Annotated in this window: 59 protein-coding genes and 1 tRNA gene (1 of these 60 cut by a window edge); 34 read left to right on the top strand and 26 right to left on the bottom strand. The window is 48.9% G+C overall.

Annotated features, from left to right (window positions below; translation table 11 throughout):
* A protein-coding gene (locus H6F68_RS00750) for a YggT family protein (RefSeq protein WP_190553727.1) crosses the window boundary here: on the top strand, window positions 1–209 show its 3' portion. It extends 79 nt beyond the left edge of the window; the window shows 209 of its 288 coding nt (coding positions 80–288); its start codon lies beyond the left edge, outside the window; the stop codon is at window positions 207–209.
* A 133-nt stretch (window positions 210–342) separates the two neighbouring features.
* Here H6F68_RS00750 and accC read toward each other — a convergent pair whose 3' ends face one another.
* Entirely contained in the window at window positions 343–1,695 is a 1,353-nt protein-coding gene (accC, locus tag H6F68_RS00745) for an acetyl-CoA carboxylase biotin carboxylase subunit (RefSeq protein ID WP_190555782.1), read from the bottom strand.
* A 330-nt stretch (window positions 1,696–2,025) separates the two neighbouring features.
* On the opposite strand from accC, the gene H6F68_RS00740 reads away from it, so the two are divergent.
* The 11 genes from H6F68_RS00740 to H6F68_RS00690 all read left to right on the top strand — a co-directional run bounded on the left by H6F68_RS00740 (window position 2,026) and on the right by H6F68_RS00690 (window position 10,169).
* A tRNA-Leu gene (locus tag H6F68_RS00740) sits at window positions 2,026–2,107 on the top strand.
* A 111-nt stretch (window positions 2,108–2,218) separates the two neighbouring features.
* Window positions 2,219–2,830, top strand: coding sequence for a chorismate lyase (locus tag H6F68_RS00735; RefSeq protein WP_190555781.1), 612 nt, complete (start codon window positions 2,219–2,221; stop codon window positions 2,828–2,830).
* Between the two features lie 159 nt (window positions 2,831–2,989).
* A complete protein-coding gene (locus H6F68_RS00730) occupies window positions 2,990–5,476 on the top strand; it encodes a dynamin-like GTPase family protein (RefSeq protein WP_190555780.1) in 2,487 nt (828 codons plus the stop codon).
* Between the two features lie 175 nt (window positions 5,477–5,651).
* Complete coding sequence (locus H6F68_RS00725) at window positions 5,652–5,984, top strand: KGK domain-containing protein (protein ID WP_190555779.1); 333 nt, start codon at window positions 5,652–5,654, stop codon at window positions 5,982–5,984.
* A 7-nt stretch (window positions 5,985–5,991) separates the two neighbouring features.
* A complete protein-coding gene (locus H6F68_RS00720) occupies window positions 5,992–6,387 on the top strand; it encodes a KGK domain-containing protein (RefSeq protein ID WP_190555778.1) in 396 nt (131 codons plus the stop codon).
* Between the two features lie 74 nt (window positions 6,388–6,461).
* Window positions 6,462–6,842 carry a KGK domain-containing protein gene (locus H6F68_RS00715; RefSeq protein WP_190555777.1) on the top strand — a complete coding sequence of 127 codons (381 nt, stop codon included), beginning with the start codon at window positions 6,462–6,464 and terminating at the stop codon, window positions 6,840–6,842.
* 31 nt (window positions 6,843–6,873) lie between these two features.
* A complete protein-coding gene (locus tag H6F68_RS00710) occupies window positions 6,874–7,179 on the top strand; it encodes a KGK domain-containing protein (protein ID WP_190555776.1) in 306 nt (101 codons plus the stop codon).
* Between the two features lie 3 nt (window positions 7,180–7,182).
* Entirely contained in the window at window positions 7,183–7,515 is a 333-nt protein-coding gene (locus H6F68_RS00705) for a KGK domain-containing protein (protein WP_190555775.1), read from the top strand.
* A gap of 24 nt (window positions 7,516–7,539) precedes the next feature.
* Window positions 7,540–7,785: an HNH endonuclease gene (locus H6F68_RS00700; protein WP_190553735.1), complete on the top strand. Its 246-nt coding sequence runs from the start codon at window positions 7,540–7,542 to the stop codon at window positions 7,783–7,785.
* 20 nt (window positions 7,786–7,805) lie between these two features.
* The gene (locus tag H6F68_RS00695; RefSeq protein ID WP_190555774.1) at window positions 7,806–9,401 is read left to right on the top strand and encodes a hypothetical protein; all 1,596 of its coding nucleotides are present in this window, start codon (window positions 7,806–7,808) and stop codon (window positions 9,399–9,401) included.
* A 90-nt stretch (window positions 9,402–9,491) separates the two neighbouring features.
* A complete protein-coding gene (locus tag H6F68_RS00690; protein WP_190555773.1) occupies window positions 9,492–10,169 on the top strand; it encodes a GvpL/GvpF family gas vesicle protein in 678 nt (225 codons plus the stop codon).
* Window positions 10,170–10,177: 8 nt separating this feature from the next.
* Here H6F68_RS00690 and H6F68_RS00685 read toward each other — a convergent pair whose 3' ends face one another.
* Entirely contained in the window at window positions 10,178–12,046 is a 1,869-nt protein-coding gene (locus H6F68_RS00685; protein ID WP_190555772.1) for an ArsA family ATPase, read from the bottom strand.
* Between the two features lie 95 nt (window positions 12,047–12,141).
* On the opposite strand from H6F68_RS00685, the gene H6F68_RS00680 reads away from it, so the two are divergent.
* The 8 genes from H6F68_RS00680 (at window position 12,142) to H6F68_RS00645 (ending at window position 19,056) form a co-directional block, all read left to right on the top strand.
* Complete coding sequence (locus H6F68_RS00680) at window positions 12,142–13,971, top strand: AAA family ATPase (RefSeq protein WP_190555771.1); 1,830 nt, start codon at window positions 12,142–12,144, stop codon at window positions 13,969–13,971.
* 368 nt (window positions 13,972–14,339) lie between these two features.
* Window positions 14,340–14,558 carry a gas vesicle structural protein GvpA gene (gene gvpA, locus H6F68_RS00675; RefSeq protein ID WP_190553740.1) on the top strand — a complete coding sequence of 73 codons (219 nt, stop codon included), beginning with the start codon at window positions 14,340–14,342 and terminating at the stop codon, window positions 14,556–14,558.
* Between the two features lie 78 nt (window positions 14,559–14,636).
* Complete coding sequence (gene gvpC / locus H6F68_RS00670) at window positions 14,637–15,743, top strand: gas vesicle protein GvpC (protein WP_190555770.1); 1,107 nt, start codon at window positions 14,637–14,639, stop codon at window positions 15,741–15,743.
* Window positions 15,740–16,999 carry a gas vesicle protein GvpN gene (gvpN, locus tag H6F68_RS00665; RefSeq protein ID WP_190555769.1) on the top strand — a complete coding sequence of 420 codons (1,260 nt, stop codon included), beginning with the start codon at window positions 15,740–15,742 and terminating at the stop codon, window positions 16,997–16,999. The genes gvpC and gvpN overlap by 4 nt, the downstream gene beginning before the upstream one ends.
* A gap of 12 nt (window positions 17,000–17,011) precedes the next feature.
* On the top strand, window positions 17,012–17,383 hold the full coding sequence (locus H6F68_RS00660) for a gas vesicle protein (protein WP_370527453.1): 372 nt from the start codon (window positions 17,012–17,014) through the stop codon (window positions 17,381–17,383).
* Between the two features lie 150 nt (window positions 17,384–17,533).
* Window positions 17,534–17,995: a gas vesicle protein K gene (locus H6F68_RS00655; protein WP_190555768.1), complete on the top strand. Its 462-nt coding sequence runs from the start codon at window positions 17,534–17,536 to the stop codon at window positions 17,993–17,995.
* A 51-nt stretch (window positions 17,996–18,046) separates the two neighbouring features.
* A complete protein-coding gene (locus tag H6F68_RS00650) occupies window positions 18,047–18,790 on the top strand; it encodes a GvpL/GvpF family gas vesicle protein (RefSeq protein WP_190555767.1) in 744 nt (247 codons plus the stop codon).
* 11 nt (window positions 18,791–18,801) lie between these two features.
* The gene (locus H6F68_RS00645; RefSeq protein ID WP_190555766.1) at window positions 18,802–19,056 is read left to right on the top strand and encodes a gas vesicle protein GvpG; all 255 of its coding nucleotides are present in this window, start codon (window positions 18,802–18,804) and stop codon (window positions 19,054–19,056) included.
* Here H6F68_RS00645 and rsmI read toward each other — a convergent pair.
* A complete protein-coding gene (rsmI, locus tag H6F68_RS00640) occupies window positions 19,041–19,919 on the bottom strand; it encodes a 16S rRNA (cytidine(1402)-2'-O)-methyltransferase (protein WP_190555765.1) in 879 nt (292 codons plus the stop codon). The genes H6F68_RS00645 and rsmI overlap by 16 nt on opposite strands.
* 79 nt (window positions 19,920–19,998) lie before the next feature.
* Here rsmI and H6F68_RS00635 point away from each other — a divergent pair, with 79 nt between their 5' ends.
* From H6F68_RS00635 to H6F68_RS00620, 4 genes are all read left to right on the top strand, one after another.
* Window positions 19,999–20,853 (top strand): sugar kinase, encoded by an 855-nt coding sequence (locus H6F68_RS00635; protein ID WP_190555764.1) that lies wholly within the window; start codon window positions 19,999–20,001, stop codon window positions 20,851–20,853.
* Window positions 20,854–21,123: 270 nt separating this feature from the next.
* On the top strand, window positions 21,124–21,717 hold the full coding sequence (locus tag H6F68_RS00630; RefSeq protein WP_313929989.1) for a fasciclin domain-containing protein: 594 nt from the start codon (window positions 21,124–21,126) through the stop codon (window positions 21,715–21,717).
* 175 nt (window positions 21,718–21,892) lie between these two features.
* Window positions 21,893–23,113: a tetratricopeptide repeat protein gene (locus tag H6F68_RS00625; RefSeq protein ID WP_313929988.1), complete on the top strand. Its 1,221-nt coding sequence runs from the start codon at window positions 21,893–21,895 to the stop codon at window positions 23,111–23,113.
* 176 nt (window positions 23,114–23,289) lie between these two features.
* The gene (locus H6F68_RS00620) at window positions 23,290–24,369 is read left to right on the top strand and encodes a hypothetical protein (protein ID WP_190555762.1); all 1,080 of its coding nucleotides are present in this window, start codon (window positions 23,290–23,292) and stop codon (window positions 24,367–24,369) included.
* Window position 24,370: 1 nt separating this feature from the next.
* Here H6F68_RS00620 and ylqF read toward each other — a convergent pair whose 3' ends face one another.
* From ylqF to H6F68_RS00595, 5 genes are all read right to left on the bottom strand, one after another.
* Window positions 24,371–25,234, bottom strand: coding sequence for a ribosome biogenesis GTPase YlqF (ylqF, locus tag H6F68_RS00615; RefSeq protein ID WP_190555761.1), 864 nt, complete (start codon window positions 25,232–25,234; stop codon window positions 24,371–24,373).
* A gap of 37 nt (window positions 25,235–25,271) precedes the next feature.
* Complete coding sequence (locus H6F68_RS00610; protein WP_190555760.1) at window positions 25,272–25,916, bottom strand: DsbA family protein; 645 nt, start codon at window positions 25,914–25,916, stop codon at window positions 25,272–25,274.
* A gap of 127 nt (window positions 25,917–26,043) precedes the next feature.
* On the bottom strand, window positions 26,044–26,586 hold the full coding sequence (locus H6F68_RS00605) for a hypothetical protein (RefSeq protein ID WP_190555759.1): 543 nt from the start codon (window positions 26,584–26,586) through the stop codon (window positions 26,044–26,046).
* 2 nt (window positions 26,587–26,588) lie between these two features.
* Window positions 26,589–27,992, bottom strand: a complete 1,404-nt coding sequence (locus tag H6F68_RS00600; RefSeq protein ID WP_190555758.1) for a ParA family protein — start codon at window positions 27,990–27,992, stop codon at window positions 26,589–26,591.
* A 251-nt stretch (window positions 27,993–28,243) separates the two neighbouring features.
* Entirely contained in the window at window positions 28,244–28,708 is a 465-nt protein-coding gene (locus H6F68_RS00595; protein WP_242065283.1) for a DUF1810 domain-containing protein, read from the bottom strand.
* 223 nt (window positions 28,709–28,931) lie between these two features.
* On the opposite strand from H6F68_RS00595, the gene H6F68_RS00590 reads away from it, so the two are divergent.
* Window positions 28,932–30,323 carry a hypothetical protein gene (locus H6F68_RS00590; RefSeq protein ID WP_190555757.1) on the top strand — a complete coding sequence of 464 codons (1,392 nt, stop codon included), beginning with the start codon at window positions 28,932–28,934 and terminating at the stop codon, window positions 30,321–30,323.
* A gap of 55 nt (window positions 30,324–30,378) precedes the next feature.
* Here the strand turns inward: H6F68_RS00590 and H6F68_RS00585 are convergent, their stop codons facing one another.
* The 3 genes from H6F68_RS00585 to H6F68_RS28685 all read right to left on the bottom strand — a co-directional run bounded on the left by H6F68_RS00585 (window position 30,379) and on the right by H6F68_RS28685 (window position 33,021).
* Entirely contained in the window at window positions 30,379–30,777 is a 399-nt protein-coding gene (locus H6F68_RS00585; RefSeq protein WP_190555756.1) for a hypothetical protein, read from the bottom strand.
* Between the two features lie 279 nt (window positions 30,778–31,056).
* On the bottom strand, window positions 31,057–32,739 hold the full coding sequence (locus H6F68_RS00580; RefSeq protein WP_190555755.1) for a histidine kinase N-terminal 7TM domain-containing protein: 1,683 nt from the start codon (window positions 32,737–32,739) through the stop codon (window positions 31,057–31,059).
* A gap of 99 nt (window positions 32,740–32,838) precedes the next feature.
* Window positions 32,839–33,021, bottom strand: coding sequence for a hypothetical protein (locus tag H6F68_RS28685; RefSeq protein ID WP_206755490.1), 183 nt, complete (start codon window positions 33,019–33,021; stop codon window positions 32,839–32,841).
* On the opposite strand from H6F68_RS28685, the gene H6F68_RS00575 reads away from it, so the two are divergent.
* Window positions 32,997–33,497: a DUF29 domain-containing protein gene (locus H6F68_RS00575; protein WP_190555754.1), complete on the top strand. Its 501-nt coding sequence runs from the start codon at window positions 32,997–32,999 to the stop codon at window positions 33,495–33,497. The genes H6F68_RS28685 and H6F68_RS00575 overlap by 25 nt on opposite strands.
* Window positions 33,498–33,554: 57 nt before the next feature.
* On the opposite strand, the gene H6F68_RS00570 is transcribed toward H6F68_RS00575, so the two are convergent.
* Window positions 33,555–34,208, bottom strand: a complete 654-nt coding sequence (locus tag H6F68_RS00570) for a nuclease-related domain-containing protein (RefSeq protein WP_190555753.1) — start codon at window positions 34,206–34,208, stop codon at window positions 33,555–33,557.
* 47 nt (window positions 34,209–34,255) lie between these two features.
* Entirely contained in the window at window positions 34,256–34,666 is a 411-nt protein-coding gene (locus H6F68_RS00565; protein ID WP_190555752.1) for a universal stress protein, read from the bottom strand.
* Between the two features lie 181 nt (window positions 34,667–34,847).
* On the opposite strand from H6F68_RS00565, the gene H6F68_RS00560 reads away from it, so the two are divergent.
* The gene (locus H6F68_RS00560) at window positions 34,848–36,050 is read left to right on the top strand and encodes a phosphoglycerate kinase (RefSeq protein WP_190555751.1); all 1,203 of its coding nucleotides are present in this window, start codon (window positions 34,848–34,850) and stop codon (window positions 36,048–36,050) included.
* A 220-nt stretch (window positions 36,051–36,270) separates the two neighbouring features.
* Here H6F68_RS00560 and H6F68_RS00555 read toward each other — a convergent pair whose 3' ends face one another.
* Window positions 36,271–37,089 (bottom strand): glutathione S-transferase family protein, encoded by an 819-nt coding sequence (locus H6F68_RS00555; protein WP_190555750.1) that lies wholly within the window; start codon window positions 37,087–37,089, stop codon window positions 36,271–36,273.
* Window positions 37,090–37,213: 124 nt separating this feature from the next.
* On the opposite strand from H6F68_RS00555, the gene dtd reads away from it, so the two are divergent.
* A complete protein-coding gene (gene dtd, locus H6F68_RS00550) occupies window positions 37,214–37,669 on the top strand; it encodes a D-aminoacyl-tRNA deacylase (RefSeq protein WP_190555749.1) in 456 nt (151 codons plus the stop codon).
* Window positions 37,670–37,713: 44 nt separating this feature from the next.
* On the opposite strand, the gene H6F68_RS00545 is transcribed toward dtd, so the two are convergent.
* Window positions 37,714–38,598 carry a 4-hydroxybenzoate solanesyltransferase gene (locus H6F68_RS00545; RefSeq protein WP_190555748.1) on the bottom strand — a complete coding sequence of 295 codons (885 nt, stop codon included), beginning with the start codon at window positions 38,596–38,598 and terminating at the stop codon, window positions 37,714–37,716.
* A gap of 199 nt (window positions 38,599–38,797) precedes the next feature.
* Between H6F68_RS00545 and H6F68_RS00540 the strand changes: the two genes are divergently transcribed.
* Window positions 38,798–40,417 (top strand): HD domain-containing protein, encoded by a 1,620-nt coding sequence (locus H6F68_RS00540; RefSeq protein ID WP_399312335.1) that lies wholly within the window; start codon window positions 38,798–38,800, stop codon window positions 40,415–40,417.
* Between the two features lie 128 nt (window positions 40,418–40,545).
* A complete protein-coding gene (locus tag H6F68_RS00535; protein WP_190555747.1) occupies window positions 40,546–42,945 on the top strand; it encodes a GAF domain-containing protein in 2,400 nt (799 codons plus the stop codon).
* 3 nt (window positions 42,946–42,948) lie between these two features.
* Here the strand turns inward: H6F68_RS00535 and lpxD are convergent, their stop codons facing one another.
* From lpxD to H6F68_RS00505, 6 genes are all read right to left on the bottom strand, one after another.
* Window positions 42,949–43,998 carry a UDP-3-O-(3-hydroxymyristoyl)glucosamine N-acyltransferase gene (gene lpxD, locus H6F68_RS00530; protein ID WP_190555746.1) on the bottom strand — a complete coding sequence of 350 codons (1,050 nt, stop codon included), beginning with the start codon at window positions 43,996–43,998 and terminating at the stop codon, window positions 42,949–42,951.
* A 176-nt stretch (window positions 43,999–44,174) separates the two neighbouring features.
* Entirely contained in the window at window positions 44,175–44,603 is a 429-nt protein-coding gene (locus tag H6F68_RS00525; protein ID WP_190555745.1) for a hypothetical protein, read from the bottom strand.
* 315 nt (window positions 44,604–44,918) lie between these two features.
* Window positions 44,919–45,425, bottom strand: a complete 507-nt coding sequence (locus H6F68_RS00520) for a GNAT family N-acetyltransferase (protein WP_190555744.1) — start codon at window positions 45,423–45,425, stop codon at window positions 44,919–44,921.
* A gap of 9 nt (window positions 45,426–45,434) precedes the next feature.
* On the bottom strand, window positions 45,435–46,844 hold the full coding sequence (gene rlmD, locus H6F68_RS00515) for a 23S rRNA (uracil(1939)-C(5))-methyltransferase RlmD (protein ID WP_190555743.1): 1,410 nt from the start codon (window positions 46,842–46,844) through the stop codon (window positions 45,435–45,437).
* Between the two features lie 115 nt (window positions 46,845–46,959).
* Window positions 46,960–47,607 (bottom strand): Uma2 family endonuclease, encoded by a 648-nt coding sequence (locus H6F68_RS00510; RefSeq protein ID WP_190555742.1) that lies wholly within the window; start codon window positions 47,605–47,607, stop codon window positions 46,960–46,962.
* Between the two features lie 61 nt (window positions 47,608–47,668).
* Complete coding sequence (locus H6F68_RS00505; RefSeq protein WP_190555741.1) at window positions 47,669–48,103, bottom strand: DUF29 domain-containing protein; 435 nt, start codon at window positions 48,101–48,103, stop codon at window positions 47,669–47,671.
* A gap of 310 nt (window positions 48,104–48,413) precedes the next feature.
* Between H6F68_RS00505 and H6F68_RS00500 the strand changes: the two genes are divergently transcribed.
* A complete protein-coding gene (locus H6F68_RS00500; RefSeq protein ID WP_190432299.1) occupies window positions 48,414–48,899 on the top strand; it encodes an allophycocyanin subunit alpha-B in 486 nt (161 codons plus the stop codon).
* Window positions 48,900–49,102: 203 nt separating this feature from the next.
* A complete protein-coding gene (locus tag H6F68_RS00495; protein ID WP_190432298.1) occupies window positions 49,103–49,705 on the top strand; it encodes a hypothetical protein in 603 nt (200 codons plus the stop codon).
* 481 nt (window positions 49,706–50,186) lie between these two features.
* On the opposite strand, the gene H6F68_RS00490 is transcribed toward H6F68_RS00495, so the two are convergent.
* From H6F68_RS00490 to H6F68_RS00480, 3 genes are read right to left on the bottom strand one after another with little or no spacing between them, the layout of a single operon-like run.
* Window positions 50,187–51,713: an NB-ARC domain-containing protein gene (locus tag H6F68_RS00490; protein WP_190555740.1), complete on the bottom strand. Its 1,527-nt coding sequence runs from the start codon at window positions 51,711–51,713 to the stop codon at window positions 50,187–50,189.
* Window positions 51,668–52,177, bottom strand: a complete 510-nt coding sequence (locus tag H6F68_RS00485) for a hypothetical protein (RefSeq protein WP_190555739.1) — start codon at window positions 52,175–52,177, stop codon at window positions 51,668–51,670. The genes H6F68_RS00490 and H6F68_RS00485 overlap by 46 nt, the downstream gene beginning before the upstream one ends.
* A 9-nt stretch (window positions 52,178–52,186) precedes the next feature.
* Entirely contained in the window at window positions 52,187–52,969 is a 783-nt protein-coding gene (locus tag H6F68_RS00480; protein ID WP_190555738.1) for a class I SAM-dependent methyltransferase, read from the bottom strand.
* A gap of 95 nt (window positions 52,970–53,064) precedes the next feature.
* Between H6F68_RS00480 and H6F68_RS29250 the strand changes: the two genes are divergently transcribed.
* Both H6F68_RS29250 and H6F68_RS00475 read left to right on the top strand, forming a co-directional pair.
* On the top strand, window positions 53,065–53,193 hold the full coding sequence (locus tag H6F68_RS29250; protein WP_255527288.1) for a hypothetical protein: 129 nt from the start codon (window positions 53,065–53,067) through the stop codon (window positions 53,191–53,193).
* Window positions 53,160–53,735: a Uma2 family endonuclease gene (locus H6F68_RS00475; RefSeq protein WP_190555737.1), complete on the top strand. Its 576-nt coding sequence runs from the start codon at window positions 53,160–53,162 to the stop codon at window positions 53,733–53,735. The genes H6F68_RS29250 and H6F68_RS00475 overlap by 34 nt, the downstream gene beginning before the upstream one ends.
* 181 nt (window positions 53,736–53,916) lie before the next feature.
* Here the strand turns inward: H6F68_RS00475 and H6F68_RS00470 are convergent, their stop codons facing one another.
* Window positions 53,917–54,498 (bottom strand): hypothetical protein, encoded by a 582-nt coding sequence (locus tag H6F68_RS00470; protein WP_190555736.1) that lies wholly within the window; start codon window positions 54,496–54,498, stop codon window positions 53,917–53,919.
* Complete coding sequence (locus H6F68_RS00465; RefSeq protein WP_199299838.1) at window positions 54,488–55,081, bottom strand: ImmA/IrrE family metallo-endopeptidase; 594 nt, start codon at window positions 55,079–55,081, stop codon at window positions 54,488–54,490. The genes H6F68_RS00470 and H6F68_RS00465 overlap by 11 nt, the downstream gene beginning before the upstream one ends.
* Window positions 55,082–55,159: the final 78 nt, after the last annotated feature.

Genomic DNA, 55,159 nt, shown 5'->3' with positions numbered 1-55,159 from the left:
TTCTAACTTGGTATCCCCAAGTTAATTTGAATCAGTTTCCCTTCAATGTAGTGGCTTGGCCCACCGAGCCTTTTTTGCTGCCTTTGAGAAAGCTCGTGCCACCGATTGGGGGAGTAGATATTACCCCGATTATTTGGGTGGGAATTTTTAGCTTGCTGCGCGAAATCTTGTTGGGCCAGCAAGGACTCGTGACCATGATGCTGCACTAGGAGTTCTGTAAACCTAGCCCTTGGGAAAGAGAACGATCGCTGCCCCAGAATAGCTTGGTCGAGACTTCGCATAGTCAACCGCTCTATCTGAGAAACGACCCAAGGGATTGAGCGTATGGAGTGGGGGTATCCATTACTTCGAGTTTTGCATTACATCAAGTACAAAGTTGGTGTAAACCTCGCCTCGGTTAAACTCTGGGGTTTCCAAAATTCGCTGATGGAAGCCGATGGTAGTGGGCAGGCCTGTCACGGCACACTCCCGTAATGCCCGTTTCATGCGTCTAATGGCAGCGGGGCGATCGGGTGCCCAAACAATCAACTTGCCAATCAAGGAGTCGTAGTAGGGCGGAATGTCATAGTCTGTATACACATGCGAGTCCATCCGCACTCCGGGTCCCCCTGGTGGCAAGTAACCACTGATGCGACCTGGGCTAGGGCGGAAGTTAAAGTCTGGATCTTCTGCGTTTACCCGACATTCGATCGCATGACCTTTGAGTACCACCTGCTCTTGGGTCAGTCTGAGTTTTTCCCCCTGAGCGATGCGAATTTGCTCCGCAATCAAATCGAGTCCAGTAATCATCTCTGTAACTGGATGCTCTACCTGAATGCGGGTATTCATTTCCATGAAGTAGAAATTCCCTGTTTGATCCAGGAGAAATTCAACCGTACCCGCTCCCACGTAATTAATCGATTGAGCTACCCGAACCGCTGCCGCTCCCATCTTCTCGCGGAGTTCTTGGCTCAGGGCAGGACTTGGTGCTTCTTCTAACAGCTTTTGGTGTCGGCGCTGAATGGAACAGTCGCGCTCGCCTAAATGGATGACATTGCCGTAACTATCAGCCAAAATTTGAAATTCAATATGGCGGGGTCGCTCAATAAATTTCTCTAGATAAACTCCACCGTTACCGAAGGCTGCCTCGGCTTCACCTTGGGCAGCCATGAACAGTTTGTTCAGCTCGCTTTCCTCAGGGACTAGTCGCATCCCCCGACCGCCACCTCCGGCAGTCGCCTTGATCATGACGGGATAGCCAATTTTGCGAGCGATCGCTAAGGCTTCTTGGTCATCTGTCAGCAGCCCATCGCTACCCGGAACCGTAGGCACACCAGCGCGCTGAGCCGTCTCCTTAGCAGTAGATTTGTCGCCCATCAAACGAATCGCTTCGGGTGAAGGCCCAATGAAGGCAATTTGATGATCCGCGCAGATCTCAGCAAAGCGGGCGTTCTCTGCTAAAAAGCCATAGCCTGGGTGGATGGCGGTGGCATTTCGAGTCAAAGCTGCCGCAATGATATTGGGGATGTTTAGGTAACTTTTGCCACTGGGTGGTTCGCCAATGCAAACAGCTTCATCTGCTAACTGCACATGGAGCGCATGGCGATCAACCGTAGAGTGAACCGCAACTGTCGCAATCCCCATTTCTTCACAAGTCCGGAGAATGCGGAGGGCGATTTCCCCTCGATTTGCAATCAGAATTTTTGAAAAAAGCATCTTCCAGCTTTAAGGTCAATAAATGAGTAAAATAAAGCTTTCTGAGGCGCTCTGGAAGACACCTTGACGGCGAAACCAAACCCAGGAACTTACACGAAAACCTCAGACCGGAAACTGATCGTATCACGCTGGGGTAGCTTAACTAAAGCGAAGTGCGCCTAGAACTTCAAGATAGAGTTGCATTTCCTTGATCTGTATTAGGTTGCGATCGCCTCTGAAGAAAATATTTCAGAGTTCTTCAAAATTTTGATCCAAAAGTCAGTTTATGAGCTATTCTAGGTAACCGGAGGAAATCAAGGGCATTTGCACCTTGGCAGCCTCTAAAACCACGCGGATGTGGTGGAATTGGTAGACACGCACGCTTGAGGGGCGTGTGGCTCACGCCTTGCGAGTTCGAGTCTCGCCATCCGCATATTTAACCATTCTGTGTTTTGGAGTTTCAGCTCTCTATTTCTTGATTCTTTGCCTCCTAAGCATTTCCTGTTTATGATCGGAGGAAGAATGAAAAGATTTGTAAAGAGCTTTGACTTCCACTATTAAACCTAACAAAAGCATTACTCTACCAGCGCCCTGGTACGCTTTAGATCCTCTCTGGCAGGATGAGGGCGTGGGCATTCAACAAGGATTGCCGCATGCTCAGTTAGCTCCTGCTTGGCAGATGCTTTTGTTGGGAGACGGTTCTCCGACCAAACATCTACAGTTGCTAACGGGTGAGCCTACTGAAGTAGATGTGATTGATATGTCCTTGATTGGTATGGACTCAGATGGAGCGCCCGCTCAAATCCAACTGATTCCAGGACCCCGTTTAAGGAGACAAGTTTGGTTGCGCACAGCTTCCGGGCAAAGACTGGCCTATGCGGCTTCTTGGTGGGAGGCGAGCCATGTAGACGAGTATCTGCAAAATCGCTCACTGCCGATTTGGGCGAGTTTGGCCCGCTTACGCACTGAGTTATATCGGGATGTGCAAGGAGTTTATTACGGTCATTCTGCAGTTTTAGAGTCTGCGTTTGAGCAAACTGGGCCTTTTTGGGGACGTCACTATTTGTTCTGGCATCATGGACAGCCGCTAACGCTGATCTATGAGGTGTTTTCGCCTTATTTACAGGGCTATTTGGGAGCTATGAAGCTGGACTAACTCCGTCCGGCGGTCTTGATTTTCTTGGTTACTAAGAGACGGATAACCGCCCGAAATGCAGGGTTATCCTGCGTCTGCTCGGCAAGGAATGGGAACTCTGGGGGTTGAGTTTAGAACTAGTCCGCGTTCACAGCAATTCCCTCTCCAGTACTTGCCACCATGACTCAAATGCCCCTCCAGTGTCAGAGCCTGCCAGATCAGGTTGATTCTCTGCTGCAACTGTTGCACCACGAACCGTCGCTCCGTACCCAGCAAGATATCACCGTCATTCAATCGTCCCTGAAAAAAGCGATCGCTCCTAAATTCCAGATCGTGTTTGCGGGGGCGTTTAGTGCCGGGAAGTCGATGTTGATCAACGCCCTGCTAGAACGCGAGTTGCTCTACAGCGCTGAAGGCCACGCCACCGGAACCGAGTGCTATGTCGAATATGCCGAGCCAGATCAGGAGCGAGTGGTGCTCACGTTTCTCAGTGAAGCCGAGATTCGGGAGCAGGCTCAGGCACTCTGCCAACGCTTAGGGCTAACGGCAGCGATCGCTATTGATCAGCCGGAAGTAATGGGTCTGCTGCACCAAGGCTGTCAGGCAATTATTCAGCAGGAAGGTGGCGAGAGTAAGTCAGAGCGGGCCAAGCAAGCCAAGGCGCTGGTTTTGCTGCTAGAAGGATTTGCCGCTAACCGCGATCGCCTGCACCCCACCAACCACGCCACCTACTCAATGGAGCAGTTCAACTTCTCCAGCCTCAAGGAAGCCGCCAGTTTTGCTCGCCGGGGTAGCAATAGCTCGGTTCTGAGGCGGATCGAATACTACTGCCATCACCCCCTGTTGCAAGATGGCAACGTGCTGGTGGACATGCCTGGAATTGATGCTCCGGTGAAAAAAGATGCCGAGCTGACTTACCGCAAAATTGAAGACTCCGATACGTCAGCCGTGGTTTGTGTCCTGAAACCTGCGGCAGCGGGAGACATGACCACCGAAGAAACCGAACTGCTAGAGAAGATGCGGAGTAACATCGGCATTCGCGATCGCGTCTTCTATGTGTTCAACCGCATTGACGAAACTTGGTACAACAGCCAACTGCGGCAACGGCTGGATGATTTGGTGTATGCCCAATTCCAAGATTCAAGCAGAGTCTACAAAACCAGCGGTTTGCTGGGCTTTTATGGTAGCCAGATTAAGCAAACTAGAGTCGGCGATCGCTTTGGCCTCGATTCTGTCTTTGCGGAGAGCATCAAGGGCTTGGATGGGCAGGAAGAAACGCCGCAGTTTGTGAATGAATTCAACCGTTACTGTGCCAACTCTGGCAAGTTGGCCTCCAGTCGCTTCCGCATTTCGGTCAACAGCTACGAAACACCCAACGAAAACTACGTGCGGATTCTGCAAGAGTCGGGCGCGCCTCTGGTGGAGCAGTTGATTCAAGACAGCGGCATTGAGGAATTCCGCACAGCGATCACCCGCTACCTCACCGAAGAAAAGCGCCCGCAACTGTTCGCTAACCTAGCCGATGATTTGCAACCGCTCTGTATTAATCTCCGCAATCACTATCTCGCAGCTCGGCGGGAGTTAGACAGCCAACCCCGCGCGATCGACGCGATGAAAGCTCGTGAACTGGAGCATCTAGGACATGAGCTGAAGCAAATAGGAGCGGACTTCTGTCAAGCGATCGCCCAGGAAGTGAATGCGATCGCCGGAGATGTGACCAACGCTATGTTCGAGGCAGCGTTCATCAGGCTGAAAGCCCGCATGGTCAGCCGTTTAGATGAGTTGCTGAATACGTTCTCTGTGGCGGATGCTTACAGTCGCGCCACGCTCAGCCATCCCCGCAATGCTACAGCGCCTCTGATGGCGATTTTAGTAGAAGCGTTCTATTACTTGGCGAATGAGCTAGAAACCGTTTTAGTCGAGGCATCTCAAGCGGTGGTTGTTGCCTTTTTCCAATACTTAACGGAGCAGGTTCGCAAGTCAGACTACTACCGCAAGCTTTACCGCTTATTGGGCAATGATGGCGGCATCGAGGCCCAACTGAAGCACCTAGAAGCCCAAGTCCGACACGCGATCGCGAACCAAGCTCGGATTGAGTGCGATCGCTATGTGCGCGAAACGCCGCAGTTTTTTGGTGATTCGCCGTTCTTCTTCCAGTTGCGCCAAACCTTGCAGCAAACGTCTCAAGGGTATGACTGCGAAAGTATGGCTGAGGCGGAACCTGCGATTCGTCAGTTGCTGAAGTTGGATTTTGAACCCAAAGTATCAGCCACAATTCGCCGCAATTTCCGCCAAACTCTCAACCAAACGCTGAAAACTCACCTGTTGCCAATGGCGGAGCAACAAGCGGATGCAATTTTCCAGCAATATGACCATGCTCGCGCTTATTTGGAGCAAACACTGGAGAAAGAAGCGGAAGAAAAAATCCTCCGCAATCAACGTCTTCTCACAGAAGTTGATCACAATATTGCGACTTATAACCAAGCCGTTGAAGCAATCAATAGCTGTTTACAAGCGATGCAATTACGCGATCGCCAACTTCCCTTTATCTCTACCCCTGACTTCGATCAAACGGTTCCTTCTGCTTACAACTCAGAAACTTTTGATTTCGGTTCAAGTAATGGGACTCAAACTAATGTGACTGAGACCAACGCTAATTTGGCTTAGGTGTAAAAGGCTCCCCTAGCCCTCAAATTTTGGGAGAACTAGATTCTTAGCCTTCCCTAAGTAGAGAACTGGACTCTTAGCTTCCCCCAATACTGGGGGACTGAGGGGGCCAGTGCGGGGTCTTAAATACTTTTTAGGTGATCTCTTCTAGGAACTTTTAGGAGCAATAAACTGCATGGAAAACCATAATTTTTCGTTTAGCTTCAGTGATGAAAGCGTAGTCGCATTTGGCTCTATTTTACATAAAGCAGGTAGATTTAGAGAAGCGTTAAAAGTCTTATTAACACGTGAAAATATATCACAAAAATCATCTCAGAATGAATTAAAGATATTTACGAAAGACTGGTTTGGGAATGGTATAGATTGCGAGGTTTTGGAGCTTGGTGATAAAGCCTGGAGAAAAGGGAAAATTAAAATCAAAGTCAGCATAGAATTTCATCCTGATGAGTCTGAAGCCACAGAATCACCACTTGATGATATTCGGCAAGCGATCGCTGAGGAAAACTAAAATTCCAATGGAAGATATAAGTAATCGATACAGCCTAAATGATTTTGACAGCAAGGATATTGTTTCTTTTGATTCTCGGTTGTTTAAGGTGGAGCAGTTAACAGAAGCCCTCAAAAATGCATTTAATTCAAGATATGTTGGCCCCTACCTATATGAAGCTTTGGCCCAACAGAATGTCCCAATTGATACCCGAAGTTTTAGCGATGCTTATCGCGAGGAATCCAATGAATGGTGGTTTAGTGAAGGAGGAAATTGTGAAGTTCTCAGACCTGGGCCTCAAGGCTGGCAGAAGGGGACAATTCGAATCAGAGTGAAAGTAGATTTAGAATTTTGTCCTGATGAACCAGAAAATGATCAGACAGAATCACCCCTGGATGATATTCGTCAAATGATTAATGAATAGTTGCTGCAAGCTGAATAATGTGCACACGACAAAAACTATCTTCTTCTCAATATCCATCTAACACAGAAATATCCATGAGTAATGATTTTCGGGAGCTTAATACTCAATCTCTTGATAAAGATGCTGCCCTAATGTTTTCTAGTTCTATGTTTAAGGTAGAAGAATTCTTGTCAAAGATTCAAGAAACATTTCCGCACCCTGGTTATCAAGCTTTTTCCACAGCCTTAAACCCTAAAGGAGGTATACCAGGAAGTTGGCGAGATTGGTTTAGCAAAGGAATAGATTGTGAAATCTTGCGAACTGATGCTAAAGGATGGAAAAAAGGAAAGCTTAGAATTAGGATAGCAGTTGAGTTCTGTCCTGATGAAGCAGAAGAAGTAACTGAAGGCATTGATTTATTAAATGAGCAAGTAAAATCGTCCCTGGATAATATTCGCCAGATGCAATCTCACTAATTTACATAAAGGAATCTAGGAACAGAAAAGAATGAATAATCAATTCCAAGTCTTGTCTGATACTGAAGTAATTTCTGTAGAAGAAGCTGACCAAATAGTAGTCTCTCATACGACTTTTAAGGCTGGTGAGTTTCTTGAGCTTTTGCAACGAGATTATTTATATTCTGATGAAACTGAAGGATGGTTGAATCAAGGTATTAGTTGTGGGGTTTTAAGCCCTTCTAAAGGTTGGCGAAAGGGTAAAGTCAAAATTAGCTTGGCTTTCTGTCCTGATGAAGTAGAATCACCGCTTGATGATATTCGTCAACAAATTTCAGAAAAAGGCGATCGCGATTAACTCATGGAAAATAGCGAGAAAAACAAATTTCAAGCCTTGAAATATGACGAAGTCCTTTCTATTGACTCCGAGGACATTTCGGACTATTTAGAATTGCCACGGACTCTCAGAGCGATTGAATTTATCGAAGCGATCGCCGAGAAATCTTTACCTTCCGATCAAGCAATTAGTGTCTTTGCTGAAGGCATGGAATGTGAAGCCTTAAAGTTTGATGGTCAAGGTTGGCGTAAAGGCAAAATCAGAGTCAGTTTGGAATTTCTTCCCGATGAAATGAAGTCACCCCTGGATGATATTCGTCAGGCGATTCCTAACGATGTTTGGCAGGACCATTCGTGAGCAACCAGCCGTAAGCACAACATTATGAGCAAAACTCCTCGCATTCGGATTCCGCCAGAAGTTCGGAAATATGTGTTTGAGCGCGATCGCTATCAATGCCGAAGCTGTGGGCAGACTCAATTAGAGGTGCATCTCAGTATTGACCACATTATTCCACTGGCGCGAGGTGGGTCTAACGACATTAGCAACCTGCAAACGCTCTGTCTGCCTTGCAATCATCAGAAACAGCATTATCTCGATCCGCGATTCCAGCGCCACTTCAACCTCTAGATTTTCCAGCAGAGATAGCCATGACCCAACCTCAATCTTCTCTAGTGGTACCGATGCTAGCTCCTGAGGCAATCGAGTGCCTAGGAGAGTTGGTGGCTGAAACCGAGGAGTTTGACCCCGTATTTGACTTTGCCGCGATCGCCAAAACGGTTTTGAAGTTGAGTGAGCCAACCGCCATTGAGGGCAACTCGCAGCCACTAGTCTTAGCTCAGCCAGTTGCTCAGCCCGTTTTAGAAGCGATGCAGCGGTTGGTGGCAATTGTCGCCAAGTTGCGATCGCCCCAGAGTGGCTGGCCGAGCGACTTAGAGCCAACGATTGAAAACTTAATTCCTTACGTTACAGAAGAAGCCTACGAAGTCTTGGAAGCGCTGCAAACCAGCTCTCTGGGTTCAGATTCTGTGCCAGTGGTGTCTCCTGCAACTGCGACCATACCAGACTATTGCTTGATTGAAGACTTAATTCCGCAGTGTCTTTGGTACATTGCCAAAAGCTCCTACGACTTAATGCGCTTGCTCTGTGGCGTTGAGGCAAAAGTGTTTCAGCCTGGTCAAGGTTGGCAAACGGGAGCTTTACGTCTTGTGGCCCTGCTAACGCTGAAGTTGCCCCATGAAGAATGGGCGTTAGATTTAGCCACCAATCAGCCACCTGCCAACAACCTAACTCATCAAGCCCTGATTCAGACTGAGGGCGAAAATTTCTGCAATCAACCCACTTGGGCACAGCGCTTTACCCAGCAGTTGCTCCAGCAAATGCAGACCGTGACGCCAGAAATGCAACGGTTTACTGAGCCTACCGCAGTCGATTGCCTCCAATCTGGACAAGCTTGGCAGTCTGGCACTTTACAGTTGCAGTTTGCGTTTGAATTTACCGAGAGCACAACCCTCACGGATCTCACAGCCCCCAACGGAATATCAGCATTTGGGACAGCCTTAAAAGTCAAGCTAACCGAGCCAACGATCGCCCAACCCTACTTCCAAACTCAATTACAGCCTTTGAGTGTCGCGATTGCTCACGCAACTGCTGCGCCTGAAGCCGATCCAGCGTCTACTGATCTCTCTGGCGTACTGCTGCCCAGCATTGTGGCAACTGCTGAGGCGATCGCGAAGGAAATACCTAATGCCACTGAGCTAACACCGGATGGGCCGCTTCAGCCAGAAATTTGTGTGGATAGCTGGCTCCCTCAATTGCTGTGGCAGCTCACCAGCAGCGCTTATCAGACAATGCACCTTGTAGGCGGCATACCAGCGGAGGTACTGCAACCTAATGAGCTTTGGCTGACGGGGACTCTACGATTGTTTGCCGTACTCGAAATTAGCGCTCCCCACCTAAACTGGCTATTCGATCTGTCAACTGGACAAGTACTCAAAGCCATGCCCAATGCTCTGGTGGCCCAAACCTTAATTCGAGTTACTTCCGGCGCAGGTGGAAAAGAATTACAACCCGTAGCTACATTCCTCGCCCAACTACTTCAGCCGATGGAGGCTAATACACCACTCCTGCAACAGCTATTGCAGGGCACTCCCATCGCCCTACAACCACCTGTAAGCGATGCTTGGTCTGCTGGACGCCTGCAACTCAAAATTGGTCTTGAGCTGATTTCAGATTCCGTCACCTAGGGGCTTAAAGTGGATAAATAAAGCAGGAAAATGCCGCCTTTGTTCACCACGTCCTGCCTGAAGTAACCTGGCTGCTTCAAGCTCGCCTAGATGCCGATGTACACCTATGCTTTCCTCAACACACCCACAAGTGCCATCGAGCTACCGTCTGGAATTGTGAGTGCTTTGGAGCTAGTGACTTGCGATCGCCTCTCTGCCCTAATCGAACCTGAGCTGGCTTTTGAAACGCTGCAAGAACATGATGCTCAGTTAGTCCAAGCAGTGTTGACCCACGATCGCGTGATTCGAGAATTGTTTGAGCAGACCGCTTTACTGCCCCTGCGGTTTGGCACTCGGTTTTTGTCTACAGAAGGATTGCTAGCCCATCTGCAAACCCACAGCCAGGAATATCTGGAGAAGTTAGCAAGGGTGACTGGCAAAGCTGAATATACCCTAAAGTTAATCCCCTTAGTTTTAGAGATCGAAGCCACCTTGCCCACAGAGGCTCAGGGGCGAGAATATTTTTTAGCCAAAAAACGTCGTTTTCAAAGTCAGTATGAGCAGCAACAGCAACAGACGGCTGAGTGGCAAACTTTAGTGCAAGCGATCGCCCAAATCTATCCGGGTCCAGTCTTGGGTGAAGCTCAAGATGGCAGTCAACGAGTGTATCTGTTGGTAAGCGCCCAGGAAGGCCCCCAACTTTACGAACACTTGCAAACTTGGCAAATCCACTGTCCCCACTGGGAACTGACTCTCAGCGAAGCGCTCCCTCCCTATCATTTTGTCTAGCTTGGGCTTTAGAACAATAACTCCGCCGCACCTTGAATCCTCGTCAGGGGAGTAACCGAGCGAGGCAAGACTGGCAGATAAATGGTGGTGTGCTGAGGTAAAGCATCCGCAGGCAGTTGGAGTTCTGGTGCAAAACGGTTGTGAACCACGTAGCGTTGAGGCACCCCCATCTCCGCCAAGGACTGAGCTAAACGCTGGCCCTCCGCCACAATGGCCGATTGCGCTTGTAATACCAAAATAAACTCGGTATATTTCGGGTCTTGGAGCCGTTTTTGTGCTTGCATCACCCGTTGCCGCAGCGATCGCAGACGACCCATAAACTCAGTTCGCCCTAACACATCTTGATACTTGATCCACAGCTTAAAAATCCAGGCTAGCCAATCGCCGAGAGCCGCAGGCATTTCTAAAAAGCGGAGCAAATGTCCGGTCGGAGCCGTATCCAAAATAATCAAATCTTGTTCTTGCCGCTCCAGCAAATCGATCACTGTGATTAGCGACAACATCTCGTCAATCCCAGGTAGAGCCTGAGCCGCAATCCGTCGCCATGCTTCGGGGCCGTAGGCAATACTCAACGTGCGATCGCCCTCGGCACTATCTCCACTCATCATCTCCGCCAGTTCCCACAGGTATTCCTCTCGGAACTGATTTAAAACTTGGCTGGCATCAATCTCTTGTCCAGTTAAGTTGGAAGCTAATGCCGTCGGTTGGTGTCCTAACGGTTGCCCAAAAGCATCTCCTAAAGAATGAGCGGGGTCTATGGAAATCACCCGCACTTGGCAATCGGGATGTCGTTCAGCCATACCCCAAGCGATCGCGGCAGCAACGGTGGTTTTGCCCACTCCTCCTTTGCCCCCAACGAGTAAAAGTTGCCGACCTGCCGCTATAAAATCCTCGAAACTAGGAGAAACTTTGGTAGGCCATGGCACCACCACGGGCGGAGTGGAAACCACAACTTCCAAAGGCGTGATCTGAGCCACCAGATAATCGAGCGGGGCTGAGCCGACAGGTTCCCCGAGTTGCTGAGGCACGGTGAAAATCGGCTGAGCACTCAGAGTTTGAAACTTCCCTAAAATTTCCTGCTGCTCACAGTAGCGATCGCCATCCTCAAGCGGCGTGAGAATGTGATTCACCAGCAATCCACCCAGGGGAATTTGCAGTTGGTTCAGTGCCTCTAGAAACCGCTGGGTTTCCAAAAAGCTCATGGGTTCCGCGATCGCCACTACCAAACAAGTGGTGCAGTCAGGGTTTTGCAAAAGCTGTCGCCCAGCCAATAGCTCTGCCTTCATCTCATGGAGAAAAGCATCGGCATCATCGGCGGTGTAGCGTCCGGTAAAACTTTGGCTGAGAACTCGATGCTTTTCTTGAAACAGTTCTAGGGCTGCCAGCAACTCGTCCAAGAAATCCATCAACTTAAACAAGTTAATCGTATGGCCGCTAGGTGCCATATCCACCACCACGCGATCGGCTTCACCTTCTCGCAAGAGGCGTTGGATTTCCAGAATGCCCATCAACTCATCCAGTCCAGGCCAGCTTAGGTTCCAAACGGGAGATAAATCTTCTCCCTGGACAAAACTACCCCGCTCTACCAGAAGCTCCAAGACTCGACCATACCGAGCTTTGAAGTTTTGCAGGAGGGCAGCGGCATCTAGCGATCGCACTTGTAAGTTGGGTAAATCGGCTAAGGCACGGGATGTATTACTGGTTTCTACTTGCAGCACATCGCCTAAGGAATGAGCTGGATCAGTGGAAACTAAAAGGATTTGTTGGTCAGGAAACTGTTTGGCCCAGCGGCGAGCGAAACTGCAAGAAAGCGTGGTTTTACCGACACCCCCTTTGCCGCTAAAGAGAGCGAGTTGCAGGGAATCATACTGATGCATAGGCTCGTAAAGATTGTTACACCTGAATCAATGGGCCTGGAACCGATCGCTATCTCGCATCACCTCACTGGCATCACCCAACTGGCAGCACAAGCATGGACAACTTATTCAAAGGGTTCGAGCAACTGATAGAACTCGCCAAAGCCCTGGAAGAAAAGGCGGAACAGGGAGAAATCAAAACAGATATTCAGTTTCGCTCCCGCAGTTTAAGTAGTATTCCCCGACAAGGAAACATCCCCTCAGGTATGGGTGTGCGTCGTGGGCCTGTCACTTCTCCTAGCGCTGATGCAACATCTGCCCCACCCCCCGAAGTCACCGTCACGCCACCGACCCGCGAGCCCAAAGCTCCACCGCTACAAACCGTGGGCGGCTTAGCACCTGTCCTCAAGGAATTGCGCGAACTAGTAGAAATTCCCCTCAAGCGCCCAGAATTGTTACAGCGTCTAGGATTAGAACCTACCAAGGGAGTTTTGTTAGTAGGGCCACCCGGAACGGGCAAGACTCTAACTGCCCGCGCCTTAGCCGAGGGCTTAGGAGTCAACTACATTGCGATTGTTGGACCGGAAGTCATGGGCAAATACTACGGGGAAGCCGAAGGTCGATTGCGAGCCATTTTTGAAAAAGCCGCCAAATCAGCCCCTTGCTTGGTATTTATTGACGAAATTGATAGCCTTGCTCCCGATCGCAGCAAGGTCGAAGGGGAAGTAGAAAAGCGTCTGGTCGCGCAACTGTTGGGCCTCATGGATGGCTTCGCCAAAGCCGAAGGTGTGATTGTCCTCGCGGCTACCAACCGCCCCGATCATCTTGACCCAGCGCTACGCCGTCCCGGTCGCTTCGATCGCGAAGTCCAATTCCGAGTGCCCGATCGCGATGGCAGATTGGAGATTTTGCAGATTCTCACCCAGTCCATGCCCTTAGAGAATTCGGTTAATTTAGATGCGATCGCTGACTTAGCAGTTGGCCTAGTGGGCGCAGACCTCAAAGCCCTTTGCCAAAAAGCTGCTTACAGTGCCTTACGCCGCTTGGTGCCTTCTTTGGATGAACCCCTGCCCGAAGAAATGACCCTGACGCAGCAGGACTTTTTGCAAGCCATCAAAGAAGTCAAACCCGCCGTTCTACGCTCAGTAGAGATTGAGTCACCGGACGTAGCTTGGGATGACATTGGCGGCTTGGACGACCTCAAGCAAACGCTGCAAGAATCCGTGGAAGGGGCACTGCTTTACCCAGAACTCTACCAACAAACAGGAGCCAAAGCGCCCCGTGGCATTCTGCTTTGGGGACCACCAGGTACAGGTAAAACTCTTCTTGCTAAAGCCGTAGCTTCTCAAGCCAGAGCCAACTTCATCGCTGTTAATGGCCCAGAGCTGCTGAGCCGTTGGGTAGGTGCGGCCGAACAAGCCGTACGGGAATTATTTGGTAAAGCGCGTCAAGCGGCTCCTTGTGTGGTGTTTGTGGATGAAATTGACACACTAGCCCCCGCAAGAGGCCGCTTTAATGGAGACTCCGGGGTTAGCGATCGCGTCGTCGGTCAACTGCTGACGGAACTAGATGGTTTGCAAGGCTGCCCAAACGTGTTACTGATTGGAGCGACCAATCGCCCCGAGGCCCTCGACCCCGCCCTCCTACGAGCGGGACGCTTAGATTTACAACTCAAAGTCGATCTACCGGATCAAGCCAGTCGCCTCGCCATTCTGCAAGTACATAATCAAGATCGACCCTTAAAAGGCGTAGACCTAGCATCTTGGGCTGCACAAACGGAAGGCTGGAACGGTGCAGATTTAGCCCTACTGAGCAATCAAGCCGCTTTAGAAGCCATTCGCCATTACCGAGCCACAGAACTTGCTGATCCTACCCAAATTCGGATTAGTAACGATGAGTTTGCCTCTGCTTATCAAGCTCTCGCTGCCCAAAGACAAACCCCATAACTCTTTTCGCTAGCTCCATATCCCTTTCCCCTAAGCCCTCAGGTGCATGGAGCGCAGTTTCCCAAAGAAAGCAGGTTCCTATAGGCAGCATTTTAATGATGAAGTGCTGCTTATTTTTGAGGTGGGAGCGATCGCATCCCTGAATCAATTCATTGCAAAAGCTTTTCCGAGCTTCACGCACTGTCCTCAGTACTTCTCTCAACAGCAAAAATTGCTGAGGCAGATTTTCCGTGTTTATGCTGGCCTTTTTAATACCTTAAATACTTATTCTAGCCTTGTACCCACAGCCTCGCCAAACCCTTGCTATGAGAAGGCTGCGGCGTGTCAAGCCCCAGAAATTTACCAACTAATACACTTAGGAAATCATCATGGCTGTTGAAAAAGTAAACTCCTCCTCTAGCTTAGCTGAAGTAATTGATCGCATCCTCGACAAAGGTATTGTCATTGATGCTTGGGTTCGCGTTTCCCTAGTAGGAATCGAACTGTTGGCAATCGAAGCACGGGTTGTAATTGCTTCCGTTGAAACCTACCTAAAGTATGCCGAAGCAGTGGGTTTGACCACTCAAGCTGCGGTTCCTGCTGCTTAGTAGCTAGCTTGGGGGGTCTTGCTGACTCCCCATTTTTTCATTTCAGTTCATCTCTCAGCTTGTAGAAGGAAACTCTCGATGGTTGCTCTGAGAAACTTATGGCAGGAACAGCGGCAAGAGCGCCAGCAGCAGCTTGCTCAGCGCCAGCAACAAGTACAAGCAGATTTAGCGGCAACGCGGCAACAACGTCAAGTACGAGCAGCTCAGGTCCACCACAACCTCGCTGCATTCCGTGCTGATCTAACTGAAGAGAGTGAACTTCGGCAAGCCAACCAACATCTGTTCCGGCTGCAACTGCAACAATCAGTCCAGGCGTTGCAACAAGAAACCCAAAATTTTTTGGCTTACAGTCGCTTAGAGCGTCAAATCCAAGCTGAGGAGATAGCTGAGCAACTAGATACTTTTGTACAGCAGCTCCAACAGCAGACGGCTGAGTTTTTATCACTGACCGCTATAGAGCGATCGCTGATGGCTGAGCAATTAGCCCAAGAACTACGCCAATTCCACTCCAAGCTAAATGCCAGTGTTACCCTGCTGCGCCAGGAGATCCAAACGCAAGTTTCTACGCTGCAACAAGAAACTCAAGCGCTTTTATCAACCAGTCAGCATGAACGAGCCTTGATGCGAACCCAACAAGCAAAAGAACTCACTACCTTTATCGAGAAACTCAGTGCTGATGTGCAGCGCTATTTGTGGGAACTGGAACTACTGCGGGAAGACCGAGCCCAACAACTGCAACAAACCCTCAGCCAAAGTAGAAGCGATCGCCAAGCCAATGTCGCAGCGCTATTCCAACGCTTCGCCACGTTTCGCACTGAACTACAGCAATATTGCACCAACTTGCGAACTTCTGTTTGGGGCGCAGATTTAGAAAATCAATTAACTCAAAGCCAAACCTCTCCCCCATCCCCTCTCCTACAGGAGAAGGGGGCCACAGACGGGCAGAGGTCAAATCTAGAGCCTAATAGCGCTCCAATTCCCCCTGCTCAACTCACACCTGTAGACATTGAAAAAGAAGTTTACAACTACATCCATCAAGTTCAAGGAGCTCGTTTAGCAGAACTAGAAACTGCTTTAACGATTAATCGAATTCAAGCCGTCGATGTGCTCCGCTCCTTAATCACCAAAGGTTTAATTACGCAGCGCGATCGCGTCTATTACACCCAAGAGGAATTTAACCTGTGAGTACTGTCCTACAAGCCCGCCCCCGTCGATTTGTCAGCACTCCCGCCGTCGAGCGTGTGGCTGCTAGAGCTTTGCGCTACCTGCAATCTGGATTTTCCGTGCATCTGCGTGGCCCTGCTGGCACAGGTAAAACCACTCTCGCTTTACACTTGGCTGATCTTTTGACTCGGCCCATCATGTTGGTCTTTGGCGATGACGAGTTCAAGACTTCAGACCTAATTGGTAATCAGTTGGGTTATACCCGCAAAAAAGTTGTAGACAACTTTATCCATAGCGTTGTTAAAGTCGAGGACGAACTCAAGCAAAACTGGGTAGACTCTCGTCTCACCTTGGCTTGCCGCGAAGGTTTCACCTTGGTCTATGACGAGTTCAACCGCTCTCGCCCCGAAGTCAACAACGTTTTACTCTCCGCTTTAGAAGAAAAAATTTTGGCTTTGCCACCCAGCGGCAATCGTCCCGAATATGTGCGAGTGAATCCTCAATTCCGGGCCATCTTCACCTCCAATCCAGAAGAATACTGCGGGGTGCATTCCACCCAAGATGCCTTGATGGATCGTCTGGTCACAATTAACATGCCGGAACCCGATGAGCTGACTCAGCAAGAGATTTTGGTACAGAAAACCGAGATCGAGCGAGAAAGCGCCATTCTAATTACACAGTTAGTCAAAGCTTTTCGGCTCAAATCAGGGGCTGAAAAATCTTCTGGTTTACGCTCTGGCATTGCGATCGCCAAAGTTTGCCAAGAGCATAATATTCCTGTCATGGCAGAAGATGCTGACTTCCGCGATATCTGCATGGACATACTGCTTTCTCGCACCAGTTTGCCCCTCCAGGAATCTACCACCCTGCTTTGGGAACTTCTTAACGAACTCGTTTGCCGCGAACCTAAGGCGACCTCACCCACACCGACGGCTGCACCACCCCGAGCAGAGTATGTCGATCGCACTGTAACTATTGCTGCTACCTCCGTTGCAGTCGAGCCAGTCACCGTAAAGGCTGCTGAACCCCAGGCCGCTCCTCAAGCTGCAACTGAACCTGCTGCTGCGATCGCGGAACCTGAAATTAACGACCAAGACCAACTAGGGCTAGATGAGGCAGAAGTGTATACCTATCTGCGGCAGGCTGAGGGAGCAAGAGTCTCAGAAATTGAAGCAGCTTTAAGCATGAATCGATTTCAGGCGGTGAATGCGTTACGTTCCCTAGCTCAAAAGGGAATCCTAGCTCAACGCAACAATCGCCTCTACGTCACTTCCTGAGGAAGCCCCACTGTGACTACTTTCCCCCAAATGCCCGCCCCTAGCAGTTCTAACCGTGGTGCGATCGCCACCGCTACTCAAGGCTCAACCTTAGCCGATGTTCTAGAACGAGTTTTAGATAAAGGCATTGTGATTGCGGGAGACATTTCCGTTTCAGTTGGCTCTACCGAACTGCTGAGCATTCGGATTCGCTTGCTAATTTCTTCGGTAGACAAGGCGAAGGAGATTGGCATCAATTGGTGGGAAAGCGATCCTCATCTCAGCAGCCAAACCCACAGCCTGATGGAGGCCAATCAGCAACTCCTCCAACGGATCGAGGGTCTAGAAACAGAATTGCGAGCCTTACGCACCGCTCCCACCGCATTACCCACAGCTCCCGCTTAAAAACATAGTTTTTCCTTTGCCATAGACTCTCCCTCTCCGAGTGGGCTTCATGCCCACTTTTTTTGTGGGTAAGAGTTTTGTGGATAAGAGTGAAATGGGAGGATGGCGATCGCGCTGGGCATACTAAACTCGTAGCCTTAGGGTCAAGCCATGCCATTATCAGACCCCCCGCCCCCCTTATTGCTAGAGCCTCATCGATCAACTAAAGATGCTGGTTTAGCGCCGTTGCTGCTGACTGTGGTCGAGCTAGTGCGGCAACTGATGGAAGCTCAGGTGATTCGGCGGATGGAAGCAGGACGCCTGAGCGAGGAGGATTTAGACCGAGCTGCTGGCAGTCTCCGTAAGTTAGAAGAACAAGTGGTGCACCTTTGCGAAATCTTTGAAGTGGATCCCGCAGACTTAAATATTGACTTGGGAGAAATTGGCAATCTGTTGCCTAAAGCTGGAGGCTACTATCCGGGCGAGACTTCTACTAATCCCTCAATTCTAGAGTTGCTGGATCGCCTCCTAAATACAGGTGTGGTCGTTGAAGGCAGCGTAGATCTAGGACTGGCTCAACTGAATTTAATTCAAGCCAAACTCAAGCTAGTGCTGACCTCACAGCGGCTATAAAAAATAGTATTCATTGCACTTAATCCTTAAACATTGCAATAGGTAAAACAGATGGGAACTGGATTGTATTTGTATGGAATTTTCCCCACCCCTGGCCCCCAACAATTAGAAGCCCAGGGTTTAGATAAACAGCCTGTTCATACCCATGTTTTAGATGGATTCACGTTTCTCTACTCCGAGGCCCAGCAAGAGCGTTATTTAGCCAGTCGGCGCAACTTGCTAGACCACGAGAAAGTGCTAGAACAAGCAATGCATACAGGCCACCGAACCCTGCTTCCTTTGCAATTTGGTTTAATTGTAGAAGATTGGCGCACCGTCACAGAACAACTCACTGCAACTCAGGGGCCCAAATTAGAACAACTGTTCCACAAACTCCATGGCCGCAGAGAAGTTGGTGTAAAAATATTTTGGGACGCTGAGGCTGAGGTACAAGCTCTGTTAGCTCAAGATGAGCAGCTACGCTCCGAGCGCGATCGCTTAGAGGGTAAATCTCTCAGCATGGATGAGGTAATTCGGATTGGTCAGGCGATCGAACAAGCTGTAGAAGCTCGCAAGCAAAGCATTATTCAAGTATTTCGAGCCACCTTAAATCCTCTGGCAAGCAATACATCAGAAAATGATCCGCTCACAGAAGCAATGATCTACAACGCGGCTTATCTAATCGATTGGGATGATGAGCCGACATTTAGTGAAAAAGTAGAAGCTTTAGATTTGCAATTTGAGGGCCGTTTGCGGATTCGCTACAACAACTTCACCGCTCCCTATAACTTCGCCCAGCTCGATCAATTAAATTAGGCTGATTCACTATGTTTTTTGACATACTATTAGCGCCGATTACTGGCCCTCTTGCAGGTATAACTTGGCTGGGCTCACAGATTCAAGAACGAGTGAATGCTGAGTGGGACGATAAAGAAAACCTCAGTAAGCGACTACTCACTCTGCAATTAGCCTTTGATATGGGCGAAGTGTCGGAAGAAGACTTTGAAGCTCAAGAAGAAGAGCTGTTGTTGGCAATTCAAGCGCTGGAAGACGAAGCAAAAGCAGCTCAAACCGAGGATTGAGTATCACTTTCGTTGTCTGTAGGTTCTGGAATGGTCAGTGCTAGTTGGTAGAGTTGGCGACGAGGTAAGGCAGTTTGTTGGGCAAGTTGGCGGCTGGCTTGCGATCGCGAAATTCCCTGCCCAATTAGCACTTGTAGCTCTGCTTTTAAGGCGTCTTCGGTCAGTACCAGTTCTGTTGGCTCTGCACCCATGATCACTAGCGTAAATTCTCCGTGAGCTTCGCGGGTGCTGTAGTAAGCGATCGCCTCGATCATGGTGCCACGCCAGATTTCTTCGTGGAGCTTGGTTAATTCTCGCCCTAAAGCAATCTCGCGATCGCCGCCGAAGGTCGCTGCAAAATCTTGGAGAGTTTGTTGCAGACGATGGGGAGCTTCGTAAAAAATCAGCGTGCGGGATTCCGGTTTTAAGGTTTCTAGGCGGGTGCGACGTTCTGAGCCTTTCGCAGGTAAAAACCCTTCAAACACAAAGCGATCGCTCGGTAGGCCAGAAGCACTCAACGCGGTAATGGCCGCACTAGGGCCAGGAATGGGCACGACTGGCACCCCCTCCTCCGCGCAAGCTTTCACCAATTCATAGCCAGGATCGGAAATTCCGGGCATCCCAGCATCAGTGACGAGGGCGATCGCTTGGCCTTGCTGTAACCGACTGATCATCTCTGGGAGACGGCTGAGGCGATTGTGATCGTGATAACTAATCTGAGGCGTTTTGATTTGAAAGTGCTGGAGCAGCTTTCCGGTGTGGCGCGTGTCTTCAGCGGCGATCGCGCTCACTTCTTTTAACACCTGAATTGCCCGGAAGGTCATGTCCTCCAGATTGCCAATTGGTGTACCAACGATGTAGAGAGTTCCAGCTTTGATTTCCATTTGGCCATACTATCTTGTGGAGTGAACATCTTGCCTGTGTCGTTAGGTAAGCAGCAGGAAAGATCAATCAGGAGACGATATGGCTCAGCGGGGATTGTTTGTAGGCATGGTGACTTTAGATATGCTCTATTTGGCTGCAGCACCGCCAACCAACAATCAGAAATTGGTGGCGTCAGACTACACGGTATCTGCTGGAGGGCCAGCAACCAATGCGGCAGTGGCTTTTAGCGCTTTGGGCAATCAAGCTACAGTTCTGGGTGTTGTCGGTAGTCACCCAATTACCAATTTGATTCGAGCTGATTTGGATAGTTGTGGCGTGGCGATCGCCGACCTTGACCCCGACCGCACCGAACCACCTCCGGTCTCCTCAATTATCACGACGGAAGCCACAGGTGAACGAGCGGTGGTGTCGATCAATGCCAGCAAGATCCAGATGGCACCCGATCGGATTCCCTCAAATATTTTGCGAGATGTGGATGTGTTGCTGATCGATGGGCATCAGATGGCAGTTGGAGTGGCGATCGCTCAACAAGCCAAAGCGCAAAATATTCCAGTTGTTGTGGATGGTGGCAGTTGGAAGCCAGGATTTGAGCAGGTGCTAGCGCTGACTGACTACGCGATCTGTTCGGCCAACTTCCATCCTCCCGATTGCTGCGACTTAGCCGCCGTTTTTGCTGCTCTCATAAACTTAGGGATTCGACATATTGCGATTACGCAAGGCAACCAGCCTATTCAGTTCTATGACGCGGGTGAAAGAGAGGCGATCGCGCCTCCTCAAGTCGAGGTCGTAGATACGTTAGGAGCTGGAGATATTTTTCACGGTGCGTTCTGCCACTTTATTCTACAAACCAATTTCAGAGAAGCATTGATGGCCGCTGCTAAGGTTGCAGCTCAATCGTGTACAGGGTTTGGAACTCGTCATTGGTTGCGCTGAACGCCATTTTTGCCGCTGAGTCAAATCATATTTCTATCTTTGGTTGGTCCCAGGACAAAAGGAAATTTGCTTTAGAGCGATCGCTCCTCCTTAAGATATAGATTGCTAGTTTTACGGGGAATTGTAGTCAGAGAGCAAGCTACTCCTTTAGTAAAACGTCATACTATGACATATAAGTTTGCATCTTCTTTGCAAAATATTAAGGAGTCACTGATGACCAAATTAAAATCCATCAGTTCATTGAAAAAGCTCACTAGCTTCCTTGGAGTTGTGACAGCTAGTGCTCTGATTGGTTTGCCAGCTTTGGCCCAAGTGAATCCCAACCCCAGCATCTTTAACGAGCCTCCTTACAACCGCGCCCGTGGTGCTCAAGCCTCTCCACCGACCTCCACTACACCTACGGCACCTGTTGCCCCTGCCACCTCAGAAGCCCCGACAGAAGCCTCTTCTGGCACCACGATTACCGCAGTTGCCGCTTCTAACGATTCTTTCAAAATTCTCACCACTGCTTTGCAAGCTGCGGATTTAACGAGCACACTCTCTGGTGAAGGGCCTTTCACCGTTTTTGCTCCAACAGATGCTGCCTTTGCAAAATTGCCTGCTGGAACCTTGGAAGCGTTGCTGAAGCCAGAAAATAAAGAGACTTTAGTGAAAATCCTGACCTATCATGTTGTTCCTGGTGAAGTGACTTCCAGCCAACTCAAATCTGGCGAAGTTACAACTGTGGAAGGCAGCCCTGTGACAGTGAATGTAGATGGCGGAGGAGTCATGGTCAACAAGGCCACTGTGGTTCAGCCCGATATTCAGGCTAGCAACGGCGTTATTCACGTGGTGGATACAGTCATTCTGCCCCCGACCCTATAACCGATGCTTAATTGGATGTCATTTTAAGCAGGTTGGTTAGAGCGTTGATTTGCCTCTGTGCTTAAAATTATTTGCCCTGTTCAGGCTGACCTGGACAGGTTTTTTAGTACTCAACATTTAAGAAGATGAAGTTTGAGCCGATTGGAGGATCGAGCGGAAGCTTTAGAATAAAACGGTGCCTAACCCTTCCCCTCAATCTATGATTCTGAGCCTCTGCATGATCGTGAAAAATGAGGAAGCAACTTTGCCGAGCTGCCTAAAGAGTGTGCAAGGTGTCGTTGATGAAATGATTGTGCTAGATACAGGCTCCAGCGATCGCACCCCAGAGATCGCTAAAAGCTTTGGGGCCAAGGTACATTTTTTTGAGTGGAGCAATGACTTTTCAGCGGCTCGGAATGAATCCCTGAAGTATGTGCAGGGCGATTGGATTTTAGTGTTAGATGCTGATGAGCGTTTAGCGCCTGGTATTGTGCCCGCTCTGCGACAAACCATTGGCAGTGAGCAACCTTATTTATTGATCAGTTTGGTACGCCAAGAAATTGGCGCAGAACAATCTCCTTATTCGCTGGTTTCTCGTCTCTTTCGCAACCATCCTGACATCAGTTTTGTGCGGCCTTACCATGCGATGGTAGACGAAAGTGTGTCCCTGATTCAAAGCATGGAACCGCATTGGCAAGTGGGCTATTTGCCGGATGTGGCAATTTTGCATGAAGGATATCAAGCAGGGGCGATCGCAAGTCGAGACAAATTCACCAAAGCTCGCACAGCAATGGAGGGTTTTCTCAAACATCATCCTAGTGATCCTTATGTGTGCAGCAAATTAGGGGCGCTATATGTGCAAATGAATGAAGTGCCCCAAGGCATTGAGTTGCTAAAGCGGGGTTTAACCTCCAAAGCAGCCGATGCTTCTGTGTTGTATGAGTTGCATTATCACTTAGGCATTGCTTACAGTCGCTTGCAACAATGGGCAAAAGCCGAGCAGCACTACCAACTGGCTTTGCAGCAATCAATTATGCCGAAGCTAAAACTCGGTGCCTACAACAATTTGGGCAACCTCCTGAAGGCAAAAGGAGATCTGGTGGGAGCCAAAGGAGTCTATGAGACAACTCTCAAAATTGACTCTACGTTTGCACCGGGTTATTACAACTTAGGCATGACTTTCAAAGCGCTAGGAGATCTCCCCCACGCGATCGCCGCTTATCGAGAAGCGCTGTTTCTGCAACCCAACTACGCCGACGCTCATCAAAATTTAGGTGTAGTCCTATGGAAATTGGGTCAGGTGCAGGAAAGCTTAACCGCCTTTCGGCAAGCGATCGCCCTGCACCAGCAAAACAACAATCCTCTCGAAGCGCAAAGATTGCGTCAAGGGTTGAAGGAGATGGGATTTGAGCTGTAAGTAGGGAGATGAGAGAAAGGAGATAGAACCCAGAATTCAGGAGTATCTGCGGAATTTGGCGATCGGAGTTTGTTGTAATAGTACGGGCGCTAAATAAAATAGGTCTCAAAACCAAGATTGTCACAAAGTTTGAGAGCTATTGAATTAAGTGCTGTGTTGTGACAATGGCTGCCGTGATGAATTATAAGTTGCTCTCTTACCTCGGTCTGTTGCTAGGATTAGCAACCTTAACAGCCTGTAAGCTTTCCTCCAATCAATTAATAAACGCTCAAAAACCCAATCAGGGCGATCGCTCTCCCAGTACTCAGCAAACTAATTTAATCGGTCTTTCTCTTGTCAAAAAAGATAATCTCACGAATGAATACAGAGGAGAGATTTATCCGATCGCGCTTCTGATTAACGGTCGTTATGTGGATGTCAGCACAGACGTAACAACTTCTGTTCGAGATGATCTCTCAGAAGATGTGTTGCTGAGAAACTTTGGTAATCAATCTCTTTTGAGCGCGGTGCAAAATTTTACGGTTTTGAACCAAGGTGAGAAATTAGGAGAATTTCAGGTTCAGAAGTTGGGCATTAGCCAATTTGCTTGCTCCACAAAGTTGACGGGACAAGGAAATTTTTCTAGTGAGCGATCGCTAGAAGCTGTATTCAGTAGCCTGCCAGAAGATCAAGTGGGAGGCTTTAGCGGTTCAATCGGCAACAAAGAATTTGATGAATCTTGGCGGTGGACGATCGCGCTGAGTCAATACAATCCTGCCAAAACTGCGATCGCAACCCCAGATGCTACGGCTGAAGCCAAATATCGCCAAGACCTCACCAGCATAGCCAATGCTTTTTTCTCCATAGATCCACAAGTGAAGAATGTGACTGGTGAAACCGTGGTGGAAGAGATTTCAGTGGTAGATCTCGATCAAGACGGTCAGCCAGAAATCTACGGCTTGGTGCGGAAGGGAGCCGATCCCAAAAATGAGTCTTCCAGGGGTTCGAGAGATGGTGGTGTGGTGGGTGCTTATGCCAATGTTTGGTTAACTTACGATGGTTCGCAGCCCAGACACCTAGCTAATAAATTAACGCCCTACAGCGCGATCGCCGCTCGACCTGCATACGACTTGATCACCACCGTGGATATCAACGGTGATGGGGTTCAAGAAGCGATCGTAAGAAACACAGGTTACGAAAGCACCAGCTTTGGCATCTACGAGTACAAAGATAACCAACTCGAACAGGTGTTTTCAGGTGCGGGCTACGGTTGTTGACTTAATTGGGTGGTAGTTCCAAAGCAATGGAGCCGAGGATACCTTTGCGGAAGTCATTTAAGATTTGCCGAGCCGTGCGTTCCACATCATTTTGGTATTTTTGCTCTGCTAGAGCATGGAGATAAGATTCGCCTGTAAATTCGGCTGGGTCTAGTTCGTAGCGCGATCGCAATGGGTTGCCTGAGATAGCGTCGGGGGTAGTGGCTTGCAAACCTTTGATCAAATCAATCAGAGTTGAGGTAACCCGCTGGTTATCGTAGGCGGCTTCCCCAATGTCATCACAGATGGCAAGCTTGAAGGCCGCTTCCTGGTCGTTGAGCTTGGAGGGCAAAACCCCAGGAGCATCCAGCAGTTCAATCTGATCTGAAATTCGCACCCACCGGAGTTGTCTAGTGACCCCTGCTCGCCGTGCGCTCTCCACCACTCGCCGTTTGAGCAACCGATTAATCAGCGCTGACTTGCCCACATTGGGAAAGCCCAACACGACCGCTCGCACCGGACGAGGTAACATGCCACGATCGTGCCGTCGTTGATTCATTTGGGCACCTGCATTCTGAGCCGCTTGAGCGATCGCCTCAATCCCTTTGCCATGCTGAGCATCGGTAAACAGGGCTTCTTCCCCTTGCTCTTGGAACCACTCCGTCCAGCGATTGCGCATTGGAGTTGGAATCATATCCATCCGATTCAACACCAATACTCTCGCCTTGTTGCCAATCCAGTGGGGCACTTGCGGGTGATGAGTGCTAAGCGGAATCCGGGCATCGCGCACTTCGAGCACTACATCGACCAGCTTGAGTTGGCTCAGCAGCGCTTTCTCGGCCTTGGCAATGTGACCGGGATACCACTGGATGGCAGGAGTTGTCATAATTCAGCGAGCCAGATTTGTTAACGCAGATTCATTATTATCCTAGCGATTGCGCTTTATGGCGAACTCGCTCTACAACGGTGCGGACGGTTTCATAAGGCTGAGCGCCACTGAGCAAAACCGCTTTTTCTAAGGGTTCATCGGCTTGGTGGATGAGCAGGGCTGGCACGCCGGAAATATTCAACTGGTGAGCCAGAGATTGATCGCTGACTACTCGTTCGGTGTACTGGCCAGCTTCTAGAGCGGTACGGAGAGTGGCACGATCCAAACTTACGGATGCGCCAACCTCTAGCAAAATATCAGTATTGTTCAAATCCAAACCGTCTTCAAAGAAAGCGCGGAACAGGGCGTGATGCATCGCTTCAAAACAGTCGCGATCGCGAGCAAACTCTGCCGCTTCTAAGGCTTTGCGACTACGAGGTTGCACGGGTGGTAAGCGTAAAGTCACTCCCCGCTCGTTTGCCATTGGATAAACGGCACGCTCCCAAGTAGTGCGAAGATATTCGCCTTGGGGGTCTAGTGTGGGAATCGGGTCAGGACGTAATTCAAACGCACGCCATATAACCTGAACCGTGTCGCCGTATTCCTGTCGCAGTTGCTCAAAAACAGGTTCTTCTAAATAGCAGAAGGGGCAAACGTAATCGCTCCAGACATCAATCTGAACTTGGTTTTCCTCGATCATGACCTCTCCTAGTAGTAATCTCTTTCAGGGTAGATCTCGACGTTAGGAGTAACAGCAGTCTGAGGAAATAAGGCGATCGCTCTTACAATGTCTGAATCATCTCTTCGGAGGTGGGGGTTTTTGCCATTTATGCAGTAACGAGAATGTCAGCAAGTGGGGCTAGTTTGGCTTTGCCAATGCCGCACTTGAGCTTAGTTAAAAAGGATAAATTCGTCAGCGGTTTGGTTTTCCGATATTCCGCGATCGCGCTAGCTATCTTTTGCGGCTCAATCTTGTTGAATCCTGGCTTATTGGCTTTGACATACTCTAGAACTGCGGCGACTTCTTTTTCTGGAGCCTTGGCAATATTGACGCGAACCACTTGACCAGTTTCGACAGCAAGTTGAGATTGCATTTTGTCGTCTACAACAATGCACCAAACGAAATCTGCTTTAGCTTGTCGAGCTGCTTCTAAAATCTGAGTATTCAGAATTGCCTGATATTTGTCTTCGCCCAATACTTTGATGATTACAGGTAAGACATTTTTGCCTGTTGTTTTTAGCTCTTGGGCGATCGCTTTAATCACCATCGGATGAACATCAGATTTCCCTTTGATAAACTTACAAGGAATCCGCAATATTTGCCCAAGCACAATATCAAGTGGTGCTGTGTCTTCTTCGATAAACACCATAGTTAGTGATCCGTAAAATTATGGTTGAGGAATACTTCATTGGCAAGCTCTGTATAAAGCTTGGTGATTGGAGAAGCATGCCAGCAAACCACAGGAGCACGCTTAAATTCAGCAACTTTGGTTTGCGTATAAGAGCGCAGATGAGTTTTGTATTGATTGCCAATAAAGCCGCGATTCTCTAGACCTGTGTCAATTAGCCTCTGGAGTGCTACTCCTGTATCTGAGGCGCAGTTGCTAAAACTGATACCTAGATTCCAAGGACCTAGATGGAGCTGCTCACTCTTAGCTCTTAGTTCACGTATTTTGGGAACTGTCACTTGATGTACGTGTACACCATGATGCAAAGATTTCTCGCCATAATCTACAGGAATGAGAACGGTGTCACAGGCAAAAAATACACATTGAGCTAATCGATCAAATGTTGGTGAAAGATCAATAAAAATGTAGTCATATTCTTTCTTCAGAAGCTTAATTATCTTTCTAAACAGGATAGCAGGCTGAACAAGCTGACTATCATCTCGGAATTTCTTTAGGAATTTTTCGTCGGTTGATAGAACAGAGAGTTCGTAATTCTTTCCATCAGTGGTTGGGAATTTCTTTGTGTGGATTGAAGCACGCAGAATATCTTCCACTTCATCAAATGCTTGCAAGTCAATTTTGTCCCGACAAGCATATAGGTAATCAGAGGAGTGGCTAAGGTGTCCAGCCAAAGCTTTAGTTAAATCACCCTGAAGATCTAGGTCAATTAGTAAAACTTTCTTGCCTTTGATGGCTAGAGTTGCGCCTAGGTTTATGGTGTTTGTAGTTTTGGCAACTCCACCTTTCTGATTCCATATTGCAGAAACCAAGGCAGGTTGAGGGTGTTTTAAGCAGTAATCTAACTGCTGCATGAGTAACAGTAAGCTTTTCTTCGTGACTCTTTGAATGGGTGTGAGTGGAAAAACTAACCCATCAACTCGCCGCCAAAGCTGGAAAAAGTCACCATTAAAAACTAGCCCGTATGAAGCTAAACAATTAGGTGATACTTTGTCTTTGTCTAAATATTGTTTTATGCCGTTGTTACCTTTGGCGACTGGATAGCCAACAGCATCTTTATAAAGAGAATGGTTTCGGCAAAGCTCAACAAATTTATCGTCTGGAGCCTCGGCTAAAACCTTGACACGCTTTTTATCCTCAACAACTAATACAGGTGGTTGAGTAGGGTCTTGATAAATTAGCCAATCTGGAATGCAACCACTGCCTATATTAGGGTTCTTTTTGATCTGAGGAGTATCAAGCCCTAAAGCTTTCCACATCACCGTCATTAACTGAAATTCAAGGTCACCCTCAGCACAGTCAGTTTGAATGTTTTCCCAGCGCTTGACTACACTGCTATATCTTTTTGTACTAGATGCTGTACTAGTCATGCGGCAACTCCATGACATGCGAAAAGAGCGCAGCAAGCTCTGCAATAATTACTCATCACTTTTGAAATACCTATTATTCTGTTGGGGCTAAACAGTTCCTCTCTAAGATGCCCCGATAAATACGGAATTTAATGTTCTTAGCGTAAAAAACTCATAAAGATTTTTCAGGTGATTCCCCTCAAATTTCTTCATGGGAGCACCTGCCGCAGCCAGCGATCGCTTTCACTATTAAATGAGCATCAGATTTCTCCTTAATCAACTTGTGGAGAACGTGCTAGCAGATCGAGTGTTTTCTGGTCGCGATCGCCCTGAAAAAACTTGTTGAGTACTTGCTCAAAAACTGACCCTTCAGGTGACACGTAGGCAAACAACGTCGCGCAAGATTTAAGCTTCATGTCATCAGGCGAACCAAAAATTTCGTGTGCAGTTCGCCCCTCCACATTTAGAGCCGCTTCACCGCACGCTATCAGCCGTGGCCCTAGAATCGGATGACTCAGGTACGCCTTAGCTTCTGCGACACTCTTGATCGCGTATTGTTTCGACGTTGCACTGAACCCTAGCCCATCGAACTGCGGGAAGATATACCACATCCAGTGCGATCGCTTCCGACCATTCTTGACCTCAGACAGTGCCCGTTCGTAATCGCGCTCCTGGGCTTGCACAAAGCGGTTAAGGTCATACGGATCACCTGCGTTCCCAGATTTCATCTCTGCCATCAATCGTCTCCTGTGAAATGCAAGTCAATTATTACAATCTGTAGCGGATCAGCCTAAATTCCCCCTGAAAGCGATCGCCCTCACAACTACCAATCTCCGAAGTGGGTACAATCAACGAGAATCCAGTATTGAGGCAAACTTTTCAGTTCTCTCAAGCCTGGTATACAAACTATAAGCAGTCGTACGTGTTCACTGGCAGAATCAGGGGAAGTAGGAGGGTCACATGGATGTAGATCGCGATCGAGAACGGTGTTTAGAGAGCTTGACTTGGGCTATAGAACAGCTCCAAGGCAAAGTAGACATCGCCAAACTCGACAAGATCGCAGAACTGATCATCCAAGCCATGACGGGCCCCTGGCGCTACTTCCACACCCCAGAGCATATTTTTGAAGTCGGCGATTCTGGCGACGCGATCGAAGTTTTAGCCGCACTCTTCCACGATCTCGTTTACGTGCAAGTAGACCAAGGCATCAGCGTCAACATTAGCCGCTTCATCGCCCCCTTTATCAAAGAAACCCCAGGCCATCTTGCCATTCTGGATGCAGAAGACTTGCCGAGCGATCGCAGCTTCAGCTTAGTCCTCACAGTATTTGGTTTTGCCCCCAGTCAGCGACTTTCTCCAATGGCGGGCCAAAACGAATTTCTCAGTGCCGTGATTGCTGCCAAAAGCCTAGAACCTCTGCTTTCCTACAGTCATCTGGCCCAAATTGCTGCCTGTATTGAAGCCACCGTTCCCTTCCGACCCAAATCTGCCGAAGGCATCACTAGCGACGAGGCCCTATACCGAAGACTCTTAAGCATCAGTCAGGAGTTCGACTTAGGTTGGACAGAAGCGGAAACCCTCGAAATCACGAAACGAGCGGTACGCCTAGCCAACCGAGACGTAGAGAACTTCGCCTTTCCTAGCTCCGCCCATTTTCTAGACAACACCTGGAACCTGATCCCGGAAACCAACCACGACCTGAAAAACACCAACGCCTACAAGGTGCAAGGCTATCGCCTGTCGATTCAAAAGATGGAAGGTTTCATGAACTTCCTCAAGCCAGAAGTGGTGTTTCGACAGTTCCACAGTGAACCTAACGACGAAACCTACCAACGGCTAATTAACAACACCGCAAAAAATTTAGAAGTGGCTCGGCTATATCTGGGGGCAAAACTCGTCTCGATCGCCATTATTGAAGCGTTGGCGTTTCGGATTGGCCGCGATGTTCCGATTTCTACCATGATGGGCGAACTGCCATCTTCAGGCTTTTCGACGGTGCAATTAGAGCATTTCTTACCCAAAATCTCTAGCTATAGGTTGCCAGAAACTCCAATCGAACATGATGCGCTAGAACTGCTCGAAAAAGGCCGCAGTATTGATTCGTTCTACGATGTGAAAAACTCGCCGACCGCAACTTTTATCGTGAAGTCGATCGGTTTTGCAGCCTTACGGCAGTTGTTGAAACATGCGAAAGCGTTCTTTCAAGATGAAATTTCTGCTGAAGAGTTTCTTTCTTACTGCGATCCAAACGTTGTAGAGACGGTGACGAAAGGGGTGATTCAACTCTTCGAGAGCCGCAAACTAGCGATGCAACAGGAATCTCTCAATCGCCATTCTGCGATCGCGTCGTAAAAAACTAACCCCCAGCCCCCTCCCTACGAGGGAAGGGGAGCCTAGGATTTATTCCTTAGCGTTGCACTTTGTCAGAGTAACCTTGACGGCGCAGTTCATTCTTGTCTAGGTCGCTAGCGCTTCTCTCAGCAGTATCGGGATAGAGGCCGCCAAAGTCCTTCACGGCTTCTGTAGACTCTTTGGCAATTCTTTCAATCCGACCCTCGCCATCAGCAGAGTTAATCTCGCGGGCTTCTCGGTTCCATTCGCCTGTGGTTTTGGGACGGTCAGAATCATTCTGGTGAGCGACGGTGTTGATTCGGTCACTAATCGCTTTGGTGCTAGCGCTGTTGGGCTGAGCGTTAGTGGTCAACAAGATAAAACCAACAAGAGCGACGGCCAAAAAACGCTTGACTTGTAGTTGATTAAACAAAGAACTAACTTGAGCGATCGCTCCAGAAATCAAATTTTTCATCAAAGTACTCCACTAATTCATTTTCAATGCTTTTCATATTTCGAGAAACTATCGCACCCATCCCGAAGGACGCGAGCCAATTAATTCTCTCGACAAAATTAAGATTAACTAGTAAGAGAAAATTCTTCCTCTAACAGAAGTCATAACTCGCGATCGCTTACGGGTTGCTAAAGATGGACGGACACATCTATCAATGGTAGGGGTTGCTTACTAGCCACAGCGATCGCGCTCCTTCTGGCTCAAGAGCTTCGCGATCGCCCTCTGCGTGAGCTATTGTTCCTACATCTGCTGGTTGCCGCAACGAACTGAGAATTGATCTAGGGGCTGGTAAAACCCATGCTTGATGCAGTTTCTCCCTGCCGCTTTGGCTGCATACAACGCTTGATCAGCTAAGTGCAACAGACAATCAATCGTTCTCCCCTCTGGAGGAAAGGCACTAACGCCCCCAGAGACAGTGGACTGGATTTGCTGGCCGCCAAACTCCACAAGGGTAGCTTCCCAAGCCAAGCGAATTTTCTCAATCCGTCGGTAGGCAAGGTCTAGCGGCATCTGCGGCATGACTAGCACAAACTCCTCACCCCCATAGCGACAAGCAATATCGCTAGAACGGCTGTAGCAACGCAGCAGTTCACCAAAGGCTTGCAACACGCGATCGCCTGCTAGGTGCCCAAACGTATCGTTGATCTGCTTAAAGTGATCAATGTCCATGAGCGCGACTGCAATGGGATACCCTTCGGAGGTTGCTCCTGCTAACTCTCTAAGAAAGGTTTCTTCCAGATAACGACGATTGAACAAACCCGTGAGGACATCTCGAACTGATTGCTCTCGCAACTGAGTTTGCAACACCTCAATTTCTAGTAACTGGTTTTGTAAACGGTGATTTGCCTGTTGCAGATCTAGCTCTGCTTGGTGGCGTTCGGTTACATCTCGTAAGACAATCAATCGCCCGGTTAATTGCTGGGTGCGATCGCGCAGAGGCGTTGTGCGTAGCTCTATATAGCGCAGTGGCTTGCCCTCTCTAGCAATTGCCAGCCTATGGTCGCCGCTATCGTAGCAACGCCGAGCTATATCTTGCCATTGCCATAAGCTTTTCGCTGCGGGCTGTCCAACACAGGCAACGGTTGTGCCTAGCAGCTCTCGTGCCGCTGGGTTAATATCCACGATGCGATTTTGCTGATCTAAAACCAGGACTCCATCACTCATGCTCTCAACCAACGTATCGCGAGCCACTGGCACTAGATCAAACAATTGAAAGCGAAAGAGATTGGCAGAATAAATTAATCCGCTGAGCATAAAACTCATCGGTGTAATGTTCAATCCTGGAGGCGTGAGCTTGAGCATATAGGCACTACCCCCGATTAAGGGGATCATGGCTGAAGCTAAGGCCATGATGGCTTGCCGCCGATACAGTAGGGAGGGGCGGAGGGCTGCTTTTAGTAAGAGAAAGGCCCCAGCCAAGGTATAAGCATAAACACAAGCCATGATCCAGAAGAATCCGGGGCCATGCTGGTAAATGAGCAGGTTGCTTCTGGCAGAGCTCCACAAAAATCCAGTCCAAACCCAATGATGCCAACTGTTTGTCATGACGAGAATGACATTCAAAATTGGCACAACCCAGAGCCATGCCAGAGCTTTGGGAGTCAGCCAATTTTTTCGGTGGGTGAAGTGGGTCGCAAAGATCAAAAAGAGCGTAATCACGCTGCCAGAGCCGACATACTCTAGCTTCGACCACAGTATTTTGCTGGATAACGTTGTCGCGGCTGCCTCTAATGCTGCAACAGTGGCATACCCCGCGATCGCTAGCATCATTAAGAGAAAAGGCTTGCTAGCCGGAGCCGTAGTTCGTCGCCGCCAAGCTGCATAGGCAGCCACCAGAGAAATTAGGGCAGTGAGCCCTAAAAGATAGCAGTAAGGATTGAGGTGGGCAATACCAACATTATGATGCAGCGTGGGGAAACCCATCTCTAGCACTACGTACAATTCAGTATGTACCCCTTAGTATGTATAACCCACCGCAGTCTTACTTCCGCTGAGTTACTTAAGATCTCTTATATTCTGCACCTATATTTTGCACAAAACTGTAGGCAGCGTAAACTGCCTGAAACCAAGTAGACGAAATAGATCCAATCGAATTGCGATCGCCAAGGGGCGGTTCAACAAAGCGATCGCGCCTCGAAAAGGCAGCTCTACAATAAGGACATTGAGGTTGAGCGATCGCCATGCACATCCCAGAAATAGACCCAAAGGCTACCGTTTCTGAACCAAACCTCTACGACAACGACTTCTACGCATGGACGCAGGAACAGGCTGCTTTACTTCACCAGCACCAATGGAGCCAGCTTGACCTGCCAAATTTGATTGAGGAAATTTCATCTTTGGGTAAACAGCAACGCCAGGAACTCCGCAATCGCTTGAGTTTGCTAATTGGGCATTTACTCAAATGGCAGTACCAACCCGAACGTCGTAGTCGTAGCTGGCTAGCCACGATTCGCATCCAGCGCCTCGACATCTCCGAGTTGCTAGAAGATAACCCAAGCCTCAAGCCCTATCTAGAAGAAGCATTGCAGAAAGCTTATCTAAAAGGTGTAGAACTGGCAGTGAGTGAAACTGATTTACCCAGCCGCACTTTTCCTCCAGAATGTCCCTATGGTTTAGCGGAAATTCTAGGCGATCGCTTTTATCCCGGCGAACCCAGCAATTTAGTTGATGAGTTGGGGTAAGCAACGCTACAAAACCTTGCTTTTTACATGACCATCTCAATCGATCTTGTCGGGAAGTTAGCCCAGCGATCGCAAGCACCTCACCAAACCCTGTTTGCCTAGGACGTAAACACCCGCAATCGGGTTCTGCCCAACTTCAACCTTGGCTTGGGAGAAAGCCACAACCGGAGTCACAAAGCTTAACTGCTTGATCTTTTTCATCGCGACGGCTTGCCGCTTGGCTTGGTTCAAGAAATCCTTTTCAAAGGGATATTGCGATCGCCCATATTGCCGATAAAGCTGCTTACCGTCACTCCGCACCTCGCCCCGATGGGATTTGACATCAATGGTGTAAGCTCGACCTTTTGGGGACAGCAGAAATACATCTACATCCCCAACCGAGCGATCGCGAACGCCATATTCCATTTGCCAGCCTTCGCTCTGGAGAGGTGCGAGAACTGTGGCGATCGCTTCTTCTCCCGCCGCGCCTTGGTCAGCTCGATTGGCTTTGCTCCATAAACGCTGGGCTTGGAAGTAGCTGAAACCTGCTGGAACTAAGCAGCTCAAATAGACCGAACCAGGCAGTGAAAGCACGATGGTTGGGAAGAAAAAGAGGAGCCACGGTAGCACCCAGGGTAGCAATATCCATAAGCCAGCGATCGCAAACCCCAACACTGCTTTCGTGCGGCGCTGTCTCGCCATCACCCGCACATTTTGTCCTGCCCGTGGCACTGGTGATTCTCTTCGTTAGTTCTGGAATTTACTCAGGCTATTTAGCGTTAGGGCACGATTAACACTGGGCAGGGAGCAAGGTTGATTACCCGATTCGTGACACTATCGGCGGCTCCCTCCTCAGTCAGCCCCAGACCTCGGCAACCCATAATAATTAGGTCAGCATCCAGTTCATCGGCGACATCACAGATGGTGAAAGCTGGTTTTCCTTCTCGTTCGATCAGTTCGGTATCAATACCTTGATCTGAAAAGAGGTTTCTAGCGGTTTTGAGTAATTCCGCGATCGCCTCCGGGGATGCCATTTCAGCACTTGGCGCTTCTTCTCCTGGCTCTGGTGTTTCTACCACAGACAAGATAATCAAGCGACTGCGATGGAAATTGACAAGCTCTGCCACAGTATCGGCAGCTTGACGCGATTCGCGACTTTGGTCAATGGGAAACAGAACAGTTTTAAACATAAGCGCAACTCCGGGGCACAGAGCTAGGTAAAATGTGGACGACGCATAGTACGAACCCAACGAACAGATTCAGGTTGATCCGTTCAGGCTTTCTAGCGTGTTAGGTAGAAATACCTGCAACAGGTCACGGCTTGTTTTAATCTAATTAATAGGTACAAAGGCTCATTCAGGAGATTTTTCTGTGTCCAAAAAAACTGTAGCAAATTTATCGTCGTCCGATTTAGCTGGCAAGCGGGTTCTAGTCCGCGCGGACTTCAACGTACCCCTCGATGACCAAGGTAATATCACAGACGATACTCGCATCCGGGCCGCTCTGCCAACCATCCAAGAGTTGACCTCGAAGGGAGCCAAGGTAATTTTGTGCAGCCACTTTGGACGGCCCAAAGGCGTAGACGACAGCCTCCGTCTGACCCCTGTGGCTAAGCGTCTCTCCGAGTTGCTGGGTAAAACCGTGGTCAAGACCGACGACTGCGTTGGCGATGAAACTGCGGCTAAAGTCGGCGCATTGCAAAACGGTGATGTGCTGTTGCTAGAGAACGTCCGCTTCTACAAGGAAGAGGAAAAGAATGATCCTGAATTTGCCAAAAAGCTAGCTTCTCTGGCCGACCTGTACGTGAATGACGCTTTCGGTACCGCTCACCGGGCGCATGCTTCCACGGAAGGTGTGACTCACTACCTCAGTCCTTCGGTCGCTGGCATCCTGATCGAAAAAGAACTCAAGTACCTGCAAAACGCGATCGAAAATCCTCAGCGTCCTTTGGCGGCGATCGTGGGCGGCTCCAAAGTTTCGAGCAAAATTGGCGTCATCGAAACGTTGCTAGATAAGGTAGACAAGCTGTTCATCGGCGGCGGCATGATCTTCACCTTCTACAAAGCTCGTGGTCTGAGCGTCGGTAAGTCTCTGGTGGAAGAAGACAAGCTAGACCTCGCTCGTGCCCTGGAAGCAAAAGCTAAAGAAAAGGGAGTTGAGCTGTTGTTGCCTACTGATGTGGTAGTAGCTGACAACTTCGCGGCTGACGCTAATGCCCAAACCGTCAGCATTGAGAATATCCCCGACGGCTGGATGGGTCTAGATATTGGTCCCGACTCGATCAAAGTATTCCAAGACGCGCTAGCTCAGTGCAAGAGCGTGATCTGGAACGGCCCAATGGGTGTGTTTGAGTTCGATAAATTTGCTCAGGGCACCGAAGCGATCGCTCACACCCTAGCAGGTCTAACCAAGCAAGGCGTAACCACCATCATCGGCGGTGGCGACTCTGTAGCTGCAGTAGAAAAAGTCGGTGTGGCAGACCAAATGAGCCACATTTCTACGGGTGGTGGTGCCAGCCTCGAACTGCTGGAAGGTAAAGAGCTTCCTGGTATTGCTGCTTTGGATGAAGCGTAAAACGCAATCACTACGACCTTAATGGCACCTTAATGGCGTTCTTCGTGCGGGGCAGGCTCAGGTCTGCCCTTTATTTTGTGCGATCGCATTTGTGCTACTAGCGCCCATAAAAAACTGGCAGCTCCAAGGTTGTAGTCAGGAGTGCCAGCCTAGCGTGCATGGATTGATGTGAACTCTGTTTATAGTGTGGCCCACCTCGCTCAGCAGCAACATCCTCCAGTCAGGTGGTTTGCTTAGCCTCCTGCAAGTTGGCTGAAGTAGGCTGGACGTTATGGCGCTCTTCTCGAAATAATCTGAGCGCGTAAGTAGCGGCTGGCATGGCTTGTAACTCTGCAACTCGCACTGCCATCTCCGGAGGTAATTCCTCAAATTCAAGTAGTGGGACGCCATACTCTTTCGGCATTAACACAGGAGCCGCGAGAGCTGCAAAGGTTAAATCAGCAGCCGTGAAAGTATTGCCAACCAGATAACGACGACCATCCGATAGCTGCTGGCTGACCATTTCAAAGATATTCTTGGTTTCGTTGAAAGCTGTTGCTTCTGACTCAGAATTGACATCTAGTGCTTTCGTGATCAACTGGCGAGTCAAGGGAAACAAGGTACGGGATAAGCGCTGCTCTAAGGTAGGCGTCCCTTCACACCACATTTTCAGCGTCAGCTCTCTTTGGGGCAGCAAGTGGAAGTAAACCCAGCATCGTAGAGACACTCCCAATCGGGTGTCGAATAATTCCTCCAGCTCCTCAACCTCTCGTCGCAAATCTGGGTCGCTAGGATATAGCTTGTGTTCGGAGGCAAACACGTGATCCGAGTATTGCAAAATTCGGGTTGAGTCAGCCACAACTTCTGTCTGCGTGACTAAGACCGGAACTTGGGCTCCCGCTCCTAACTGCCAGGTAGCAAGGCGACTAAATAAGGGAGCATGAGCTTCTTCCACGTAATCTACCTGAAGCCGATCTAGAGCCCACCGAGCTTTCTCGCAATAATGGCTCACTGGAATCGTAACCAGCCGGAGGGTAGGGCCTTCAAGAGATGGGTTCATGTGATTGATACCTGATGCCAACTTCAGCCGCCTATAACCTAGCTGGTTTCAGCCATAATTGCCATTAGTTCTGACTTAATCCAAAGGCGATCGCGACCAGAACAGTACCGTCCCATCTAAAACTATGCGAGTGGTGATTCAGCGAGTTAAATCTTCTCAAGTTACGGTTGCAGGCCAAGTGATCGGCAAGATTGGTCGAGGATTAAATCTTTTAGTCGGGATTTCTAGCACCGACACAGAAGCTGAACTCGATTGGATGGCCCGAAAATGCTTGGAGCTGAGATTATTCCCTGACTCGGAAAGGGGCAATGGTCGCTTTGACCAATCGGTGCAAGAAATTGGAGGAGAACTCCTAGTGGTTAGCCAGTTTACGCTGTACGGAAACTGCCGCAAAGGCCGCCGTCCCTCTTTCGACCAAGCAGCCACCCCTGCGATCGCCGAACAACTCTATGAACAATTTGTGGCTAAGCTCCGCCAAAGTGGGCTCAAAGTAGAAACCGGAAAATTTGGGGCCATGATGGAAGTCGCGATTGAGAATGATGGCCCGGTGACGATGTTGTTGGAGCGCGAAGCCACTTGATTAGCATGTGAACGGTACATTAGGGCGGTGCGTTACAACACACCCTATAGGATTGCGCCTGCGACCATTCCTACGAGCAAGATAAAGCCTAACCAAACGTTTTGCCGGAACATTTGACCGTAAGCGGTTACAGGGAGTTGATGCTGTCTCAAGCGGATAAACTGCCAAGCCCAACCCGCTACAGCGATCGCCCAGGTAGGCCAAAAGCTGAAGTGCAGTTGCATCTCTAAGCCCAGCCAAGCCAGCAATAGTGCTGTGCCGATGTAGAACAAGCCAATGGCAGCAGCAGTTCTGGGGCCAAAAAATAAGGCACTGGAGTTGACTCCAATGCGGCGATCGTCTTCGCGATCGGGCATGGCGTAAACGGTATCGAAGCCTAGTGTCCAAAGGACGGTGGCTCCCCATAGCAGCCAGGCAGGGAATTCTAAGCGTCCCGTGACGGCGCTCCAGCTAATTAGCACCGCGAAACCCCAGGCGATCGAGAGCACGAGTTGCGGGACAGGGAATACCCGCTTGGCAGAAGGATATAACAGGATGACTGGAACCGCTGCGACGCAGAGCCAAAAACTCAAAGGGTTGAGGTACAGGGCTAAGCCCCAAGCACAAAGCAAGGAAACCAGCAGCACCACAAACCCCGTTTTGACGGAGAGGGCACGGGAAGCCAAGGGACGGTTGCGGGTGCGCTGCACCTTGGGGTCGATATTGCGATCCCAGAGGTCATTTACGACACAACCAGCGGCACTAGTCGCCAAGCTGCCTAGGATAATCACACCTACTAAGAGGAGAGGAGGTGTACCCCGTGCCGCCAGAAATACAGCCCAGAGCGCTGGCAGCATTAAGATCAAGCGTCCTTCTGGTTTGTCCCACCGCAAAAGCCGAATCACAGTTAGCCAGGTGGGTTCAGGTCGTTGCTCAGGCTGGGTCAGCATGGGTTGAGGGGTAAAACTTGTTACAATTCCTAATCTTTTAGAATATCGCTGTTCTAGGTGCAGCAATTCGCTTTTATTAGCGAAAAACTGCCGCAATCGCCCACTTCAACTCTTAAACCAAGGAAAAACATCAGAGGGCAACGTGCCGCGATAAGATCAGGGCGATCGCAGATTCAGCGCAAAAGGCAGAGGCAGTTCGGTGAGCGTTCCCATCTCGGCTGAGCAAGACCGCATTCTTGCGGCCATCGATATTGGCACTAATTCTATTCACATGGTCGTGGTCCGGGTTCAGCCAACCTTGCCCGCCTTCAGCATCATGGCTCGCGAGAAAGACACGGCTCGGCTGGGCGATCGCGACCCTGAAACGGGAGACTTAACCCCTGCGGCAATGGGACGGGCGATCGCGGCACTGAAGCGATGCAAAGACATTGCGACCAGCCTCAATGCCGAACAGATTATTGCCGTGGCCACCAGTGCAGTACGGGAAGCACCCAACGGCAAAGATTTTGTCAAACAAGTGGAAGCGGAAGTTGGCATCATCGTCAACTTAGTTTCTGGGCAAGAAGAAGCTCGACGCATCTATTTAGGCGTGCTGTCGGGGATGGAGTTTGATAATAGACCCCACGTGATTATTGACATTGGGGGTGGTTCTACCGAGTTGATTTTGGGTGACGGGCACGAACCACGCACGCTCAGCAGCACCAAAATTGGAGCCGTTCGCCTGACGGCAGAATATGTCAGCACTGACCCGATTAGCAACGCAGAGTTTCAATATCTGCAAGCCTACATTCGCGGCATGATTGAGCGTCCGGTGGGGGAGTTACGCGCTCACCTTAAACCCGGAGAAGTGCCGCGTTTAGTGGGTACTTCTGGCACTGCCGAAACGGTGGCCATGCTCCATGCCCGTGAAAAGCTCGGCATCATTCCCGATCCATTAAACGGGTATCAAGTCTCGCTGGCCGATCTGCGAGAAATTGTGGCGCGGCTGCGGCGGCTTAGCTTTGCAGAACGGCTGACACTACCGGGAATGTCCGAGCGTCGGGCTGAAATTATTCTGGCTGGAGCCTTGATTTTGCAAGAAACAATGGCTTTCTTGGAAATTGATGCTTTCACTATCTGCGAGCGGGCTTTGCGTGAAGGCGTGGTCGTGGATTGGATGCTGACCCACGGGCTGATCGAAGATCGGTTGCGCTACCAAAGCTCGGTGCGGCAGCGGAGTGTGAAGCGGGTGGCGCGGAAGTATCAGGTGAATCTGGACTATAGCCAACGCATCGCGGCCTTTGCCACCAGCTTATTTGACCAAACTCAAGGTTGGTTGCATTTATGGGGTGAGGAAGAAAAAGAACTGCTGTGGGCTGCGGCTATCTTGCACAACTGCGGCCACCATGTGAACCATGCCTCCCACCATAAGCACTCCTACTACTTAATTCGCAACGGCGATTTACTCGGTTATACCGAAATCGAAGTTGAAACGATCGCGAACCTAGCTCGCTACCACCGCAAAAACACGCCGAAAAAGAAACACGAAACTTATCGCAATCTCACCAGCAAAAAACATCGGCGGGTTGTAGAACAACTGAGTCCTCTACTGCGCCTAGCGGTCGCCCTCGATCGCCGTCAAATCGGTGCAGTGCAACAGATTCGCTGTGAGTATCGAGCCGAGGCGAAAGAATTGTATCTCTGGCTGCAACCGACTCAACTTACCGATGACTGTGCTTTGGAATTATGGAGCGTGGATTACAAGAAGGGTGCCTTTGAGGCAGAGTTTGGCATTAAGTTAATCGCCAAGCTGGAATCGGCTCCGGTTCAAGTTCCTTAGCGATCGCCCGACTCTTTACACACCTGTACTGAGTCAAAAATTTTACTAAATCTATTTAAAAATACTCAGTCATCCTGATTCTGCTGGGGCATCCTAAAAGATAGCCATTACGACCCAGCAGGATTTGTATGCAAGGCCCCAATCAGCCGCTAAATCAGAGTTGCTGTTGCTACATCCATTGCTGTAGAAACGATTCTAGAGACCAAGCGAACCTGCAAGCGGTCGCTGGGACAAAACAAGCTCAACCGGAAGGCGATCGCACTCATATAGAAACAGCTTTACGAGAAAGCGAAGAACGGTATCGCCAACTGGTAGAGCTTTGCCCTGACGCTATTTTTATTCAGCGTGGTGGCAAATTTGTGTTTCTCAATCCAGCCGCTGTCCAGTTCTATGGCGGCACCTGCGCTGAAGATTTAATCGGCACTTTTGTATTAGAGCGTGTTCATCCCGACTACCAAGCTTTAGTTCGAGCTCGTATGCAGCAGCTCCAACAAAGTGAGATTCCTGCGCCCCTAATGGAGCAAAAACTTTGCCGCTTGGATGGCACAGTAGTGGATGCTGAGGTCACGGCTATTCCACTGACCTACCAAGGTGAACCTGCAACTCAAGTAGTGCTGCGAGATATTACAGAACGCCGAAGAGTCGAAGCTGCCCTCAGAGAGAGTGAAGCTCAGCTCAAGCTAGACATCCTTGAGCGGCAACAGACAGAAGAGCTACTGCGACAGCAAAGCCAGAGAGAGCGGTTAATTGCGAGCGTTACCCAGCAAATTCGCCAATCTCTGCATCTTGATACCATCCTCAGCACTACTGTTGAAAATATTCGCCACTGCTTAGAGAGCGATCGCGTCACCATCTACCGTTTGGATGGTAGCAGTCAAGGGCGATTTGTAGCTGAGTCTGTAAATCCAGAGTGGCCTTCGCTACTACGCACTACCATGCGCCAAGCCTGGTTGAAACACTATCTCGACCAGTATCAACAAGGATTGGTTTCTGTCTTCGTAGATGTGCAACAGGCAGAGTTTTCACCCGGAATGAAGCGGTTTTTGCAGCGTTACCAAGTGCAAGCGGGTCTAGCAGTGCCAATTTTGCAAGGGCAAAAGCTCTGGGGATTGCTTATGGTGCATCAGTGCCGCACCTCCCGTGATTGGCAAGCCCACGAAATCGATTTGCTGCAACAGTTGGCAGCCCAAGTCGCGATCGCCATTCAACAATCAGAACTGTTTCAGCAGGTGCAGCAGTTGAATGCTGTATTGGAAGATCAAGTCCAGGAACGGACCGCTCAGCTTGCCCAAGCCCTCAACTTTGAAGCGCGGTTGAAGCGAATTACCGATAAGGTGCGCGACAGCCTAGACGAAGACCACATCCTCACCACCGCAGTACAAGAATTGGCCTTGGGTCTAGAAGTGCGTTGTTGTGATACTGGAATCTACAATGCTGCCCACACGACTTCTACGATTACTCATGAATATAGTGATAGCTTGTCAGCCGTTGGTCAAACTATAGAGATGACCGCTAGACCAGACATTTACCAGCGGCTTTTGCAAGGCCAGCATCTGCAATTTTGTATCTGCGATGGCTTGCTCATTCGATCGATCCAAAATTCCTCAATGATTCTGGCTTGCCCCATCGTTGATGACCAAGGCGTACTGGGAGATCTCTGGCTCTTTCGCCCCAACACGGATACGTTTAATGAGCTGGAAATTCGCTTGGTGCAGCAGGTCGCTAATCAATGTGCGATCGCGATTCGGCAGGCGCGACTCTATCAAGCAGCTCAAGCGCAAGTTGCCGAGCTAGAGAAATTGAATCGGCTCAAAGATGATTTTCTCAGCACCGTTTCTCATGAATTGCGGACTCCAATGTCCAGCATCAAAATGGCGACTCAAATGCTAGAAATGAGTTGGGACAAGGCAGGGAAACTCGTTTCTGATCCGTCCGATCGCACCTCACGATACTTTCAAGTTCTCAATGACGAATGCGATCGCGAAATTAAACTGATCAACGATCTGCTCGACTTAACTCGCTTAGATGCCGAAACAGAACCACTCCTCTTCACTGCCATTAACCCGCATTGTTGGATTCCCAGCGTAGTTGAGCCATTTTTAGAGCAGGCGCGCCAGCAAGAACAACAGTTGCAAGTGCAGTTGCCTGCGGAATTGCCAACTTTGCACACCGATCTCGACATTTTGGAGCGCATCCTGACTGAGCTGCTCAGCAATGCCTGTAAGTACACGCCTCGGCAAGCGGCGATCGCAGTGACAGCCCAGGCCAACTCAGAATTCTTTTGGCTCAGTGTGCAAAACTCTGGCGTGGAAATTGCCGTCGTAGAATTGGAGCATGTCTTTGATAAGTTCTACCGCATCCCCAACCATGACCCTTGGAAGCACGGTGGCACAGGCTTAGGACTAGCTCTAGTGAAAAAACTAGTAGAGCATTTGAGCGGTACCATCCAAGCAACGAGTCAGGCGAATCAGGTCAGTTTTACGGTGCAACTGCCGATCGCACCTCCCCGTTTAGCTGAAGTACTGTAGCTATTACTCCGCCTTTCCCAAACGTCGTTGCAGTTGCCTAAAAGCTTGGTACATTTCTGGCAACCGCTTGTAGATCGCTGAAGCTTTCAAATAGATTTTGTTGTCTACGGCTGGACTACCCGACATGATCGCCCCTGGCTCCACATCCCCATGAATGCCAGATTGCGCCGTCGCGATCGCCCCATCTCCCACCGTAGATTGGTTGGCAACTCCCACTTGGCCCGCCAAGATGACGCGATTGCCAATCTTGACTCCGCCTGCCATCCCCACCTGAGCTGCCATCGCGCACGCTTCTCCCACGTTACAACCGTGAGCGATATGCACCATATTATCGAGCTTGGTATTGCGGCCAATCCGGGTTTCCCCGACAGCAGGACGGTCAATTGTGGAGTTGCAACCTACCTCCACGCCATCCTCTAGCACTGTGTAACCCGACTGCTCCATCTTGTACCAACCTTCTTTCGTCGGCACAAAACCAAATCCTTCTGAGCCGATCGCCGCGCCAGAGTGAATTACACAATCATCACCAATCCGGGTGCGCTCATGAATCACACAGTTGGCATGGAGTGTGGTGCGATCGCCAATCTGCACCTCTGGATAAATCACCACATTCGGATGAATGCACACATCATCGCCAATCTTTGCGTTTGCCTGAACCACCACATGCGGTCCAATGTATGCGTTCTGTCCCACCTGTGCAGTTGAGTGAATCACTGCTGTAGAGTGAATTTCGGAAGTGGGACGGAAGGGCTGGTAGAACAGGGCGATCGCTTGAGCAAACACCAATCGCGGTTGAGATGTCGCAATCCAGGCAATGCCTCGTTCTGTTGCTTGTGCCTGTAATGCTTCGTTCGGTGGCAAAATTAAAGCACTCGCCGCTGTTTTTCCTACTTCAGCCGCAAACTTGTCGCCCTCAATGTAACTGAGCTGACCCGAAACCGCTTCCTCTACTGCCGCAACGCCTTGCAGCTCCGGGTCGCAGGTAGGGTTGCTGGTCAAGCTATTACCAGTCGCAACAGCACTGAGGGGTTGAATAATTTGACTAAACTTCATCGCAAACAGGCAACAAGAGGTGGCGTAACGCATGGTAAGCCGTAATCGGGGCGATCGGCAACTTTTGCAACAAGACTCATACAAGGCTAAAAACTTGAACCCCCTCTAGTGGCCATCTAGAAGGGGTTCAAGTGATTAACCTAGGTTATTTTCGATTTGTTTAAAGCAACCTGATCTTATTGTCTTTGCGAGAAGATAACGACATCTCCACCGCTCAGAACATCAATTGCCACCACATCAGTTAGGGCGACGTTGTTATTGTTCAATACGTTCTTGATAATTTCGTTGTTGTTTAGCGTGTTCTGCAGAGTCAAAATCTCTACTTCATTGCGATTCAACGCATTATTGAATGCTTGAACGTTATTGTCGTTAAGCACATCTTCAACATTCACAACCCGCACGTCTTGAACGGTCAGGTCGTTCAAAGCGTCTAAATTGGTGATTTGAACTGCAATGTTATTCAGGGCAGCAATGAGATTGCCAACAGTTGCTTGTCCAGCTAGCTGAGCGCTTGCGGGCTCTTGCATGAGAGTAACTGCGGGAATACCTAGCATGAGGATGCCAGCACTCAGCATAGAAGCCAATCGTACTTGTTTGTTCTGCATATGGAACCTCCTAAGGTTTTTTGCCTAAACTAGAAGTTTACGCAGTCAACTGAGCAAAACACTGCCTGTAGGGCCAAGCTTAGGAGCTGAACTCTACTTGTAGCGTTTTGGTGTTGAAGCACGCAACTGTCAACTACGTTACAGTTTGATTTTTTTAGCCACGTCTGTCATATGAGTTACTTTTTTCTATCCAGATAAATACTCCTTTGGTCTGAAGGCTAAACAGTTCCCCAAACTAGAAAAAACTTTAGGACAGATGTGGAAGGAAGCTTTGGCCGCTACGATTTAGGGTCCTGCGTATCTAGCGCCGTGAGTCTATAAGCTTGCAAACGCAGATGGATAAATTACTTTGCCTGGGTATCCCTGTCGTTCCGGTTGCAGAAATGTCACCATAAAGAACTCCGCCGGAACTGGAAAAGGAGATTCAATTCCATAGGCTACAGATGGTTCAAAGCCAAAGCGGCTATAGAATGAAGGATGTCCTAAAACAATGGCGATCGCCTCTCCTCGCTCCTCCGCTTTCGCTAGCCCTGCTTGAACTAAAGCGCTGCCAATTCCCTGCTGTTGATATTTTGGATGTACCGCTAAAGGAGCTAAACCTAAAACAGGCAGTGTTTCTGCGCCTACCAAGTCGATGTAGCTAAAAAGGATATGTCCGACGACTACTCCCTCTTTTTCTGCCACTAAAGTTAGTTCAGGGATATAGCGATCGGACAATCGAATCTTTTCTACTAGGTGGGCTTCCTCTCCCTGCTCAAACGCTGCAAGTAAGAGGTCTGCGATCGCCGGATAATCTGTGAGGGTTTCAACTCGGATCTGCATCGATAGACATCAAGATTGACGTTCTAGAAATGCTGCACATTCTACATGAGCCGTTTGCGGGAAGAAATCGGCAGGTTGAGCTTTCACTAAGCGATAATTGCCTTCCTGACAGAGGATTTTGAGGTCGCGGGCTTGCGTTGCGGGTTTGCAGCTCACATAGACAATCCGCTGGGGCTGTATTTGCAGCAACGTCTCTAACACCGCGCGATCGCAGCCTTTACGAGGCGGATCGAGCAGCACCACATCCGGTTGCACAGACAGCGTGCGTAACACCTGTTCTACTGGACCCGCTTGAAACGCCACATTTGTGATGCCATTCAGTTCTGCATTCAGTTGGGCTTGCGCGGTCGCTTCCGGTTGCAGTTCTAGACCGATCGCTTGCTTCACCCGTTTTGCCAACGGCAACGTGAATGTTCCCACCCCGCAATAGGCATCGATCAAAGTTTCATGGCCTTGCAGATCCAATTGGCTAATCACTTTTCGTAATAGCGCTTCTGCTTGCTCGGTATAGACCTGAAAGAAAGTCGTGGCATGGATTTGAAACTGCAAACCCCCAAACTTTTCATTCAAATAAGACTGGCCCGCAATGCAGCGAGTTTCATCCCCAAAAATTGCGTTGGTTTTCTGTGAGTTGATATTGAGGGAGACACCGACTAACTCAGGGTAGCGATTTAACCAGTCCTGCGCTTGGTCCTCTAAACCGGATAAGTTGGCATCTTTTGCCACCAAAATTAGCAGGATTTCTCCGGTGCGACGACCGATCCGCAATCCCAAATGGCGGACCTTACCCCGATGTTGCTTTTCGTCATAAATGCCCCAACCCCGCTGATAAATATCTTGTTTAACTTCGGCTAGTAAAGGATTCAAACGAGCATCTTGAATCGGGCACTGATTTAAATTAACCAGATGATGACTGCCTTTTTGGTAGTAGCCTGCCTGGACTTGCCCTGCCTGCGATCGCCCCAAAGGATACGTCGCTTTGTTGCGGTAAGCCAAATCTGCTTCCGCGCCTAAAATGGGCTCCACGGGTGGCTCACTAAACCCACCAATCCTTTCTAAGGCTTGAATCACTTGGTTGCGTTTGGCTTTGAGCTGATAGGCATAGTCAATATGCTGCCACTGGCAACCGCCACATTTATCCGCCACAATGCAACGAGGCCGAATGCGGTTGGGTGAGGCTTCGATGATCTGCATCAACTTGCCTTGAGCATATTGCGGCTTCACCAGTACTAAGCGCACTGAGACGCGATCGCCAGGAACGGTATCGGGCACAAATACCACTCGCTCACTAAAGCGACCCACACCTTCCCCACCATCGGTTAGGTCATGAATTTCAATTTCTACCAACTCCCCTTGCCGCCATTGTTCGGTCGTAGGATCAGTGGCATGGTTTGCAGGTGTGGTTCGGGGAGTAGACACAATACTTTCCTTAATAAGTCAAATCACTGCGATCGCAGCAACCTTTCTATTTTGACGTGTAGAAACCCCGTTGCGTGCAACCCACTTGAATTGTAAAAGTGCAAGATCGCGATCGCTACTGTTTTTGTGCTTCTGCCATAAACCACGCTCCCACATGACTATTATCCATTTGCCGACTGCGCTGTAGTGCTTCTTCTAGGAGAGCGATCGCGAGTCCTGGCAATACCTGAGATTGAGCAATGCGTTGGCTGGCACGATTGGGCAAAATTCTAAAAGCTGTAATGCTTGCTTGCTGCACATCTACCACCCAATATTCCGCCACACCTACATCTTCGTACAGCAGCCGCTTCACTCCTAAATCATCAGCCAAAGACGTATCGGCAATCTCGATCGCTAAATCCGGAGCAGGTGTGCTGTCCAAATCCACCACCGAACTTCCTTGCGGCGATAGTGATGCGCGATCGCCAATGTAGTAAGACAAATCTGGCTGACACTCCCGCACACCTCTCTTGCGGTACGAACAGTTAGAGAGCGATCGCATCGGTAAGCCTTTGGCAATACCAAACAGGTTGACCAAAATATCAATCAGACTGTTATCGGTTGCATGATTTGGCCCTACAGGTGACATTTCTATCCTCATTTGCCCATTGTGATAGTAGCCCTTGGCCTTCGTATAGGCAGGACTCGCGATCGCCTGCTCATACTCCTCCCAAGTCGCTGACACCCAAATATTGGTTGGTAGCGTTGTCTGCACACTAATCATCAGCTTGGCTCACAACAATTTGTAATTGGTAGCGATCGCAAATCCAGAATTACCATAGGCATTACTCATTGAGCATAAATTCATCGCTTAAAGCCTGCTCCAGTTGATAAGGGCAGTCTTCAGGAAAGGTTTCGTAGGGTAAATTAGTTTCTCGAACTGCCAAGTCTAAGCCGTCTTCATACCCTTCTTGCAGAGCTTCCTCCAGATAGGAAGACAGGCTGGGGTTTTGCTCAAGTAATCTTTTAATCTTGCGGCGTTGTTCCCGAATCGTAGCCTGCCAGCTACTTCCTTGAAGGTCGGGCTGGTACTGCCACTTCAGCAGATGTCCTAGTAGAACGCTTAGACGATTGACTAGCTCCCGTCGTTCTTGCCTGCCCAACGTTTCAATTTCCTCAATCAAATTCGCCACGTCAACCAGGTCCCACTGCTGCGCCCTCAGCAGTTTGGCTTGCTCTTGCGTCCAAGCATAGAAATCGGCTTCGTAGAGTGTCTTCATAGTCTTTGGGTTGGCTTCTAACACTCGTTTGTCACTCCTGTACTTAGGCTCACAATCTGGTTGGTTTTATTTACTCAGTGTAGCGATCGCCCTTCTAGCAGTCTCATGGCTCATATTGCTCGCTTAGACCTAAGCTGCTCTTTTGCACCGTAAGAGCATTAAATTTTACAAAACTTTTTACTTTCTCATAAAGCTACAAGTTAGGCTCTTCATGGCAGAGCCTATCCCTCTAAATTGGGAGACTCCTTGCTTTATTTGCGTCCCCAAGAGTCGCTAAACTACGAAGTGATACCTAAGTACCGCAACAATTATGAGTGTAGTTAGCCAAGTCATTCTTCAAGCAGACGACGAACTCCGCTACCCCAGCTCTGGTGAACTCAGAAACATCAGCGAATTTCTCAAGACTGGTGCCCAGCGGATGCGTATTGCTGCCGCTCTCGCTGAGAATGAGAAAAAAATTGTGCAAGAAGCCAGCAAGCAACTGTGGCAGAAGCGCCCCGACTTTATCTCGCCAGGTGGTAATGCTTACGGCGATCGCCAACGTGCTCTGTGCCTACGTGACTTCGGGTGGTATCTGCGCCTTGTCACCTACGGTGTGCTAAATGGCGACAAAGAACCTATCGAAAAAATTGGCTTGATCGGCGTGCGGGAAATGTATAACTCCCTAGGTGTTCCCGTTCCTGGCATGGTGGAATCCATCCGGTGCTTAAAGCGGGCCTCTCTAGCGCTGCTCAGTGAAGAAGACGCTGTGGAAGCGACTCCTTACTTCGACTACTTGATTCAAGCCATGTCCTGAGCATTGAACTCCGTTTTCAATATCAGCACGGTTGTGAATCTAACGTTTTTTGTGAATTTTAGTACGCGCTTAGTTTGATTCTCAGTTGGCAAATTGGCTTCCCCGCAGTTGGTGGAAGTTTCTGGCTTACAAGGTCGGAAATTTCGACGAACTGTGGGGAAATTTTCATTTTCACAACAGTCTTGCAGAAGGGGAGAGTCTAGATGCAGCTCGGCAAAGTGGTCAAATCCAATTCCCATTGCGACTACGTGGTGCAACTCAATGACGAAATGGGCGTGCAAGCGCCACCCAGTCCCGAAGACTATGGTTTTGGTTGCTTTGTCAAACTCGAAACCGAGAAACGTCACTGGGCTGTCGGATTAATCTACAACTCGCAACTCTTCAACCCCAACTTTCTCAACTCTGGACCTCGGCTTTCGAGCGAACCCGACCCGATCTTTACCCCCGATCTAATCAATGAAACGCGCGTTCTCCTGGGCACTGTCTTGATCGGCACGATGGAGCGCCAAGACGACGGGCTTTATGGACAGCATGGCATCCCCAGCATTGTGGTTCCAGTCAATACTCCCGTCTATAAAATGACTGAGAGTGAAATTCATTGCTTTCACCTTAGCCAAGAGGGCCGACCACAATTTCGGTACTACAGCCATCTTTTGCGGGCGGGTGGTGCATTTGCCTCCCAGCTAACCCATCAGGTCTTAGAAGCTTTGATCAAAAGTGATTTCTTTACGGGACCAGACCAACGGGCACTGCAAATTCTGTGTAAGGAGTTGTCCTGGAAAAATACGATGGGTGCGATTCGCTAACCATTCATCAATTCCAAAGCAATAAAAAACCGACAGCTTCCAATGGATTCTGTCGGCCAGTCGTGTGTTCCCTGTTGATGACTCGGCTAGAGTTGAGTCATTCATAAGTATGTATGTTGTGGGTTGAAGCAAGCGCGATCAAGATCATCTAAACTTGTGATCTTCATCACAGATTAATTGACTCAAAATTGATTTAGCAATTTTTTTGCTGCGTTAACTTCAAAACTGTTTGTTTCTAGGCTTTGGCTATGGTGAAATGCAGTCTTGCAGCTTCTATAAAGCTTGCTCCAGAAGCATTAGGTGCACTATTTGTACTTGCATAGGTAGGGCATGTTGCCTTGGTTTGACTGAATTTGGTATTTCTAAGATCGGTAGTTAGTACTTGCGGCAATGTATTGATTGCTACATTTAATCTTAAGATTAATCTATCGAGAAATTGAATTGAATGCGAGCGCTCACTCATTGCGGAAATAGCGACTAATCAATGAATTGGGTTCAAATTAAGCTGTGTCAGCAGGGCCATGATGTTGCAACCGACATAACCAATCACGAGGGGAGATTGCTCTTTTAGGAGTGGCAAAATTTGCTGCAAGACAGATGGGAGGGCTGCACCATAAATACGCCACAATTCTTCTCGTAGCTGGCTCAAAATGCGATCGCCTTTAATATCGTCTGTACCAGGTCGCAGCAGCCAATGGGTTCTCAGCAGTTTGAACTCACGAACATCATGGCTTTGCAAGACCTGTTCAACTTCCTGGGTTGCTTGTGCAATCAACGCTTCTGTAACCAATTTCATGATTAGCGGCTGAAGGGTAAAGGCAGGTTCGTTGGTACTAAACCATTTTTCTAGAAGCGATCGCCGTTCTAGATTTGCCAGAGCTTCTAACACCAGAGACAGGTCAGGGGAGTGTAGTAGATGAGTTTGCAGGCGACAGAAGGAGATCGGTTCCTGCCAAATTGCCAGCCAGTAGACGAGTTCTCGCTCCAAGTCCGAAAGCTGGTCGAGTTGCTGAGTGAGGACAGCTCGCAGGCGATCGCCTAGAACTAAGGTCTTTTGGTTGAGGAAGGCTGCGATGTTGCCACCCAAAATGAATTGAATCACTGGTGTCACTACTTTGAGGGCGAGAGGATTGCCACTATAAAGGCGGCTTAGGGCTAATAGCTCCATTTGATTGCCCATGATGCCACCTGCTTTTAATAGCTCTACGGCTTCCGTTTGGAGTAGGCCTTGCAAAGTCATAGAGCGCACTGATGCTCTATTTCGGACCACTTCTTCCAGCTCTGACAAACGTTCTCGGCTAGTCAGCAGAATACAGCTTTGATGAGTTGCAGGTAGGAGATAGGTGAGGAGAAACAGAGTATATGTGTTCTCCTGCTTCAAGACAGTTTCTAGCCCATCGAGAATAAGTAGACAGCGATGTTGCTGGAGATGCTGGATGAGTTGGTGGACCCGCTGCTGAAAGGTTTGGGGGATAGCTGGATCGAACGGCTGAAGGATACTGTCTAGCAGGTGGTGGAAGGAAGGCACAGATCGCAGCGATCGCCAAATCACAAAGCTAAACTCCGTTTGAACTCGTTCTGTCAAAGCTAGAGCTAGAGCCGTTTTGCCAATGCCTCCCAGACCTGCGATCGCCACAATTTCACAGCGATCGCTCACAATCCATTGTTCTAATTGCTGGAGTTCTGGCTGTCGTCCGTAAAAAGCTTCGACATCGGGGGCTTCATCAAGGTCTAGGTGAGGAGTGAGGAGTGAGGAAATAGGAGGTGGAGAAGAGAGTTCTAGAGGTTTTGCGATCGCTTCCCAGTCGCTAATTCCTACAGCTTGACAGAGCGCAATAAAGATATCTGGTTGAATGCGATCGCCTTGCCAAAAACGGCGGAGAGTGGCTCTAGAAGTATTGGCATCTTGCCACCAGCGAGCTGTGCTGGTTTTAGTCCAACCACGACGCTGCCGTGCCCGATCTACGATCGCCAATCCTTCACTCGATGCCCGTAGCGACTTCGCCATATATCCATCTCCGTGAGAAAAAATGCTCGCAGCTTGGCTGCTGGTCTGAGTGCCCCTTGTCTTGCAAAGTCTTCATCCTCCTCAACCTGCTGCCAAAATGCCTCTTCATCCTCTGCTGTTCCCAGGACAACCCAAGGGTGACCAAATCGTGTTTCTGCTACCCATAAATCTAGATAGAATCTGCCATGTTCTTGGTGCAGCTCCTCCCCAATCGGAGCATTTTGCAATTCTCCTATCAGAGTGGCTACATGGAATTCAGTGCATTCATTAGCTAGCTGCTCTGCTTTATATACTTCGATTAAAGCCTCTCTAATTCGGTCTGCAACCTCAACTACATAGTTATACTCACCTGCATCAGCATTACTAAACGCTGCCTGATCTACTTTCAGCAGGAGGTAATGGCTACAGTTCGCATCCTCTTGGGCTAATCGATACAGGCTAAATATCTCAAGCGAGATTCCCATCTATCGCAATTACTGGATGACGCATAGGTAATAAAGCCACATATCAGAATTGGAACGCAGTTCAGCTTCACTGGTTATTTGCAACCCAGTCTTCCATGAATAGACTTTAACCTCGCTAAAGTTTGGTGCCAACTGCTGAATTTGTGCTTCGGGTCTGATGTAATAAGTCTTTAATCGGAAGTTATGGGACTCATCCCTGACAATGACATGGCTGGACGCTTTTAACTGTTCCAGCGTGAATGAACGATTAATCAGGCGCAGAATGGCGAACAACACCAGATTGACATAGGTGGTAATTGGGTTAAGACTCAGGTGTTTTCTTAAGCTAAACTCTAGTTCCAATCCCTGAAGATTATGGCTGGAGAAGAAGAAATATCCTCCAGGCTTGCCAACTCTACGAATCTCTTGGAAAACCTTTAAGCGATCGCTGTGAGAAACAAAATCAATTCCGTTGAAACTAAATAGAATAAAGTCGAAAGAATTATCTGCAAATCGGCTCAGATCTCTAGCATCACCCGCTTCCACTCTGAGGTCTGGAGAAGCTGCAAATCGTTTTTGGCAAGCCGCCACCATTTCAGCGGAGTAATCGATGCCAACATATTCTACGGCTAATGAAGCAAAGTGCTGAGTTGTGCGCCCGCCGCCAACGCCGAGATCAAGCATTTTCATATTCGACCAGCGATCGCGAAAAAGCTCCAGAATTGTTTCTTCGGCAGGTTGAAGCAGCTTTAACTGGGCATAGTGTTGCACCACGCTAAAGGCTGCGTAGGTTTTCTGATTAATGCCGTCCATCTTCTCTAATTGGCAATACCGTGCGATCGCGGCATCTGAGCTAAAAAATCTTTCACTAGGATATCGGGTTTTTGCCCTTAGCCAGAGCGTTGACGATGGATTCTAGCCCGATTGAGCCAATAGCCTTTGCGATCGCCCGCCGCCCCTTCAGCCAAAGTTATACTGAGAGCATTCCCTTGATTCTCTACGGATGGCTGTGTTTACAATCAGTCTGGAGCCAGTAATTCACATTACGGATGAGCAGTTTTATGAGCTGTGTCAGGCAAATCCGGATGTGAAGCTTGAGCGGAGTGTGGCTGGAGAACTGATTGTTATGGCACCCACGGGAGGAGAAACGGGCAGTTATAACTCGGAAATCAATGCTGATTTTGTGATTTGGAATCGGCAAACTCGGCTAGGTAAGGTTTTCGATTCTTCCACTTGTTTCAAATTGCCTCAAGGTGGAGACCGATCGCCCGATGTCGCTTGGGTGGCGCTAGAGCGGTGGAATGCTCTAAGCCCGGAGCAACAGCGCAAGTTTCCGCCCATTGCCCCAGACTTTGTCCTGGAATTGCTCTCTCCTACGGATAGCTTTGAGAAAACTCAAGCCAAGATGCAGGAGTATATGCGTAGTGGTGTGAGATTGGGTTGGCTGATTGACCGGGACAATCGTAGGATTGAAATCTATCGAACAAGTGAACCAGTGGAAGTTTTGGCAGCACCAAATCAACTCTCTGGAGAAGATGTTTTACCTGGATTTGTGCTGAATTTAGAGATAGTTTGGTAGCGATCGCCCCATTACTAACAGTGAAGTGCAGCGGCGGCAGATAACCGTGAACTCAGCAGCAGGAGCTTTCGCACTCTACTGTCACGCAGTGTTAACCTGCTGGCAACTAGACAATATACACACTATAACTAGCTCAAGAAGCAGAGTCATTAAGGTTGGAATATACATTCTTTTTGTGTCTCTAATATAGATTCAGCTTCGATCTGTAATCCAATGCCTTGTTATACATCTCCTTGAAATACTGAGCTAAAGGTCGGTTATGTTTCTGATGTTCATCAACTATAGATTTCAGATCGCCATCACCTAAAAAACTTACGAAGAAAAGCCAACCAACCAAATGAGGAGTAGTCTGTACAAATTGACGAGTCATTACCTCCTCTGCAAGTTTTCTAGCTTTTACATCATCTGTGAGAAAAGCTTGGTTTGTTTTCTTGGCAAAGGCAATAGATGCGAGTTCGCCTTTACCCAAGTTTTTGCGCTTTTGAAGGATATCAACCTCTTGTAGATCTTCTAAATCTAAATGGTAACTTCTAAATTTTCCATCCTGAATTGCTTCTTTCAAGCGATTTTGTAACTCAACATCCTCTGATGTATAGGTTTTCCGAGGCTTATGTAAACATTCGTAGTGTACAAAGTTCGTACAGCAGAAAGAACAGCCTGCTGCATTAGCTGCCATGTAAAGAAGTCGGGATGATAGAACGTTCCATATAACACAAGTATCAGTGACGTTTAGTTCTTTAAATTGTGATGGATCAATCGACATATTGAAGAGTTCTACCGTAAATATCAGCCATTCCGCTTAACTCACGCTCATTAACTAAAAGCATCTCAGCCAATCTTCCCGATGATACAATTCCTCTTTCATAGGCATCAAAACATAAGCTAACATAGAACACTGATAAACCCCTTTTTAATAATTGTTCACGGCGTTTCCGAGAGCCTACTGACAGAGACTCTGGCAACTCTGGATCAGTTTTCATATTGGACGGAACTCTAACTGATTTAATTTCTTCCTCAATTGAAGTCGATATTAGATCAGCATTCTTCAATGCATACGCTAGAGCTTCAGTGCTAACTTTTAACCTATTTGCCCAATCAATCGCCTTTTCAGGGTTCCACATTCTAGCATCTGGAATATTTCTTATGAATTCAGGAGGCATAAGATAATGAGATGCAAACGTATTAGCTCTTACTTCAACCAAGTCTTTCTTTTTAGATAATAACGAGACCACGAAATCTTTCTCTTCATCCAAAATTGCGTGAGCAGATTCGTGAGAGGCAGTAAATCTTTGTCTATACACATCCTCGCTATATAGCAATCCTAAATAGGATGTGGGGCTAACCATACATGAAGGCCTTCTCAAACGTAAACCACTGCTGATGCGTGACCAGCTCAAATAGATACTTCACCACGGCAAAAGATT

It is taken from the genome of Trichocoleus sp. FACHB-262 (assembly GCF_014696035.1).
In the GTDB taxonomy this organism is placed as follows: Bacteria; Cyanobacteriota; Cyanobacteriia; order FACHB-46; family FACHB-46; genus Trichocoleus.
Note: the sequence above shows the minus strand (reverse complement) of the source record. Positions and strands in the feature narration are given on the sequence as shown.

What these genes read in the sequence shown, in the direction of transcription:
- H6F68_RS00470 (WP_190555736.1), bottom strand. Translation starts at nt 54,498, where the DNA reads ATGTCGATTGATCCATCACAATTTAAAGAACTAAACGTCACTGATACT.
- H6F68_RS00465 (WP_199299838.1), bottom strand. Translation starts at nt 55,081, where the DNA reads ATGGTTAGCCCCACATCCTATTTAGGATTGCTATATAGCGAGGATGTG.
- H6F68_RS00485 (WP_190555739.1), bottom strand. Translation starts at nt 52,177, where the DNA reads ATGGGAATCTCGCTTGAGATATTTAGCCTGTATCGATTAGCCCAAGAG.
- lpxD (WP_190555746.1), bottom strand. Translation starts at nt 43,998, where the DNA reads ATGAAGTTTAGTCAAATTATTCAACCCCTCAGTGCTGTTGCGACTGGT.
- H6F68_RS00710 (WP_190555776.1), top strand. Translation starts at nt 6,874, where the DNA reads ATGAATAATCAATTCCAAGTCTTGTCTGATACTGAAGTAATTTCTGTA.
- H6F68_RS00715 (WP_190555777.1), top strand. Translation starts at nt 6,462, where the DNA reads ATGAGTAATGATTTTCGGGAGCTTAATACTCAATCTCTTGATAAAGAT.
- H6F68_RS00495 (WP_190432298.1), top strand. Translation starts at nt 49,103, where the DNA reads ATGCAGCTCGGCAAAGTGGTCAAATCCAATTCCCATTGCGACTACGTG.
- H6F68_RS00605 (WP_190555759.1), bottom strand. Translation starts at nt 26,586, where the DNA reads ATGGTGTTTATCGAAGAAGACACAGCACCACTTGATATTGTGCTTGGG.
- H6F68_RS00610 (WP_190555760.1), bottom strand. Translation starts at nt 25,916, where the DNA reads ATGATCGAGGAAAACCAAGTTCAGATTGATGTCTGGAGCGATTACGTT.
- H6F68_RS00600 (WP_190555758.1), bottom strand. Translation starts at nt 27,992, where the DNA reads ATGACTAGTACAGCATCTAGTACAAAAAGATATAGCAGTGTAGTCAAG.
- H6F68_RS00500 (WP_190432299.1), top strand. Translation starts at nt 48,414, where the DNA reads ATGAGTGTAGTTAGCCAAGTCATTCTTCAAGCAGACGACGAACTCCGC.
- H6F68_RS00620 (WP_190555762.1), top strand. Translation starts at nt 23,290, where the DNA reads ATGAATTATAAGTTGCTCTCTTACCTCGGTCTGTTGCTAGGATTAGCA.
- H6F68_RS00685 (WP_190555772.1), bottom strand. Translation starts at nt 12,046, where the DNA reads ATGCATCAGTATGATTCCCTGCAACTCGCTCTCTTTAGCGGCAAAGGG.
- H6F68_RS00595 (WP_242065283.1), bottom strand. Translation starts at nt 28,708, where the DNA reads ATGGCAGAGATGAAATCTGGGAACGCAGGTGATCCGTATGACCTTAAC.
- H6F68_RS00725 (WP_190555779.1), top strand. Translation starts at nt 5,652, where the DNA reads ATGGAAAACCATAATTTTTCGTTTAGCTTCAGTGATGAAAGCGTAGTC.
- gvpA (WP_190553740.1), top strand. Translation starts at nt 14,340, where the DNA reads ATGGCTGTTGAAAAAGTAAACTCCTCCTCTAGCTTAGCTGAAGTAATT.
- H6F68_RS00705 (WP_190555775.1), top strand. Translation starts at nt 7,183, where the DNA reads ATGGAAAATAGCGAGAAAAACAAATTTCAAGCCTTGAAATATGACGAA.
- H6F68_RS00580 (WP_190555755.1), bottom strand. Translation starts at nt 32,739, where the DNA reads ATGGGTTTCCCCACGCTGCATCATAATGTTGGTATTGCCCACCTCAAT.
- H6F68_RS00535 (WP_190555747.1), top strand. Translation starts at nt 40,546, where the DNA reads ATGCAAGGCCCCAATCAGCCGCTAAATCAGAGTTGCTGTTGCTACATC.
- H6F68_RS00700 (WP_190553735.1), top strand. Translation starts at nt 7,540, where the DNA reads ATGAGCAAAACTCCTCGCATTCGGATTCCGCCAGAAGTTCGGAAATAT.
- H6F68_RS29250 (WP_255527288.1), top strand. Translation starts at nt 53,065, where the DNA reads ATGGATTCTAGCCCGATTGAGCCAATAGCCTTTGCGATCGCCCGCCGC.
- H6F68_RS00520 (WP_190555744.1), bottom strand. Translation starts at nt 45,425, where the DNA reads ATGCAGATCCGAGTTGAAACCCTCACAGATTATCCGGCGATCGCAGAC.
- H6F68_RS00510 (WP_190555742.1), bottom strand. Translation starts at nt 47,607, where the DNA reads ATGATTAGTGTGCAGACAACGCTACCAACCAATATTTGGGTGTCAGCG.
- H6F68_RS00490 (WP_190555740.1), bottom strand. Translation starts at nt 51,713, where the DNA reads ATGGCGAAGTCGCTACGGGCATCGAGTGAAGGATTGGCGATCGTAGAT.
- dtd (WP_190555749.1), top strand. Translation starts at nt 37,214, where the DNA reads ATGCGAGTGGTGATTCAGCGAGTTAAATCTTCTCAAGTTACGGTTGCA.
- H6F68_RS00655 (WP_190555768.1), top strand. Translation starts at nt 17,534, where the DNA reads ATGCCATTATCAGACCCCCCGCCCCCCTTATTGCTAGAGCCTCATCGA.
- H6F68_RS00690 (WP_190555773.1), top strand. Translation starts at nt 9,492, where the DNA reads ATGCCGATGTACACCTATGCTTTCCTCAACACACCCACAAGTGCCATC.
- H6F68_RS00650 (WP_190555767.1), top strand. Translation starts at nt 18,047, where the DNA reads ATGGGAACTGGATTGTATTTGTATGGAATTTTCCCCACCCCTGGCCCC.
- H6F68_RS00645 (WP_190555766.1), top strand. Translation starts at nt 18,802, where the DNA reads ATGTTTTTTGACATACTATTAGCGCCGATTACTGGCCCTCTTGCAGGT.
- H6F68_RS00635 (WP_190555764.1), top strand. Translation starts at nt 19,999, where the DNA reads ATGGCTCAGCGGGGATTGTTTGTAGGCATGGTGACTTTAGATATGCTC.
- accC (WP_190555782.1), bottom strand. Translation starts at nt 1,695, where the DNA reads ATGCTTTTTTCAAAAATTCTGATTGCAAATCGAGGGGAAATCGCCCTC.
- H6F68_RS00585 (WP_190555756.1), bottom strand. Translation starts at nt 30,777, where the DNA reads ATGAAAAATTTGATTTCTGGAGCGATCGCTCAAGTTAGTTCTTTGTTT.
- H6F68_RS00480 (WP_190555738.1), bottom strand. Translation starts at nt 52,969, where the DNA reads ATGGACGGCATTAATCAGAAAACCTACGCAGCCTTTAGCGTGGTGCAA.
- H6F68_RS00730 (WP_190555780.1), top strand. Translation starts at nt 2,990, where the DNA reads ATGACTCAAATGCCCCTCCAGTGTCAGAGCCTGCCAGATCAGGTTGAT.
- ylqF (WP_190555761.1), bottom strand. Translation starts at nt 25,234, where the DNA reads ATGACAACTCCTGCCATCCAGTGGTATCCCGGTCACATTGCCAAGGCC.
- rsmI (WP_190555765.1), bottom strand. Translation starts at nt 19,919, where the DNA reads ATGGAAATCAAAGCTGGAACTCTCTACATCGTTGGTACACCAATTGGC.
- H6F68_RS00590 (WP_190555757.1), top strand. Translation starts at nt 28,932, where the DNA reads ATGGATGTAGATCGCGATCGAGAACGGTGTTTAGAGAGCTTGACTTGG.
- H6F68_RS00505 (WP_190555741.1), bottom strand. Translation starts at nt 48,103, where the DNA reads ATGAAGACACTCTACGAAGCCGATTTCTATGCTTGGACGCAAGAGCAA.
- H6F68_RS00555 (WP_190555750.1), bottom strand. Translation starts at nt 37,089, where the DNA reads ATGAACCCATCTCTTGAAGGCCCTACCCTCCGGCTGGTTACGATTCCA.
- H6F68_RS00565 (WP_190555752.1), bottom strand. Translation starts at nt 34,666, where the DNA reads ATGTTTAAAACTGTTCTGTTTCCCATTGACCAAAGTCGCGAATCGCGT.
- H6F68_RS00575 (WP_190555754.1), top strand. Translation starts at nt 32,997, where the DNA reads ATGCACATCCCAGAAATAGACCCAAAGGCTACCGTTTCTGAACCAAAC.
- gvpC (WP_190555770.1), top strand. Translation starts at nt 14,637, where the DNA reads ATGGTTGCTCTGAGAAACTTATGGCAGGAACAGCGGCAAGAGCGCCAG.
- H6F68_RS00695 (WP_190555774.1), top strand. Translation starts at nt 7,806, where the DNA reads ATGACCCAACCTCAATCTTCTCTAGTGGTACCGATGCTAGCTCCTGAG.
- H6F68_RS00720 (WP_190555778.1), top strand. Translation starts at nt 5,992, where the DNA reads ATGGAAGATATAAGTAATCGATACAGCCTAAATGATTTTGACAGCAAG.
- H6F68_RS00525 (WP_190555745.1), bottom strand. Translation starts at nt 44,603, where the DNA reads ATGCAGAACAAACAAGTACGATTGGCTTCTATGCTGAGTGCTGGCATC.
- H6F68_RS00680 (WP_190555771.1), top strand. Translation starts at nt 12,142, where the DNA reads ATGGACAACTTATTCAAAGGGTTCGAGCAACTGATAGAACTCGCCAAA.
- H6F68_RS00545 (WP_190555748.1), bottom strand. Translation starts at nt 38,598, where the DNA reads ATGCTGACCCAGCCTGAGCAACGACCTGAACCCACCTGGCTAACTGTG.
- H6F68_RS00475 (WP_190555737.1), top strand. Translation starts at nt 53,160, where the DNA reads ATGGCTGTGTTTACAATCAGTCTGGAGCCAGTAATTCACATTACGGAT.